The organism is Mesorhizobium sp. P2_H9 (assembly GCF_056403215.1).
Genome location: NZ_JBFUFX010000017.1, coordinates 55,803 through 109,738, shown reverse-complemented (window position 1 = coordinate 109,738; position 53,936 = coordinate 55,803). Strand labels below are relative to the sequence as shown.

60 protein-coding genes and 1 tRNA gene (2 of these 61 cut by a window edge) are annotated in these 53,936 nt (G+C 62.6%); 29 read left to right on the top strand and 32 right to left on the bottom strand.

From position 1 onward, the window contains the following. From mfd to AC1DXN_RS27235, 3 genes are all read left to right on the top strand, one after another. On the top strand, positions 1-771 hold the 3' portion of the coding sequence (gene mfd, locus AC1DXN_RS27245; protein WP_477277313.1) for a transcription-repair coupling factor. The gene continues 2,721 nt to the left of window position 1, outside the view; only the last 771 of its 3,492 coding nucleotides appear in the window; the start codon falls outside the window, past its left edge; the stop codon is at positions 769-771. Between the two features lie 130 nt (positions 772-901). Then, positions 902-2,275: a class II 3-deoxy-7-phosphoheptulonate synthase gene (locus AC1DXN_RS27240; protein ID WP_477247291.1), complete on the top strand. Its 1,374-nt coding sequence runs from the start codon at positions 902-904 to the stop codon at positions 2,273-2,275. Between the two features lie 189 nt (positions 2,276-2,464). Beyond that, a complete protein-coding gene (locus tag AC1DXN_RS27235; RefSeq protein WP_477277315.1) occupies positions 2,465-3,169 on the top strand; it encodes a hypothetical protein in 705 nt (234 codons plus the stop codon). A 157-nt stretch (positions 3,170-3,326) separates the two neighbouring features. Here AC1DXN_RS27235 and AC1DXN_RS27230 read toward each other — a convergent pair whose 3' ends face one another. From AC1DXN_RS27230 to AC1DXN_RS27220, 3 genes are all read right to left on the bottom strand, one after another. Then, a complete protein-coding gene (locus tag AC1DXN_RS27230) occupies positions 3,327-4,100 on the bottom strand; it encodes an RES family NAD+ phosphorylase (RefSeq protein WP_477247287.1) in 774 nt (257 codons plus the stop codon). Next, the gene (locus AC1DXN_RS27225) at positions 4,060-4,443 is read right to left on the bottom strand and encodes an antitoxin Xre/MbcA/ParS toxin-binding domain-containing protein (RefSeq protein ID WP_477247285.1); all 384 of its coding nucleotides are present in this window, start codon (positions 4,441-4,443) and stop codon (positions 4,060-4,062) included. Before AC1DXN_RS27225 ends, AC1DXN_RS27230 begins: the two co-directional genes overlap by 41 nt. A gap of 106 nt (positions 4,444-4,549) precedes the next feature. Continuing rightward, positions 4,550-5,620, bottom strand: a complete 1,071-nt coding sequence (locus tag AC1DXN_RS27220) for a GGDEF domain-containing protein (RefSeq protein WP_477247283.1) — start codon at positions 5,618-5,620, stop codon at positions 4,550-4,552. Positions 5,621-5,952: 332 nt separating this feature from the next. Between AC1DXN_RS27220 and AC1DXN_RS27215 the strand changes: the two genes are divergently transcribed. From AC1DXN_RS27215 to AC1DXN_RS27205, 3 genes are all read left to right on the top strand, one after another. Beyond that, entirely contained in the window at positions 5,953-6,372 is a 420-nt protein-coding gene (locus AC1DXN_RS27215) for a GFA family protein (protein ID WP_477277317.1), read from the top strand. A 94-nt stretch (positions 6,373-6,466) separates the two neighbouring features. Further along, entirely contained in the window at positions 6,467-6,826 is a 360-nt protein-coding gene (locus tag AC1DXN_RS27210) for a diacylglycerol kinase (protein WP_477247279.1), read from the top strand. A 40-nt stretch (positions 6,827-6,866) separates the two neighbouring features. Beyond that, positions 6,867-7,460 carry a hemerythrin domain-containing protein gene (locus AC1DXN_RS27205; protein WP_477277319.1) on the top strand — a complete coding sequence of 198 codons (594 nt, stop codon included), beginning with the start codon at positions 6,867-6,869 and terminating at the stop codon, positions 7,458-7,460. A 1-nt stretch (position 7,461) separates the two neighbouring features. On the opposite strand, the gene AC1DXN_RS27200 is transcribed toward AC1DXN_RS27205, so the two are convergent. Together AC1DXN_RS27200 and AC1DXN_RS27195 are read right to left on the bottom strand one after the other, a co-directional pair. Then, positions 7,462-8,067 (bottom strand): DedA family protein, encoded by a 606-nt coding sequence (locus tag AC1DXN_RS27200; protein WP_477277321.1) that lies wholly within the window; start codon positions 8,065-8,067, stop codon positions 7,462-7,464. Next, positions 8,064-8,621 (bottom strand): DUF1003 domain-containing protein, encoded by a 558-nt coding sequence (locus tag AC1DXN_RS27195; protein WP_477277323.1) that lies wholly within the window; start codon positions 8,619-8,621, stop codon positions 8,064-8,066. The genes AC1DXN_RS27200 and AC1DXN_RS27195 overlap by 4 nt, the downstream gene beginning before the upstream one ends. A 96-nt stretch (positions 8,622-8,717) precedes the next feature. Here AC1DXN_RS27195 and AC1DXN_RS27190 point away from each other — a divergent pair, with 96 nt between their 5' ends. The 3 genes from AC1DXN_RS27190 (at position 8,718) to AC1DXN_RS27180 (ending at position 13,405) form a co-directional block, all read left to right on the top strand. Beyond that, positions 8,718-9,431: a DNA-3-methyladenine glycosylase I gene (locus AC1DXN_RS27190; RefSeq protein WP_477277325.1), complete on the top strand. Its 714-nt coding sequence runs from the start codon at positions 8,718-8,720 to the stop codon at positions 9,429-9,431. Positions 9,432-9,508: 77 nt separating this feature from the next. Next, positions 9,509-11,191 carry an NAD+ synthase gene (locus AC1DXN_RS27185; protein ID WP_477277327.1) on the top strand — a complete coding sequence of 561 codons (1,683 nt, stop codon included), beginning with the start codon at positions 9,509-9,511 and terminating at the stop codon, positions 11,189-11,191. Between the two features lie 408 nt (positions 11,192-11,599). After that, on the top strand, positions 11,600-13,405 hold the full coding sequence (locus AC1DXN_RS27180; RefSeq protein WP_477247266.1) for an ABC transporter ATP-binding protein: 1,806 nt from the start codon (positions 11,600-11,602) through the stop codon (positions 13,403-13,405). A 65-nt stretch (positions 13,406-13,470) separates the two neighbouring features. On the opposite strand, the gene AC1DXN_RS27175 is transcribed toward AC1DXN_RS27180, so the two are convergent. From AC1DXN_RS27175 to AC1DXN_RS27155, 5 genes are all read right to left on the bottom strand, one after another. After that, the gene (locus AC1DXN_RS27175) at positions 13,471-13,782 is read right to left on the bottom strand and encodes a PilZ domain-containing protein (RefSeq protein ID WP_477277329.1); all 312 of its coding nucleotides are present in this window, start codon (positions 13,780-13,782) and stop codon (positions 13,471-13,473) included. A gap of 106 nt (positions 13,783-13,888) precedes the next feature. Beyond that, positions 13,889-14,377 (bottom strand): NUDIX hydrolase, encoded by a 489-nt coding sequence (locus AC1DXN_RS27170; RefSeq protein ID WP_477277331.1) that lies wholly within the window; start codon positions 14,375-14,377, stop codon positions 13,889-13,891. Between the two features lie 209 nt (positions 14,378-14,586). Further along, positions 14,587-15,087 carry a xanthine phosphoribosyltransferase gene (gene gpt / locus AC1DXN_RS27165; RefSeq protein WP_477247260.1) on the bottom strand — a complete coding sequence of 167 codons (501 nt, stop codon included), beginning with the start codon at positions 15,085-15,087 and terminating at the stop codon, positions 14,587-14,589. Positions 15,088-15,211: 124 nt separating this feature from the next. After that, complete coding sequence (locus AC1DXN_RS27160; protein ID WP_477277333.1) at positions 15,212-16,045, bottom strand: universal stress protein; 834 nt, start codon at positions 16,043-16,045, stop codon at positions 15,212-15,214. 82 nt (positions 16,046-16,127) lie between these two features. After that, on the bottom strand, positions 16,128-16,871 hold the full coding sequence (locus tag AC1DXN_RS27155; protein WP_477247252.1) for a competence/damage-inducible protein A: 744 nt from the start codon (positions 16,869-16,871) through the stop codon (positions 16,128-16,130). A 176-nt stretch (positions 16,872-17,047) separates the two neighbouring features. Between AC1DXN_RS27155 and AC1DXN_RS27150 the strand changes: the two genes are divergently transcribed. Both AC1DXN_RS27150 and AC1DXN_RS27145 read left to right on the top strand, forming a co-directional pair. Then, the gene (locus tag AC1DXN_RS27150; RefSeq protein WP_477277335.1) at positions 17,048-18,061 is read left to right on the top strand and encodes an alpha/beta fold hydrolase; all 1,014 of its coding nucleotides are present in this window, start codon (positions 17,048-17,050) and stop codon (positions 18,059-18,061) included. A gap of 53 nt (positions 18,062-18,114) precedes the next feature. Beyond that, positions 18,115-18,390 (top strand): hypothetical protein, encoded by a 276-nt coding sequence (locus AC1DXN_RS27145; protein ID WP_477277337.1) that lies wholly within the window; start codon positions 18,115-18,117, stop codon positions 18,388-18,390. A gap of 78 nt (positions 18,391-18,468) precedes the next feature. Here the strand turns inward: AC1DXN_RS27145 and AC1DXN_RS27140 are convergent, their stop codons facing one another. The 4 genes from AC1DXN_RS27140 to AC1DXN_RS27125 form a co-directional block, all read right to left on the bottom strand. After that, entirely contained in the window at positions 18,469-18,708 is a 240-nt protein-coding gene (locus AC1DXN_RS27140; RefSeq protein ID WP_477247246.1) for a DUF2188 domain-containing protein, read from the bottom strand. 29 nt (positions 18,709-18,737) lie between these two features. After that, positions 18,738-19,016, bottom strand: a complete 279-nt coding sequence (locus AC1DXN_RS27135; protein WP_477247244.1) for a DUF982 domain-containing protein — start codon at positions 19,014-19,016, stop codon at positions 18,738-18,740. Between the two features lie 131 nt (positions 19,017-19,147). After that, positions 19,148-19,465: an SH3 domain-containing protein gene (locus tag AC1DXN_RS27130; protein ID WP_477277339.1), complete on the bottom strand. Its 318-nt coding sequence runs from the start codon at positions 19,463-19,465 to the stop codon at positions 19,148-19,150. 132 nt (positions 19,466-19,597) lie between these two features. Continuing rightward, positions 19,598-20,701, bottom strand: a complete 1,104-nt coding sequence (locus AC1DXN_RS27125) for an NADH:flavin oxidoreductase/NADH oxidase (protein WP_477277341.1) — start codon at positions 20,699-20,701, stop codon at positions 19,598-19,600. 154 nt (positions 20,702-20,855) lie between these two features. Here AC1DXN_RS27125 and AC1DXN_RS27120 point away from each other — a divergent pair, with 154 nt between their 5' ends. Further along, entirely contained in the window at positions 20,856-21,443 is a 588-nt protein-coding gene (locus AC1DXN_RS27120) for an NUDIX domain-containing protein (protein ID WP_477277344.1), read from the top strand. Between the two features lie 726 nt (positions 21,444-22,169). On the opposite strand, the gene AC1DXN_RS27115 is transcribed toward AC1DXN_RS27120, so the two are convergent. Continuing rightward, positions 22,170-23,675, bottom strand: a complete 1,506-nt coding sequence (locus tag AC1DXN_RS27115; protein WP_477277346.1) for an HAL/PAL/TAL family ammonia-lyase — start codon at positions 23,673-23,675, stop codon at positions 22,170-22,172. A 254-nt stretch (positions 23,676-23,929) separates the two neighbouring features. Between AC1DXN_RS27115 and AC1DXN_RS27110 the strand changes: the two genes are divergently transcribed. Continuing rightward, positions 23,930-24,014: transfer RNA gene (locus AC1DXN_RS27110), tRNA-Leu, on the top strand. Positions 24,015-24,512: 498 nt separating this feature from the next. Here AC1DXN_RS27110 and AC1DXN_RS27105 read toward each other — a convergent pair. Both AC1DXN_RS27105 and AC1DXN_RS27100 read right to left on the bottom strand, forming a co-directional pair. Continuing rightward, entirely contained in the window at positions 24,513-24,791 is a 279-nt protein-coding gene (locus tag AC1DXN_RS27105; RefSeq protein WP_477277347.1) for a hypothetical protein, read from the bottom strand. A gap of 387 nt (positions 24,792-25,178) precedes the next feature. Further along, on the bottom strand, positions 25,179-25,844 hold the full coding sequence (locus tag AC1DXN_RS27100) for an outer membrane protein (RefSeq protein ID WP_477277349.1): 666 nt from the start codon (positions 25,842-25,844) through the stop codon (positions 25,179-25,181). 191 nt (positions 25,845-26,035) lie between these two features. On the opposite strand from AC1DXN_RS27100, the gene AC1DXN_RS27095 reads away from it, so the two are divergent. Continuing rightward, positions 26,036-26,413: a SecDF P1 head subdomain-containing protein gene (locus AC1DXN_RS27095; RefSeq protein ID WP_477277351.1), complete on the top strand. Its 378-nt coding sequence runs from the start codon at positions 26,036-26,038 to the stop codon at positions 26,411-26,413. Positions 26,414-26,495: 82 nt separating this feature from the next. Further along, a complete protein-coding gene (ade, locus tag AC1DXN_RS27090; RefSeq protein ID WP_477249066.1) occupies positions 26,496-28,307 on the top strand; it encodes an adenine deaminase in 1,812 nt (603 codons plus the stop codon). Positions 28,308-28,334: 27 nt separating this feature from the next. On the opposite strand, the gene AC1DXN_RS27085 is transcribed toward ade, so the two are convergent. The 3 genes from AC1DXN_RS27085 to AC1DXN_RS27075 all read right to left on the bottom strand — a co-directional run bounded on the left by AC1DXN_RS27085 (position 28,335) and on the right by AC1DXN_RS27075 (position 32,231). Further along, entirely contained in the window at positions 28,335-29,495 is a 1,161-nt protein-coding gene (locus AC1DXN_RS27085) for an alpha/beta hydrolase (protein WP_477277353.1), read from the bottom strand. 128 nt (positions 29,496-29,623) lie between these two features. Continuing rightward, entirely contained in the window at positions 29,624-30,691 is a 1,068-nt protein-coding gene (locus AC1DXN_RS27080) for an alpha/beta hydrolase (RefSeq protein ID WP_477249107.1), read from the bottom strand. Positions 30,692-30,827: 136 nt separating this feature from the next. Further along, positions 30,828-32,231: an aminopeptidase P family N-terminal domain-containing protein gene (locus AC1DXN_RS27075; protein ID WP_477277355.1), complete on the bottom strand. Its 1,404-nt coding sequence runs from the start codon at positions 32,229-32,231 to the stop codon at positions 30,828-30,830. 142 nt (positions 32,232-32,373) lie between these two features. Here AC1DXN_RS27075 and ilvA point away from each other — a divergent pair, with 142 nt between their 5' ends. Together ilvA and AC1DXN_RS27065 are read left to right on the top strand one after the other, a co-directional pair. After that, positions 32,374-33,630, top strand: coding sequence for a threonine ammonia-lyase IlvA (ilvA, locus tag AC1DXN_RS27070; RefSeq protein ID WP_477277357.1), 1,257 nt, complete (start codon positions 32,374-32,376; stop codon positions 33,628-33,630). After that, positions 33,627-34,184 (top strand): DUF1697 domain-containing protein, encoded by a 558-nt coding sequence (locus AC1DXN_RS27065; protein ID WP_477249052.1) that lies wholly within the window; start codon positions 33,627-33,629, stop codon positions 34,182-34,184. The genes ilvA and AC1DXN_RS27065 overlap by 4 nt, the downstream gene beginning before the upstream one ends. A 7-nt stretch (positions 34,185-34,191) precedes the next feature. Here the strand turns inward: AC1DXN_RS27065 and AC1DXN_RS27060 are convergent, their stop codons facing one another. Next, positions 34,192-34,488 (bottom strand): DUF2218 domain-containing protein, encoded by a 297-nt coding sequence (locus AC1DXN_RS27060; RefSeq protein WP_477277359.1) that lies wholly within the window; start codon positions 34,486-34,488, stop codon positions 34,192-34,194. A gap of 130 nt (positions 34,489-34,618) precedes the next feature. Then, complete coding sequence (locus AC1DXN_RS27055) at positions 34,619-35,059, bottom strand: VOC family protein (RefSeq protein ID WP_352439918.1); 441 nt, start codon at positions 35,057-35,059, stop codon at positions 34,619-34,621. Positions 35,060-35,367: 308 nt separating this feature from the next. On the opposite strand from AC1DXN_RS27055, the gene AC1DXN_RS27050 reads away from it, so the two are divergent. The 3 genes from AC1DXN_RS27050 to AC1DXN_RS27040 are packed head-to-tail and all read left to right on the top strand — an operon-like array spanning position 35,368 to position 37,333. Then, positions 35,368-35,964, top strand: a complete 597-nt coding sequence (locus AC1DXN_RS27050) for a cold-shock protein (protein WP_477249047.1) — start codon at positions 35,368-35,370, stop codon at positions 35,962-35,964. Between the two features lie 25 nt (positions 35,965-35,989). Next, entirely contained in the window at positions 35,990-36,550 is a 561-nt protein-coding gene (locus AC1DXN_RS27045) for a DUF192 domain-containing protein (RefSeq protein ID WP_477277361.1), read from the top strand. Between the two features lie 15 nt (positions 36,551-36,565). Beyond that, complete coding sequence (locus tag AC1DXN_RS27040; RefSeq protein ID WP_477277363.1) at positions 36,566-37,333, top strand: alpha/beta fold hydrolase; 768 nt, start codon at positions 36,566-36,568, stop codon at positions 37,331-37,333. Positions 37,334-37,573: 240 nt separating this feature from the next. Here AC1DXN_RS27040 and AC1DXN_RS27035 read toward each other — a convergent pair whose 3' ends face one another. Continuing rightward, positions 37,574-38,173, bottom strand: a complete 600-nt coding sequence (locus tag AC1DXN_RS27035; protein WP_477277365.1) for an HD domain-containing protein — start codon at positions 38,171-38,173, stop codon at positions 37,574-37,576. Between the two features lie 133 nt (positions 38,174-38,306). Here AC1DXN_RS27035 and cysE point away from each other — a divergent pair, with 133 nt between their 5' ends. Together cysE and AC1DXN_RS27025 are read left to right on the top strand one after the other, a co-directional pair. Next, on the top strand, positions 38,307-39,155 hold the full coding sequence (gene cysE, locus AC1DXN_RS27030) for a serine O-acetyltransferase (RefSeq protein ID WP_477249039.1): 849 nt from the start codon (positions 38,307-38,309) through the stop codon (positions 39,153-39,155). Between the two features lie 151 nt (positions 39,156-39,306). After that, positions 39,307-39,510: a DUF3126 family protein gene (locus AC1DXN_RS27025; RefSeq protein WP_013531334.1), complete on the top strand. Its 204-nt coding sequence runs from the start codon at positions 39,307-39,309 to the stop codon at positions 39,508-39,510. A 248-nt stretch (positions 39,511-39,758) separates the two neighbouring features. Here the strand turns inward: AC1DXN_RS27025 and AC1DXN_RS27020 are convergent, their stop codons facing one another. Further along, a complete protein-coding gene (locus AC1DXN_RS27020; RefSeq protein WP_477277367.1) occupies positions 39,759-40,490 on the bottom strand; it encodes a hypothetical protein in 732 nt (243 codons plus the stop codon). A 138-nt stretch (positions 40,491-40,628) separates the two neighbouring features. Between AC1DXN_RS27020 and AC1DXN_RS27015 the strand changes: the two genes are divergently transcribed. Together AC1DXN_RS27015 and AC1DXN_RS27010 are read left to right on the top strand one after the other, a co-directional pair. Continuing rightward, positions 40,629-40,973, top strand: coding sequence for a DUF6949 family protein (locus AC1DXN_RS27015; protein WP_477277369.1), 345 nt, complete (start codon positions 40,629-40,631; stop codon positions 40,971-40,973). Between the two features lie 19 nt (positions 40,974-40,992). Next, positions 40,993-41,520, top strand: a complete 528-nt coding sequence (locus tag AC1DXN_RS27010) for a gamma carbonic anhydrase family protein (RefSeq protein ID WP_477277371.1) — start codon at positions 40,993-40,995, stop codon at positions 41,518-41,520. A gap of 46 nt (positions 41,521-41,566) precedes the next feature. Here AC1DXN_RS27010 and AC1DXN_RS27005 read toward each other — a convergent pair whose 3' ends face one another. The 8 genes from AC1DXN_RS27005 to AC1DXN_RS26970 all read right to left on the bottom strand — a co-directional run bounded on the left by AC1DXN_RS27005 (position 41,567) and on the right by AC1DXN_RS26970 (position 49,305). Next, a complete protein-coding gene (locus AC1DXN_RS27005) occupies positions 41,567-42,127 on the bottom strand; it encodes an ankyrin repeat domain-containing protein (RefSeq protein ID WP_477277373.1) in 561 nt (186 codons plus the stop codon). 254 nt (positions 42,128-42,381) lie between these two features. After that, on the bottom strand, positions 42,382-42,990 hold the full coding sequence (locus tag AC1DXN_RS27000) for a transglutaminase-like cysteine peptidase (protein ID WP_477249026.1): 609 nt from the start codon (positions 42,988-42,990) through the stop codon (positions 42,382-42,384). Positions 42,991-43,273: 283 nt separating this feature from the next. Beyond that, complete coding sequence (locus AC1DXN_RS26995; protein WP_477249105.1) at positions 43,274-43,891, bottom strand: PilZ domain-containing protein; 618 nt, start codon at positions 43,889-43,891, stop codon at positions 43,274-43,276. Positions 43,892-44,008: 117 nt separating this feature from the next. Further along, on the bottom strand, positions 44,009-44,647 hold the full coding sequence (locus AC1DXN_RS26990; protein WP_477249024.1) for a PAS domain-containing protein: 639 nt from the start codon (positions 44,645-44,647) through the stop codon (positions 44,009-44,011). A 534-nt stretch (positions 44,648-45,181) separates the two neighbouring features. Next, positions 45,182-45,475 carry a MoaD/ThiS family protein gene (locus AC1DXN_RS26985; protein ID WP_477249022.1) on the bottom strand — a complete coding sequence of 98 codons (294 nt, stop codon included), beginning with the start codon at positions 45,473-45,475 and terminating at the stop codon, positions 45,182-45,184. A 5-nt stretch (positions 45,476-45,480) separates the two neighbouring features. Then, a complete protein-coding gene (locus tag AC1DXN_RS26980) occupies positions 45,481-46,563 on the bottom strand; it encodes a WD40/YVTN/BNR-like repeat-containing protein (RefSeq protein ID WP_477277375.1) in 1,083 nt (360 codons plus the stop codon). 203 nt (positions 46,564-46,766) lie between these two features. After that, the gene (locus tag AC1DXN_RS26975) at positions 46,767-47,783 is read right to left on the bottom strand and encodes an ABC transporter permease (protein WP_477277470.1); all 1,017 of its coding nucleotides are present in this window, start codon (positions 47,781-47,783) and stop codon (positions 46,767-46,769) included. After that, complete coding sequence (locus AC1DXN_RS26970) at positions 47,776-49,305, bottom strand: sugar ABC transporter ATP-binding protein (RefSeq protein WP_477277377.1); 1,530 nt, start codon at positions 49,303-49,305, stop codon at positions 47,776-47,778. Before AC1DXN_RS26970 ends, AC1DXN_RS26975 begins: the two co-directional genes overlap by 8 nt. 380 nt (positions 49,306-49,685) lie before the next feature. Here AC1DXN_RS26970 and AC1DXN_RS26965 point away from each other — a divergent pair, with 380 nt between their 5' ends. The 5 genes from AC1DXN_RS26965 to AC1DXN_RS26945 all read left to right on the top strand — a co-directional run. After that, positions 49,686-50,429, top strand: a complete 744-nt coding sequence (locus tag AC1DXN_RS26965) for a rhomboid family intramembrane serine protease (protein ID WP_477277379.1) — start codon at positions 49,686-49,688, stop codon at positions 50,427-50,429. Between the two features lie 102 nt (positions 50,430-50,531). Next, the gene (locus AC1DXN_RS26960) at positions 50,532-50,963 is read left to right on the top strand and encodes a CBS domain-containing protein (protein WP_477249016.1); all 432 of its coding nucleotides are present in this window, start codon (positions 50,532-50,534) and stop codon (positions 50,961-50,963) included. Between the two features lie 159 nt (positions 50,964-51,122). Next, complete coding sequence (gene gatB / locus AC1DXN_RS26955; protein WP_477277380.1) at positions 51,123-52,622, top strand: Asp-tRNA(Asn)/Glu-tRNA(Gln) amidotransferase subunit GatB; 1,500 nt, start codon at positions 51,123-51,125, stop codon at positions 52,620-52,622. A 4-nt stretch (positions 52,623-52,626) separates the two neighbouring features. After that, positions 52,627-53,115 carry an N-acetyltransferase family protein gene (locus AC1DXN_RS26950; RefSeq protein ID WP_477277382.1) on the top strand — a complete coding sequence of 163 codons (489 nt, stop codon included), beginning with the start codon at positions 52,627-52,629 and terminating at the stop codon, positions 53,113-53,115. A 124-nt stretch (positions 53,116-53,239) separates the two neighbouring features. Continuing rightward, on the top strand, positions 53,240-53,936 hold the 5' portion of the coding sequence (locus AC1DXN_RS26945; RefSeq protein WP_477277384.1) for an AIM24 family protein. It continues 2 nt past the right edge of the window; only the first 697 of its 699 coding nucleotides appear in the window; the start codon lies at positions 53,240-53,242; only part of the stop codon is in view: it crosses the right edge, with 1 base visible at position 53,936.

Below are 53,936 nucleotides of genomic sequence, written 5' to 3'. Positions count from 1 at the left end.
ATGTTCGGCCTGTCGCAGCTCTATCAGCTGCGCGGCCGTGTCGGCCGCTCGAAGGTGCGCGCCTATGCACTCTTCACGCTGCCGGCCAACCGCAAGCTGACCGACACCGCCGAGCGCCGGCTGAAAGTGCTGCAGTCACTCGACACGCTGGGCGCCGGCTTCCAGCTCGCCAGCCACGATCTCGATATCAGGGGCGCCGGCAATCTTCTCGGCGAAGAACAGTCCGGCCACATCAAGGAGGTCGGCTTCGAGCTCTACCAGCAGATGCTCGAAGAAGCGGTCGCCGAAGTGAAGGATTCCGGCGAAGTGCAGGATGGCGGCTGGTCGCCGCAGATCGCCGTCGGCACGGCGGTGATGATCCCGGAAAGCTATGTGCCGGACCTGCAGCTCAGGCTGGCGCTCTATCGCCGCCTGGGCGATCTCGAAAACACCGAGGAGATCGATGCCTTCGGTGCCGAGCTGATCGATCGCTTCGGACCGCTGCCGGAGGAGGTGAAGCATCTGCTCAAGATCGTCTTCATCAAGGCGCTCTGCCGCAAGGCCAATGTCGAAAAGCTCGATGCCGGGCCGAAAGGTGTCGTCATCCATTTCCGCAAACGCGAGTTTTCCAATCCCGTCGGACTGGTCAAGTTCATCGGCGAGCAGGGCTCGCTGGCCAAGATCCGGCCCGACCACAGCGTCGTGTTCAGCCGCGACTGGGCGACTGCCGAAAAGCGGCTGGCGGGTTCTGCTGTGGTGATGACGCAATTGGCGCGGCTGGCTGCGGCATAGCCGGCTCATTCGCCAGCGCTGAAATTCCGGTCTAGAATAGGAAATCGGCTTCGTGTATGGAGCCGCCACCCCATATAGGGGCTGAAATGGCGGACGCGGGTGTTCGCGGGAAAGAGCGTTGGGTGCAACGATGACGAAATGGTCGCCGAATTCCTGGAGATCGATGCCGATCAAGCAGGTTCCTGCTTATCCGGATCTCACCGCGCTCAAGAACACGGAAGCCCAGCTCGCCACCTTTCCGCCGCTGGTTTTTGCAGGTGAAGCGCGCAAGCTGAAGAAGCAGCTTGCTTCTGTCGCTGCCGGTGATGCGTTCCTTCTGCAGGGCGGCGATTGCGCCGAGAGCTTTGCCGAACATGGCGCGGACAACATCCGCGACTTCTTCCGCGTCTTCCTGCAGATGTCTGTGGTGCTGACCTTTGCCGGCGCGCAGCCGGTGGTCAAGGTCGGCCGTGTCGCTGGCCAGTTCGCCAAGCCGCGCTCGTCCGACAACGAGACCAAGGGCGATGTGACGCTGCCGAGCTATCGCGGCGACATCATTAACGGCATCGAGTTCGACGCCAAGTCGCGTATTCCGGATCCCGCACGGCAGGAGATGGCGTACCGCCAGTCGGCGGCGACGCTCAACCTGTTGCGCGCCTTCGCGCAGGGCGGCTATGCCAGCCTGGAGAACGTGCACAGCTGGATGCTCGGCTTCGTCTCCGACAGCCCGCAGGGCGAAAAATACGAGTCGCTGGCCAACCGCATCACCGAGACGATGGACTTCATGAAGGCCGTCGGCATCACCTCGGAGACCAACTACGCGTTGCGCGAGACCGATTTCTATACCAGCCACGAGGCGCTTCTGCTGGGCTACGAGGAAGCGCTGACCCGCGTCGATTCCACCTCCGGCGACTGGTACGCAACCTCCGGCCACATGATCTGGATCGGCGACCGCACGCGCCAGCCCGACCATGCGCATGTCGAGTATTGCCGCGGCATCAAGAACCCGCTGGGCCTGAAATGCGGGCCGTCGCTGACGCCGGACGGTTTGCTGCAGCTCATCGACCTGCTCAACCCGGAAAATGAGCCGGGACGGCTGACGCTGATCGCGCGCTTCGGCTCCGACAAGGTCGCCGACCATCTGCCGAAGCTGGTGCGCGCGGTGAAGAAGGAAGGCCGCAGCGTGGTGTGGTCGTCGGACCCGATGCATGGCAACACCATCGAGGCCGCCGGCTACAAGACGCGGCCGTTCGACCGCATTCTCAAGGAGGTGCAGACCTTCTTCGAGGTGCATCGCGCCGAAGGCACGCATCCGGGCGGCATCCATGTCGAGATGACCGGCAAGAACGTCACCGAATGCACTGGTGGCGCTCGCGCCATCACCGCCGAGGAATTGCAGGATCGCTACCACACCCATTGCGACCCGCGCCTCAACGCCGACCAGGCGATCGAACTGGCGTTCCTGGTCTCGGACCTGCTCAAGAAGAGCCATCCGGTGCAGCACAAGCAGGTTGCAAACGGCTAAGCCTGCCGGCTTGAGTTTGGTTGATCAAAAGCGCTGGAGAAATCCGGCGCTTTTTCGTTTCGCGGCGATGCATGGCGGGCCGTCATCACATCCGAGCATACGAAAATGTGTTCGCACGCGACCATTGCAAAACCAAGATTGGGGCGGAACGCGGAAGCTCCGAGCCCTCTCCATCCGGTCGCCAACACCATGCGCCACGAGCATGCCATCATCCACCACCGCGCGCTTGACTTCTGGTCGGCGCGCGCTGCGGTCCTCGTCATCATCTGCCTGCAGCTTCTCGTCATCAACGATTTGTCGTTCGGGCCGCGCTGGTTGGCGCCTGTGATCGAGGCGACCCTGCTTGTACCGCTGTCGATCGCGACCGCCTGGACACAAATGGCGACGCAGAAGGCCGTCGACCACGAGCATTGGTATGCGATCGGCCGGTTTCGCGTCTACATCCGCCGGACGGCACTGGTCACGACCGGCGTCATCAGCATCATGAACTGCGGGGCGCTGGTTCTGCTGGTCAAGGCGCTGCTCGAAGGCCACGCCGGCGCCGGAACGACGTTGCTGGTCGACGCGCTGAACATCTGGGTGACCAACGTCATCGTGTTTGCTCTATGGTTCTGGAGCACCGACCGGGGCGGGCCGCCGACCTGCGGTCTGGTCAAGCGCGCGCAGGCCGACTTCCTGTTCCCGCAAATGACGCTGCCCGACCGCGAAACCCATGACTGGCTGCCCGGCTTTGTCGACTACGTGTTCCTGGCCTTCACCAACGCGACGGCGTTCTCGCCCACCGACACCTTGCCGCTCAGCCAGCGCGCCAAGCTGCTGATGATGGCGGAGGCGATGATCTCGCTGCTGACGATCGCGCTGGTGGCGGCGCGTGCCGTCAACATCCTCGCGTAAGCTGTGTCGGTATTCAGGTGATGCCGGCCTGCAAATGGCGGCTTCCTGCGCTTCCGGTGCTCACGTACGAAAAGTACGCTCCGCTCCGGTTCTCGGAATCCGCCATTTTCGACTCGGCCTGACCTGAATCTCAACACACCTTGGAGCCGAGCTGGAGCTATTTGCGCCCGCGTTCCCAGCGCAGTCCATTCAGTCGGGGATCGGCGGCAAAGGCGGTCCTGGAAAACTCGATGCGCTTTTCCGGGAATTCGCAGATCGCCTGCACGCCGAAGGCGCCGAGGCGGATGCGCCAGGTCTGCGGCTCCAGCGGCTTTGCCTTGGCGAACCCCTTGCAGGTCAGCAGTGCGATGTTGGCGCCCTTGGGGTCACGCGCCGAGCGATAGCGGATTGCTTGCATCCCGTCCATGCGCGCGACATCGGCAATCGCCTGGCAAGCGGCATAGTCGGTTGGATGCGTCCACGCCGCGGCATCGCGATCAAGCGGCGGCCGTGTCAGGTCGATGGCGTTGGCACATTTGATGGCGGCGGCGAAGGCGGTGTAGTCGGCGGCGTCGCGTGGCCAGGGTGTGTCCGGCGATTCGGCAAAGAACAGCAGACGGTAGAAGGCCATTTCGGCAACCGCGGTCATCATGGTTTCGGCGGCATAGTAGACGCCCAAGGTCTTGCCGGCGCGGCGGAAGCGCGAGCCGTGCGGATAGACCGAGCCGTAGCGGAACGGCGTCGCCAGGAGATAATGGAGATGCCGGCATTCGAGCGGGATCTGCGGCTTGGTTTCCTCGATCAGGTCTTCCAGCAGCGCCTGTTCGTCCAGCGTGTCGACGACTTTCAATGTCGAGACACGGTGCTGCGCCTCGACCATGCGCCAGTATTTGCCGTCGAGGCGGACCGCTTCAGACGAGAGCGCGTCGGGAGTCCAGATAGGCAATGACATCGACAAGCCCTGATATGGTCAGGATTTTTTCCAGCGGGCTGCCGTCGAACGCCGTATTGGCGTTCTTCAGCCACGCGCGGGCAACGGTCTCGTCACCGCCGACAATGGCGTCGAGCGAGCGGAACAGCCGCACGAACAGCACCGCCAGCTCGAACGGTTTGGTGCCGCGCTCCAGCAGGAACTCCTGCCGGCGCATGCGTGAAACCGTGGCTTCCGAAACACCGATGACGGAAGCCAGCATCCTGGCGGTGATGTCCAGAAGGTCGGCGGCGCGCAGCGTGGCTTTGGTCAAAACCGCATTTTCGGCTGCGTTGGCAGCGATTTTGGGTTGTATCACAGACATGGTCTTTCCATTTCTATGGGAAATATAGGCCATAAAAATTCATATGGAAAGATGCTGGATCAAAACAATTGGAGGCGCGGCCGACAAACCCTTGCGGCGAAAGGGATCAGTCCTTCTTGTAGAGCAGCCAGCTTTTGCCGGCGCGGCCGGCCATCGCCGAATGCCTGGTCACGCGGTTACGCCCGCTGACCTTGGAGCGATAGAGCGCCCGGTCCGCCTTGGTGTACAGGTCCTCGGCACTTTCGGCCTCGGATGCCATGCAGATGCCCATGGATACGGTCACGGTGCCGTAGTTGGTGCCGGTCTGGCTGCTGGTGAACGGCGTCTGTTCAATCAGCGCGCGTATGCGCTCGGCGATCTCGTAGGTGGTGTCCTCGCTGACACCCTCGATGATCAACGCGAATTCCTCGCCGCCGGTTCGGGCCACGAACATGTCGGCGGCAATGCTGGTCTGGAAAATGTCGGCAACAATCTGGATGATCTTGTCGCCGACCGGGTGGCCGTAGCGATCGTTGATGTCCTTGAAGCGGTCGATGTCGGCAAGGATTAGTGCGTTGAACAGGATGCCCTTGTTGCTGGTGTAGATCCTGGTGATCTGCTTGTCGAAGGCGCGGCGGTTCCAGATGTGGGTCAACGGATCGGTGTCGGCGAGCCGCTTGTACTCCTCGAGCTTGGACTTGACGCTTTCGAGCTCGGCCGTCTTGTCGCTCAGCGTGCTGGCAACCTGCTTGCCGTGGTCGATCGTCGAATTGGTGGCGGCAGATATGGCGCTGACGACCTTTTGCAGCAGATCCTGCGAAAGCAGGCTGCGGTTGGAAAGTCCGCTCGACGTTTCGTCGAGGATCCTGCCGTATTTCTCGATATGGCTGCGTTCATTGCGCAGCAGCGAGGCGATGTCCTCGAGCTCGCTGGCAAGGACGTCGCGCGCCTGCTCGACAATGCCGGGACCATGATGCTGCGCAAAGAAGGTGCGGCCGATCTGGTCCAGTTCCTCTTGCGTCGGCCGGTTGCTCAACGAAACGACGGCAAGGCTGAGCTCGCGATTGGTGCCGTTCAGCGCCTCGTAGAAGATTTCATAGTTGCGCGGCAGACCGAGCACGCCGAGCTGGCGCATGGTCATCACAACATTGGTTGCGATGTCTGCATTTCGGTCGGTCTGGACGGCTACCGGCTGCATGTTCTGTTCACTCTACCCCTGGGAGCCTTCGCAGACCTGCGAGTGCATGATGTCGCCGACGGGGCGTGAGCCGAATTCCAGGTCAACCTTCGAAAAGCCGCGTCCCCAATCACGACTTTCGCTGCCAAGGACCATAGATGCGGGGGCGCTAAAGTTTCCTTAATGTCACGTGGTTCAGCACGTTTTCTCTACCTCAGGCTGTAAAAGCTTTGCAGCCGTGCAGCGGGAATTCAAAACGCGCCCGCGCTGTGTCGCATTTGCCTGTACGCAGCAGAACTGGAATCCTGCCAGTGTGGCGAAGCCATGAATGGCGCTATCGAACGGAGGCCGGGATGGATGACAATCACAGCGGATCGTGCCTGTGCGGGGCGGTGCGCTTCAACACGCGGGGAGCGTTGCGCGGGGTGGTCTATTGCCACTGCTCGCAATGCCGCAAGCAAAGCGGGCATTTCTACGCCGCAACCAATGTGCCCGATGAAAACATCACGATAGCGGGCGCCGAGAGCATCACCTGGTACGAGGCGTCTTCGTTTGCCAAACGCGGCTTCTGCAAGACATGCGGCTCGCTGCTGTTCTGGAAGCCGCGCGACGACGCCTATGTCTCGGTCATGGCCGGGCTGTTCGACAAGCCCACTGAGCTTGTGGGGCAGTGCCACATCTTCGTCGGCGACAAGGGCGACTATTATTCGATCGACGATGCGCTGCCGCAGTTCGAGAGGTCGACGCCGTCGGTCAAGGTTGCCGAGGAGTGACACGGTGCGGGCCAATGATTTTTGAAGCGCCTGCCTTATTCCCTTGATCCGGCCATTGCGTTATCCCCTGCCGGTGATTCCAGGGGATTTGAGCATGCAGCGGCTTATCGATGCTTTCTTCAATTCAGTGCGGGCGTTTCGCAAGCTGGCCGCCAGCGAAAAGGCTTTTCAGCAGGAGCTGATGCTGTTGGTGCTTGCCTTGCCGCTTGGCTGGTTTGTCTCGGTGTCATGGCGCGGCTACGCGCTGCTGGTCGGCGCGGTGCTGCTTTTGATCATGGTCGAGGTTCTGAATACCGGCATCGAGGCGGCATGCGATGCGTTCAGCCGGGAGTTCAACGTCGATATCCAGCTGGCCAAGGATTGCGGTTCGCTGGCGGTGCTGATTTCGGTGCTGATCGTGGCCGGCGTCTGGGGCATCGCCATCATCGAGCGCATCACGGGACTACCGATCTGACACTTCAGGTACTACATGACGGTATCCAAAGGAGACTGTCATGGCCAAGGCCGCCGATTTCTTGCTGTTTGAACGGGCGGGCCTGCCAGACGATTTGCGCTGGCTGGCGCAAAAATATCCACGCGAGAACTGGCAGGGCCATGCCAACATCCATGGCCTGGCCAATATGTGGCTTGGGCGGCATGACATGTTTCGCGAGCTCGGTGGCATGCTCAGCAACGGCATTGGCGACTATCGCGAGGGCAGGCAGACGGCGCCGGATTTCGCCCGCTGGTTCGCGCCGCGCCTCAACCATTTTCTTGGGCATCTCGACGGCCACCACAATGTCGAAGACTATCAATACTTCCCGGTCTTCGCCAAAGCCGAGCCGCGGCTGAAACGCGGCTTCGAAATCCTCGATGCCGATCACCAGACCATCCATGAGGGGCTGGAGCGCAACGCCGAGGCGGGGAATGCGTTCATCCGGACGTTGCAGGAGAGCGAGGACAAGCAGCGCTTCGCCGCCGACGCCTGTGCCGACGAGAACAGTCGGTTGATTGCCATGCTGAAGCGGCATTTGGCCGACGAGGAAGATTTGATCATTCCGCTGATCCTCGACCGCGGCGACCGCGCCTTGATCGAGGACGACGACTGAACTACGTGACTTCGCTATCGCGGGCGTCCTTGGCGCGCTCCTTCTTGGCGACCGAGCGGGCGAGGAGCCAGGCGAGGATGGCGACGATAAGCCCGATGGCGAGCGCTACCAACAGCCGTTCGTGACGATGCAGTGCCTGGCCGACGATACGCTCAGCACCCAGTCCGAAAACATAGCCGATGGTGCAGAACAATGCCGCCCAGACCAGCGACGACACGGCGTTGAGAATGACGAAGCGCGTCACCGTGATGCTGGCAAAGCCGGCGGCAATGCCGCCGACCAGGCGCAGGCCGTAGATGTAGCGGTTCGACAGCACGAAGATGTTGGGGTGCGAGGAGACGAGCCGAAAAGCATGGTTGAATCCCGGCCTGGCCTTCAGTCTGAGCACATAGGGATGATCGGCAAAGCTGCGGCCGAGAGTGAAGAAGAAGGTGTCGCCTGCGAAGGCGCCAACAGCCGCAGCGAGGAAGGCCTGCCACAGCACGAAGACGTGCTGGTGCGCGAAGAAGCCGCCGAGGATGGCGGCACTTTCACCCTCGGCGACGCAGCCGAGAAAGACAGCGATCAGCCCATACTGCTCGATGAGATGATGGATGGTCTCCGTCATGACGTCTGCGGCATCAGCCGTTCGTCGATCCGCTTCAGCTGTTCGGCGATCTGCGCGATCTCGTCGCGCATGCCGATGATCTGGCTGTGGCGCAACTCGTCCAGCTTTTCATGCAGCGCCATGATCTCGATCTCGGCCTTGAGATTGACCTCATAGTCGTGAGCGGCGTCGATGCGGTCGCGCGCGGCCTGGCGGTTCTGCGACATCATGATTACCGGCGCCTGCAGGGCAGCGATCATCGACAGGACGAGATTGAGAAAGATGAAGGGGTAGGGGTCGAACGAGCTTTGCCCCAGCAGCCACCAATTGCCTGCGATCCAGAGGACCAGGAAAGCGATGAAGGACAGGATGAACGACCATGAGCCGCCGATGCGGGCGATGGCATCGGCAATACGGTCGCCGGCGCCCTGAAGGCCGGCAACACTGTCATTGATGTCTTGCGAAATCGGCTTGCGGTCGACGGTGCTCTGCAGCACGCGTCGCTCGAGCTCGCTGAGAGCCTCCGGCGTTCGCTTCAGCCAGCGGTTGGCGAGTTCTGGCACGGTCTTGTTCATGGATGTCTCCATAGGAAAAGCATCGGCTTGGCAGCCATGTTTGCATATAGGAAGATGGCGCTCCGTCAAAAGCGTGGCGTGAGGATGGGAAGCAAAATGACCGATTTCGCGAAAATCCGCGCCCGTGCCGCCAAACGCAAGGGCGGTGAGGCCCAGCTGTCGTCGCTGCTGGGGCCCGTGCCCAACAATGCCGCGGTGGCGAAAATCACCGATGACCGCATCCTGTCGACGATGGCCGAGCGGGTCTTTGCCGCCGGCTTCGTGTGGCGGGTCATCGAGCAGAAATGGCCGGGCTTCGAGGAAGCGTTCCTCGGCTTCGAACCGAAGCGGCTGTTGTTCCAGCCTGACGATTTCTGGCACGATTTGACGGCCGACAAGCGCATCGTGCGCAACCCGCAGAAGATCAAATCCGTGCGCGACAACGCCGCCTTCGTCGAGCGCGTATCGAAGGAGCATGGTGGTTTCGGCAAATTTCTCGCCGATTGGCCTGCTGACGACCAGATCGGGCTGATGGCTTATCTCGGCAAGCATGGCAGCCGGCTCGGCGGCAACACCGGCCAGTATTTCCTGCGCTGGCTGGAATGGGATGCCTTCATCATCTCGGCCGACATGGGAGCGGCGCTGCGCGATGCCGGCCTCGACATCGCCGAAAGTCCGACCTCGAAAAAGGATCTCGGCAAGATCCAGGACCAGATCAACGTCTGGGCGGCGGAAACGGGCCTGCCGCGCCGCCACATTTCGCGCATCCTGGCGATGTCGATCGGCGAGAACCATTCACCTGATACACTGCGCGAATATATGGGCGAATAGGGACACCATCGATCGGTCCGGATTGGTCCAAACGAACGCCATTGCCCGGGCAAATTTGCCGCGCTAAGTCAGCAGGCATGACCAAGAAGACCGCCCCTGATATTCTGCGCATTGCTGTTGCCCAGCTCAACCCGACGGTCGGCGACGTCGCCGGCAATCTTGCCAAGGCGCGCGAGGCGAGGGCGGATGCCGCCCGCCAGGGCGCCGACCTCGTGCTGTTCACCGAGCTTTTCCTCGCCGGCTATCCGCCGGAGGATCTGGTGCTGAAGCCGGCCTTCCTGAAAGTCTGTGAAAAGGCAGCGCAGGACTTTGCCGCCGACACCGCCGATGGCGGCCCCGGCGTCATCATCGGCACGCCGCTGAAGCGCAAGAGCGGCACCCACAACTCGATCATCTTTGCCGATGGCGGCAAGATCCTTGCCGAGCGCTACAAGCTCGATTTGCCGAATTACGGGGAGTTCGACGAGAAGCGCGTCTTTCAGGCCGGCCCTGAAATGCAGGGGCCGGTCAACTTCCGCGGCATCCGCATCGGAATTCCAATCTGCGAGGACATCTGGGGCGATGTCGCCATTTGCGAGACGCTGGCCGAAAGCGGGGCGGAAATCCTGCTGGTGCCGAACGGCTCGCCCTACTATCGCGCCAAGATCGATGTCCGCCACCAGGTCGTCATCCGCCAGGTCATCGAATGCGGCCTGCCGATGATCTATGCCAACCAACTCGGCGGCCAGGACGAACTGATCTTTGACGGTGCATCGTTTGCCATAGGTTCTGACAAGACGCTTGCCTTCCAGATGAGCCAGTTCGAGGAGACGGTCGACGTCACCACCTGGAAGCGCACGGATGCGGGCTGGGTCTGCTCGGAAGGACCGATGTCGAAAATCCCCGAAAGGGAGGAGGCCGACTATCGCGCCTGCATGCTGGGCCTGCGCGACTACGTCAACAAGAACGGCTTCAAGAATGTCGTGCTCGGCCTTTCCGGTGGCATCGATTCGGCGATCTGCGCCGCCCTTGCCGTCGATGCGCTTGGCGAAGAACGGCTGCGCGCGGTGATGATGCCATATCGCTACACCTCGAAGGACTCGCTCAAGGACGCCGAGGACTGTGCCCGTGCGCTCGGCTGCCGCTATGACATCGTGCCGATCTTCGAGCCGGTGGAAGGCTTCCTGCACACACTGACACAGATGTTCGAGGGCACCAAGGAAGGCATCACCGAAGAAAACCTGCAGAGCCGCGCGCGCGGCACCATCCTGATGGCGATCTCCAACAAGTTTGGCTCGATGGTGGTCACAACCGGCAACAAGAGCGAAATGTCGGTCGGTTATGCCACGCTCTATGGCGACATGAATGGGGGCTTCAATCCGATCAAGGACCTCTACAAGATGCAGGTCTATGCGCTGTCGCGCTGGCGCAACGGCCACGTGCCGCCGGGTGCGCTCGGGCCGTCGGGCGAGGTGATCCCAAAAAACATCATCGACAAGGCGCCGTCGGCGGAACTGCGCGAGAACCAGACCGATCAGGATTCGCTGCCGCCCTATCCGGTGCTGGACGACATCCTCGAATGCCTGGTCGAGAACGAGATGGGCGTCGACGACATCGTCGCGCGCGGCCACGACCGGGCGACGGTGACGCGCATCGAGCACCTGCTCTACATCGCCGAATACAAGCGCCGTCAGGCGGCACCCGGTGTAAAGATCACCCGCAAGAACTTTGGCCGCGACCGCCGCTATCCGATCACCAATCGATTCAGGGATCGCGGGTAGACGTTGGGTTTGAATGTCCGACGGTGTCGGCACAACCCGCCGTTGTTGCAAAATCGTCTCACTGGGTGGACCAGATGCGCTTTCGGCAGTTCCCTGTCTTGGCGAGGCGTTGAGCCGTCCCTATAAGAACGTCTCCGCGATTCCCCTTTGGGAGGACCGAATGCCAGCATTTGATACCATCATGCGAGGCCGCGAAGCCTAGGTTCCAGACGGCGCGCTACGAGGTTTTTACCTCTGTGGCAAAGCCGGACTGAGAACAGGCGTTCGTCGATGCCGGTCGCGACCCGACAAATCGGGTGCGCCGCCAAATATGCCGAACCTCCGCATTCCCTGGGCCAGTTGCCCTAGCGCGGTTTCTTCAATTTTCGACCTTACCGGGATCGGGCTCGTTTGCGCCCGAATGACATCATGGCTCGTTTTCGAATCGATCTGCGCGCAGGCGCCTTTCGCAGCGTTCTTGGCTTCACGCTCGGCCATTGGCGGCGTCAACCGTGGCGGCTTTCCCTCATCATGGGCACCTTCCTGCTGTCGACCCTGGCCGACGTTTTGACGCCGCTCTATTCCGGCCGGCTGGTCGATGCCGTCGCCAGCAGCGCCGGCGCGGACGAGGTGGCGTGGAACGCGGCAATGGCGGCGTTTTCGATGCTGGTGGCGCTGGCGCTTGCCGGCGTCGTGCTGCGCAACCTGGCGTTCATGGCCATCGTCGAGCTGACGCTGAAGATGATGGCGGATATCGCCGCCGACGCCTTCCACCGCGTCCAGCGCTTTTCTACCGACTGGCACGCCAACAGCTTTGCTGGCTCGACCGTGCGCAAGGTGACGCGCGGCATGTGGGCGCTCGACCTGCTCAACGACACCATCCTGATCGCGCTGTTGCCGTCCGTCGTCATGCTGCTCGGCTCGACGCTGCTGCTCGGCTGGTTCTGGCCGATGATGGGTGCGGTCGTGGCGGCCGGCTCGGTGTTGTTCATCACGGTGACGGCGATGCTGTCGCTCGGCTATGTCGCGCCGGCGGCACGGCTCGCCAATAGCTGGGACACACGCCTCGGCGGCTCGCTCGCCGATGCGGTGAGCTGCAACGCCGTGGTCAAAGGGTTTGGCGCCGAAGTGCGCGAGGAAACGCGCCTTGCCAGGGTCGTCGCCAAATGGCGCGCGCGCACGCGCCGCACCTGGGTGCGCGGCACCGTCAACGGCACCACGCAAGGGGCGCTGCTGCTGGTGCTCAGGGCCGCCGTGATCGGCCTGGCGCTGATGCTGTGGTCGTGGGGGCAAGCGAGCGCCGGCGATGTCGCCTTCGTGCTGACTGCGTTCTTCGTGTTGCAGGGCTATCTCAGGGATATCGGCACGCATATCCGCAATCTGCAGCGCTCGATCAACGACATGGAGGAACTGGTCGACTTCCAGTCCGAGCCGCTCGGCATCGAGGATCGGCCTGGCGCCAGGCCGATCCGAATTGCCGATGGCCGCATCAGCTTCGACAATGTCACCTTCCACTATGGCAACCATCGACTGCCGCTTTACCGCGACTTTTCGGTGGACATTGCGCCGGGTGAACGTGTTGGCTTGGTCGGTCATTCAGGCTCGGGCAAGACGACCTTCGTCAAGCTGATCCAGCGCCTCTATGACGTCAACGCTGGCAAGATCCTGATCGACGGCCAGGATATTGCCACGGTGGCGCAAGCGTCGCTGCGCGGGCAGATCGCCATCGTCCAGCAGGAGCCGATCCTGTTCCACCGGTCATTGGCCGAAAACATCGCCTATGCCCGGCCGGGCGCCAGCCAGGCCGAGATCGAGCACGCGGCACGGCTGGCCAGCGCGCACGACTTCATCGTCGGCCTGCCGAAGGGCTATGGCACACTGGTCGGCGAGCGTGGCGTGAAACTATCGGGCGGTGAGCGTCAGCGCGTGGCGATCGCGCGCGCTTTCCTCGCCGATGCGCGCATCCTCATCCTGGACGAGGCGACATCGAGCCTCGATTCGGAATCGGAGGTGCTGATCCAGCAGGCGATGGAGCGGTTGATGGTCGGCCGCACGACGCTGGTCATCGCGCACAGGCTTTCGACGGTGCGGGCGCTCGACAGGCTTTTGGTGTTCGATCGCGGCCGCATCGTCGAAGAGGGCTCGCATGACGAGTTGATCCGGCTGCAAGGCGGCATCTACCGCCGCCTGTTCGAGCGTCAGGCGCTGGAACTGACCAAGGGGCTGGTGATCTGATCGAGAAGGCACCCGGATCGAAGTCCGGTCCGGGTGCCTTGGTCTGAGTGCCAAATGCGGAATGATCAGCCGTAATGCAGCTTCGGCTTGCCCTCGGTGCCGGTGAACTGAACGCCGATCCTGTCGTTGCGGCGCCAGCGAACCTCGGATCGATAGCCAATTCCATCGACGGGAATGTAGAGCAGGAAGCGATCGGGCACCCGGGCATCGGCCGCGACCTTCAACTCGGCGCCGCCCTCATGCTGGTTGCGCACGGTGCAGCTGATCTCGGAATTCTGAATCCCGGTGATGATCGTCCCGCCCTTGAGCACGCGCTGGCGGTGTTCGCGCCGGTGCTCGTCGGACTTCTCTTGGAGTGGGTTTGCGGGGTTTACCATTGATAAAATCGGCGTAGCCGATCGATTCCTCGACGCAACAGCACCCCCGTGCCGGCACGCAGTATGCCACAAATCAGTGGCCGTCGCAGGACATTTCAGTTTTGAATCAGTCGAACCTGTGCGGATCGGCGCAGAAATAGGCGATGATCTGGCAAAGATCCGGTTCGTTGACCATGCGCACCGCTTCGGTGGAATTCACCCATTTGCGGGTGCGCGCGCGCTTTTCCTTCCACCGGTCGGCGACCTTGTCGACCAGCAACGGAAACACCAGCACTTCGCAAGGTACTTCCTCGCCGGAGGCCAACATTTTGGCATAGAAGTAGCGGCCGGCTTCGAGATGGGAGACGGTGCCGCGCAATCCGGCTTCCTCGCCGGCTTCGCGCGCCGCAGCCTCGCAAAGTGGCTCCTTGGCCTCGGGCCAGCCCTTGGGGATCACCCAGCGGCCAGTGTCACGGCTGGTGATCAGCATGATCTCGACGCCGTTCCCGGTATCGCGCCAGGGCAAGGCGGCAACCTGCAGGCGGCACGGCGCTGAGCCGAAGAGTCGCCGGACCCTTTCGGCCAGATGGTTGTGCGTCGTTGGCCTCGTCAACATTGCAGAAGCTAGCCCCAGCCTCCAGAATCGTTTGCCGTCTCACGAATCTTACGGCTAATCATAAGCAATAAAAGTAAAAAACTTCACACCGATGCGCAAAACGTCACCGGAAACGGTCGACTTCACGAAATATGGTGCCCTGCGAGCCTCTTTCCAAAGCAAAGAGTGCTCGCCTGACCGTTTCGACTGGAAAGAAGAACCGACGCGAATCAACCAGCGTGGTCGTCGGCGATCGGCTTCTGGTAGGTAAAACCCATGTCCCAGGGAAAATAGATCCAGGTGTCCTGGCTGACTTCGGTGACGAACGTATCGACCAGTGGCCGGCCTTTCGGCTTGGCATAAACGGTGGCGAAATGCGCCTTGGGCATCATGGCGCGCACAATGCCTGCCGTCTTGCCGGTGTCGGTGAGGTCATCGATGATCAGCACGCCGACGCCGTCATCGACGAGCAGCGCGGGCGTGATCTCCTTCAGCACCTGCAACTGACCCTGGCTGGTGTAGTCGTGATAGGAGGCGACGCAGACCGTCTCGATGACGCGGATACCGAGCTCACGCGAGATGATGGCCGCCGGGACCAGACCGCCGCGGGTAATGCAGACGATCGCCTTCCACTGGCCCTTGTTGGCGCCGGCAAGCCGCCAGGCCAACGCGCGGGCATCGCGGTGGAACTGGTCCCAGGAGACCGGAAAAGCTTTTTCGGGAAGGGACATTCGTGCACTCCGCGCGCAACACTGTGGAMTGCGCGCGGAATTAACTGGAAAGTCAGGGCATTGGCAAGGGCAACGCAGCTCTAGGCTGTGGACTTGAAACACGTCGCGCCCACGCCCTGATGAATCAGCGCGACAGGAAGGCCGCGACCGGCACGGTGCGCAGCACCGTGCGCGTCACCCCGCCGAACAGCAGTTGGCGCAGCCAGGAGTGGCTGTAGGCGCCGAGCACGAGCAGATCGGCGCCGGTCTCCGTGATCCTGGTCTGGATGACGTCATCGACGGAGATACCGCCCGATTGCAGCACCGAGACGCTGACCGTGGCGCCATGCCGCGACAGAGCCGCAGCGATCTCGGCGCCGGCGGCCTCCGAATTCTCATCCAGCGTATCCGGCGGATCGATGACCAGTATGTCGGTCTTCTCGGCTTCGATGATGAAGGGCAGGGCGTCGAAGGCGGCCCGTGCGGCCTCCTTGCTGCCGTTCCAGGCCAGAAGCACGTGCTTGAAGCTGGTGGCGAGCGGACCTGCATGCGGCACCACCAGCACTGGTCGGCCGGCATCATAGACCAGCGTGTCGACGTCGGCGCTCGGGTCGCCGCCGGTATCGCGCTGCGCGGCGATGATCAGATCGGCGGCGCGGACGCTAGAGATGCCGGTCAGCGCGCTGTCGCCGGAAAAGCTCTCCAGGCTGCGCCATTCGAAGGACAGACCGGAATTCTCGATGTGCTTGAGGAAAACGGCCTGCAATTTGTCGGCGCGCTCCCGGCTCATGTCGGCGGAAACCTGTAGGAATTCGGTGTCGGGAAAGCCGGTGGCCGAGGTGTAGGGGACAGGAAGCGCTTCGGCATGGATGCCAATGAGGTGGCTCTGGAAGCGCTCCGCAAGCGGGATGGCGCAGTCGAGCACGCGCTCGGCATCCTGCTCATTCTGCAATATGGCAACGATGGTCTTGAAACGCATGGCAAATCCCTCATTTTGCGTACGATCGAAATCGTCTGTGGGAAACGCTACAGCGCCATGCTTGGTTCCGGTCTGATCCAGATCAACTTGCCGTGCTGGCGAGGCCCGCGACCAAGGCTTCGACATCGGCCCGCGCGGCGTCCAGCGCCTCCTGGCTGCGGGCACGGACGACCAGTTCCGTCCAGAATTTGCCGTCGCCATATTTCGGGTAGGAGCCAATGATGGTGTCCGGGTGGGCCTTCTGGATGTCGCCCAAGGGACCGCCGATCAGGCCTTCGCCGAACGGGCAATGCACCGTTGCCGACAGCATCTTTGTGCCCGCCTTCAGCGTCGGCACGACATTGTCGAGCATGGCCTGGAAGATCGACGGCACGCCGGCCATGACATGGACGTTGCCGACGCGGAAGCCGGGCGCGATGGACACCGGATTGTCGATATGGTCGGCGCCGCGCGGCATGCGCGCCATGCGCTTGCGCGCCTCGGTGTATTCGATGCCGCGCGCGGCGTAGCTTGCTTCCAGCATGGCATAGGCCTTGGCGTCGTATTCGCACGGCACGCCAAAGGCCTTGGAGATCGAATCCGCGGTGATGTCGTCATGGGTGGGGCCGATGCCGCCGGTGGTGAAGACATAGGTATAGCGGGCGCGCACGGCGTTGACCGCGGCGACGATCTCGTCTTCCTCATCGGGAACGATGCGCACTTCCTTCAAGTCGATGCCGATCGCCGTCATGATGTCGGCGAGGTGGCCGATGTTCTTGTCCTTGGTGCGGCCGGACAGAATCTCGTCGCCGATGACGAGCATGGCGGCGGTGACGATTTCAGGCATGGCAAGCTCCGGCAAACGGGTCGACTTGGGCAGACACGGTCGCCCGTGGCAGGCAAGGTCGCCTGAGATAGCGCGACATGGGACCGGCGGCAATGCAGCCTCTAACACGCTCGGCTCCCTTGCGGTCAAACCGGCCGTGGGTGATGGTGCGCGCCGGTCCAGATCCCGGGTGAAGAATGGATCTATCGATTCTGCTGTGGCTGCTCGGCGGCCTGCTGCTGCTGGCGGTCGCCGTGGGCGTCTTTCTGGTGCTGGCGACGTTGTGGATCGCCGCCAAGGCCGAAAGGCTGGTGCCGGCGCGCGGCAAATTCGTCGAGGTCGACGGCAACCGCATCCACTATGTCGAGGAAGGCGAGGGGCGGCCCATCGTCTTCCTGCACGGCATGGGCGCGCAGCTCCATCACTTCCGCCATACGCTGTTCGGCCGCTTTGGCCCGGGATACCGGCTGATCGCACTCGATCGGCCGGGCTCGGGCCATTCGGTGCGGGCCAGGGGCGCCAGCGGGCGCTTGCCCGAACAAGCCGAAATCGTGCGGCACTTCATTGAAGCGCTCGGATTGGAAAAGCCGCTCATCGTCGGCCATTCGCTGGGCGGCGCCATCGCGCTGACGCTGGCGGTGGAGGATCCGCAAGCGATTTCCGGCATCGCCTTGCTGGCGCCGTTGACGCATCTGGAACCGCGTGTGCGGGAAAAATTCGGCTCGCTCTACATCCAGTCGCCCTTGCTGCGCTGGATCATGGCCCACACCGTGGCGATGCCGGCGAGCCTGAGATACGCACGGCATACGCTGAAGTTCGTCTTTGCGCCGCAGATCACGCCGGCCGACTATATGGTGGATGGCGGCGGCTGGTGCGGATTGCGGCCGAGCCATTTCTACGCGACATCAACCGATGTCGTCGCGATCGAGCGCGACCTCGGCGGCCTCGAGCCGCGTTATGGCGAAATCGCCATGCCGGCCGGCATTCTGTTCGGCACGCGCGATCGTGTGCTGGGCATCCATGTCCATGGCGCGCCGATGACGGAGAAGATCAGGGGGCTCGATTTCGAGCCCGTCGAGGGGCTCGGGCACATGCCGCAATTCATCGAGCCGGAACGGGTCACCGCCTTCATCAGGCGCATCGCCGAGCGGGCGTTTGCCAGCCCGATATCACCGCGCGCTCACGGCAATTTCACTGAACCTTTGGGGTGATTGCCGGGTTGACCCGTGTCGCAGCATCGCGACGCAGACACGGAGTAACTTCAATGATCACCAGAATTCTTGCAGCATCGGTTTTGACGCTCGGCCTCGCCACTTCGGCGATGGCGCAATCGTCAGGCGTCTATACCTCGCATACCCGGCATCGCCCGGTTGAACAGACGACCGTCGATCCGAACACCACCGGCAGCATTACGACGAACCATGATGCGTCCGGTCTGAACACGATGGGCTCCGGGGCGATGGGACCTTGCGCTTCGAACACGCCAGGACCGGACGCCAACGCCGATTCCGGTGTAAACGATCACTATTGCGGCAAGTAATCGGCTGCAGACCTCGACTGACCGGCAGGATGCCTCCAACGGGCATCCACGGCCGGCAGAGACAAACAAAATCGAAAACTAGTCGGAAACTTCGGTCTGTGGCCGGTCGCGGCCGTCGGCCAGTTCATCATGCCATTTGCCATCGGCGTCCTCGTACTGGATGCCGTCGGTCGAGCCGGCAACCTGCTGCTCCGCCGAAGCGATCTCGGCGGCGCGCAGCGCGTCCTGATGATTGGGGAACGTCTCCGAGAATGTCGAGCCGACCTTGTAGGCCCAGCCCCCGTCGTGCTCGACGATCTTGTAAGTCAGCTTCGCCATGAAGTCCTCCTGATGAAAAGCCCGTTCGCTCAATGCAGCTTGCTGTCAAGCAGCCGGTCGTCGGGAACCAGCACTTCCGATTCCTTGGCCGCTTCGATCAAGGCGCGGCGTGCATCCGCCGTCGAACGATAACCTTCCAGCACTTTGAGGCAAGTGTCGAGGGCATCACGATGCCGAGGACCGCGATTGAGCGGCCAAACGGTCATCAGGCACTCCGCCGCCTCCTGGGTGCTGCGGATATGGCGATATTTGCCGACATGACCGAGTTCGACCACGACCGGCGTTTCAAAAGGTTTGTTGTCCATCATGGGCGCAACGCAAAACAGCCAATTTGGTTGCAAAAGTGGCCGTCAGCCTGCGCCCAAACGTCTCAGAGCCTGTTTGGAAACTCTGCTTCGGCGGCCATATGACTCGCCGGAGCGACTTTCGAAACAGCGTCTCAGTAGCCGCAATCGTTGCGCAGCCAGCGCGCGTTCGCCCAACCGGTGCCGCCACCGATTTCGACCTGGTACCAGTTTCCGCGGCGGTCGAAGATCTCGGTATGATCGCCGTTGAACAATTGCCCGATCATGCGCGACGACGAATTCGGCCGTGCCCGCACGGCAAGAAAACCGCTTCCCGTCGCCAGATTGTAGTGGCTGGAGAGGCCGTGCACGGTGCCTTCGCAGTACTGTGCGCCGGCCGGTGTTGATGCGCCAATCCAAAGTCCGGCCACGGCTGTCAGGGCTGCAACCGGCAAGAATGCCTTGAATGACATGATTTCCTCCCAAGCCTTGGCCGCGCCCGCCGCAGCCTCACCCAGCGTAACAGTTTGCGGACAAAATTGAAGCGAGCGCAAACCGTCCAGAACTATAAGCGGCGCCGCGCCGGCATCAGGAGAACGGGCCGGTCAGCCCGCCGCCTTCATCCAATGCTGCATTGTCGTCACCGAGCGGGCCAATTGCGGAGCCGGGTGAATTTTTTCGTCGAAAGTGGCGGCGGCGCGCCACCCCCAGCGCGGATCAGCGAGGAAGGCGCGGGCGAGCGCCACCATGTCGGCGCGGCCATCGGCGACGATCGCCTCGGCCTGCCTGGGATCGTCGATCAGTCCGACGGCGCGTGTCGGAATGCCGGCGCCCTTGCGCACCGCTTCCGCCAGATGCACCTGGTAGCCGGGGCCGGTCGGCAGCTTCTGCAAGGGCGAATTGCCGCCGCTCGAACAGCAGATATAGGCGATGCCAATTTCCTTCAGCGCCTTGGCCACTTCGATCGCGTCCTCGATATCAAAACCGCCATCGACCCAGTCCTTCACCGACAGGCGGGCGCCGAGCATCAGGTCGGGGACGGCCTTGCGCACCGCCTTGGCGATCTCGGTGACAAAGCGCATCCGGTTTTCCAGCGAGCCGCCCCAGCGGTCGGTGCGCTGGTTGGAGAGCGGCGACAGGAACTGGAAGACCAGATAGCCGTGGGCGGCGTGCAGCTCGAGGAAGTCGAATCCGGCTCGTTCAGCCCGCCTTGCGGCTTGAGCAAAGCGCTCGATGAGCTGCAGGATCTCTTCCTCCTCCAGCGCGTGCGGCACGTTCCAGCCGGTGTCGTAGGCAATGGCCGAGGCCGAGACGGTCTGCCAGGGGTCTTCGCTTGGTTGCAGCGGTCCGCCGCCTTCCCAGGGCTTTCGGTTGGAGGCTTTTCGGCCGGCATGGGCAAGCTGGATGCCGAATTTCGTGGCCGGAGCGGCGACCCGCCTGGCTGCATCCAGCGTGCGCCGGGCCGCCGCCTCGTTGTCGTCGGAATAAAGACCGAGGCAACCATGGGTGATGCGCCCGCGCCGTTCGACGTCGGTCATCTCGACGGTGACCATGCCGGCGCCTGACATTGCCAGGTTCATCCAGTGATAGAGGTGCCAGTCGCTGGCCGAGCCGTCGTCGGCGGAATACTGGCACATCGGCGCCACCGCGATGCGGTTTTGAAAGGTCAGGCCATCAAGCGTGATCGGCTGGAAAAGCGATGTGGTCATCAGAAAACTCCGGGAAGGATGTTGTTATCTAGGCAATGGCGGCTGCCGGCACCAGACACGAGGCGGTGAAACGCACTTCTGGACCAATCGCTGGCCGGATTGCGGAAACAGCGGTTCGCGGCTACGCCTTGCCGCCCATGCCGAGGAGTTCACCATGGAAGATCGCATTCGCATCCGTTCGGAGGAAGTCCTTTCCGATGACTGGGCGGTTCTGAAAAAGACCGTCCTCGACTATCGCCGGCGTGACGGGCAGTGGGAGACGCAAATCCGCCAGACATACGATCGCGGCGACGGCGCGGTGATCCTGCCTTACGATCCGGCGCGCTCGACGGTGCTTTTGGTGCGGCAGTTCCGCTACCCCGCTTACGTCACCGGCCATCGCGAACCGCTGATCGAGGCCTGCGCCGGCCTGCTCGACGAAAACGACCCGGAGACCGCCATCCGCAAGGAGGCGGAGGAAGAACTCGGCTACCGTCTGAAGAGCGTCGAACGGCTGTTTGCTCCCTATATGAGCCCAGGCAGCGTGACCGAGCGGCTTTGGTTCTTCATCGCCCGCTACACGCCTGCCGACCGCATTTCGGCCGGTGGCGGCGCGGCCGACGAGGGCGAGGACATCGAGGTTCTGGAAATGTCGCTCGACGACGCGCTGGCCGGCATCTCAGACGGCCGCATCATCGACGCCAAGACGATCATCTTGATCCAGCATTTGAAGCTGAACCCGATTCCTGCGCCGGAGGACTGATTGCTGCAAAGACTTGCGAGACAGGGCGCCAATGCACCTGCTCCCCGCTTGAGAGCATGCGGCGAGCCGCCGCAGCACCAACGTAAAAAGGGAACGAACCGCTCCGCCATGTGTTAGCAACCCATGATGAACAGATTGGACCCCCACGGTCGCGGGATGGCGGCCGATATTCTGGCGCTGGAACTCGCTAGAGCAAGACAGCGCATTAGCCGGGCCAAACTCGCCCTCGAAAGCGCGGAAGAAATGCTGGACGAGAATTGTGGTGTAGCCGTCAACCTCGCGCTCTGCAGCACGATAAGGTCCGCGCAACGGCGCGTCCTAGAGGCCAGAAAGCGCCTCACGAAGATTGATCCCGCCAGCATGAATTGACCCGGAGCCAGCGATGCTCCCGACGTTCAATCTTAAGATCCAGCGCAACGGCGACATGCATCGCGCTGCAAGGCTTGCGATGCTGAGGCACCAAGTGGTCCACCACATTGAGCGCACTGACGCCTCAGCGGAGAAGGTCGAACAAGCGCTGGCCAGGTTCGCTGAGGCAAACGCGCTCGGTGACCGTCTCGCGCCATGGCGTCGGCACTGACGAACTCGCCGGGGCCGGTTAGGTCGAAAACCTACGTCAAAGCTGAATGCGGCCGGTTCGTCGACGCCAAGACGATTATTCTGATCCAGCACTTGGAGCTATGCCCGATGAAGGCCGAACCGCTCGAAGCTCGGCGGGCAGGTGCCTCACTCGGTAGGCTGCGGACAGATTGGCACGTCCACTTCGCGGATGAAGTTGCGCAATTCTTCCATATCCCCCGACAAAGGCCGATCGTCGGAATAGTGAGCGATATTTTCCCGGACCAGTCGGTAGATGGCGTCGGTACCAGGTGCACGTGCACCGCGTTCAGCCAAAAAATCATGGGCCTGCGCGGCCGCCATGAGTTCGATTGCCAAAATGTATTCAGCGTTGTCGATAACCGCCAGCAGCTTGTTGGCCGCGACGGTTGGGTGGGCCAGAAAGTCCTCTTGCAGGCCGGATGTGACGCCCCCGTCGGTCGCCGCCGGGGCGGCCAGGCGCCGATTGACGTTGCTCAGCGACGTGGCGGTGTATTGGGCAATCATGAAGCCGGAATTGCTGCCGTCCTCATCGGCAAGGAAGGGCGGCAGATTGTTGACAAGTGGATTGACGAGACGGTCGATCCGCCGCTCGCTCATTCCAGCCACCTGCGCCAGGGCAATCGTCAAGCCGTCTGCGGCCTGCCCGAGCGCGGGCGCCACCGCATGCGCCTCCGAAACAACCTGGGGATCGTCCAACGATCCGAATACAGCGGGATTGTCGGTGACGGCAGCCAATTCACGGTCAACCAGCTCGGCGGATCGATCCAACACCTCCCGGGCGGCGCCATGAACATGCGGTACCGCTCGAAGGCTGAGGGCGTCCTGCGTGCGACTGCCGTGGGCAAGCGCGATAAGCTCGCTGCCGCGAAGCCAGGCACGCACCGATCTGCCCACGTCCTGGATGCCGGGTGAGGGCCTCATCGCCAGGATGGCTTCGCCAAAGGCCGGCATTTGTGCGCCGGCGGCTTCAAGCGTCAAAGCTGCCGCGGCGTCAGCCCAACCCAGCAAACGCTCCGCGCGTTGCACGGCGATGCTTGTCAGGCCGGTCGCGCATGCCGTGCCATTGACGAGACTGAGGCCCTCTTTCGCTCCAAGCTCCAAGGGCTCCAGTCCCATTTCAGCGAGGGCCTCGAGCCCGCTCATGGAGCGGCCCGCCACGGTTGCACTGCCTTCGCCGATCAACACCAGCGCTACATGCGCGTTGTGCGTCAGATAGCCGGCCGATCCCCTGGATGGCACGTCGGGAATGCAGTCGCGCTCGATAAAGGTGAGCAGATTGCGAACGATCTGAGGGCTTACGCCCGAATGGCCATGCGCGAAATTTGCCACTTGGGCGGCAATGATGGCGCGCACGCCGCGTCTTGGCACCAGGTCCCCGACGCCGCAAGCGTGACTGCGAATGATGTTGCGCGACAGTTTCTTTTGCAGGGCAGGCGCCACGACCTTGCTTGCCAACGCGCCGACCCCGGTATTGATGCCATAGGCGCGGATGCCTTTCTCGACGATGGAAGCAACGATCTGGTTTGCAAAAGCGATCCTCTCCCACGCTGCCGGACTGAGTGCCAGGGATTCGCCTTCGCTCACTTGCGCGATGTCGCGCCAGCTGGCGTTTTTGTCTATCGTTATTGTCATTGGTCGTTCCGAAATGGCGGACGCGCAAGCGCTGTTGGCTCGCGCGAAGGCGGGGTGAGAACCTTGCTTTTGGCTCCGCACCGTACAGCTTCGCCGCTATGCATAGTGGCGACGGAATTGCCGGCTGATGCGACTGGAGCGACCTCGCGGGGGATAAACCGGGTCAAGGACGGCAAAGTTGTCGAACGCCGGGAGGCCGCCGCCGCCAGAGCAGGCTTGCAATCCTGTCTGGCTCTATTACCAGTGGCGGCCACGCGGACGTGGCGGAATTGGTAGACGCAAGGGACTTAAAATCCCTCAGCTACGGCTATCCGGGTTCGATTCCCGGCGTCCGCACCATGCTGAATTTGAGAGATAACCGCCTGCCGCATCGCTCTTGTGGCTAGCCTCTCGCATCACGAGCATGAAAATGCTTGATGGCGCGTCAGGCTTGGCCGGCGCCTTTCCTCCGACAGTTACGCCAAGAGTTGTAAGGGCAATGGGCAGTTTATTGCTCTCCTAGGCCTATTGGAGATGCTGACTGGCCGTCAGTCCAGGCGCATGTAGGTTCAGCCGGTGTGCTAACCGCCGGTGAGGTCCGGCGGCCTGAGGCGGTCCCTCCCCAAAGGCTGCCGGACCCAACAGCTCATCGTTTAGGACCATCGGTCCGGCGCTGCCGCCGCCCCAGTCCCGTTGCTTCAGATGAACGACGCACACTTGCCGGGGATGTGCTTAACCGTCGAAGCAAGGCCTCGTGCGTCGTCCGGGGCGCAGGGAAGTGATCGCAGCCAGGCGATAAACAGCGGTTGGATTTAGCCTGCTGGCTATTGCCGGGTACTGGGGCAGGCTCGATTCGACTTAAGTCAGCCCTTTTTTGCGACCGTCTCTATGCAGCGGTCGATTCGGAACGACAGCTTGTTTGGTTGTGTCCGCAGTGGTCTCTTCCACCGCCTGCTTGGTGTCTCGCCGCCCATAGACAAGCCTGAACACGAGCAAGAAGTACCCGACCTGCAACAAAACCGCGGCGATGATGCCCCACGCGACAGCCTTCCAGATTGATCCTGTGGCCGCATAGGCCCAAGCTCCGACGACGCCCGTCGTCGTCAGCATTCCCACTAGAAACTGCGGAAAATACATTGCCCCAATCCGCTTCCCGTTCCCCAACGGGCCCCAAGCTAAAGCTTTCATTATTTTAGCGATTGCGCAAGTATCAAAGCTGCCCAGCCATTAGCGGGGGAAAACGTCCGAACAGGGTTTTGTTGCATGGTTGCTAATATTACGTTCGGTTTTAGCCGGCTTGCCCCCCAACGAGAGCCCCAAGCCGGTCAGGCCCGACGGTCAGTCGAACCCACCCCAACAGACTGTCGGGCCGCAGCCAGGGTTGTCCGATGCGTCCGCGTAAGATGTCGACGATGCTTTTCCCTGATCGTACGGGTTCGATTGCCGCCGACCGCACCAGTGATCGCACGGCCTTTTTCGCGTATTAGAACAAAAGCCTGTGGCGATGGCTGAACCCTGCGGCGCTCAGAACTTGTAGCTCAGGTTGATGCCGACCGTGTTCAGCTTCACGTTCTGATCGCGATCGTTGAAGGGGGCCGCAACGTCATAGTGCTCGGAGCCGAAATCGTAGTAGCGATATTGCGCGCCGACGATGAACTTGTCGGTCAGCGCGTAGTCGACGCCGGCACCCACGGTCCAGCCGAGATTCGTGCGTGTGCTGGCGAATGCCGCGCCCGCGACTTGCGACGTTTCGATGCCGGCGAAAGCGATGCCGCCAATGCCGTAGACCAGCAGGCGGTTCATGGCGAAGCCGGCCTTGGCGTTGACCGACCCGAACCACTTGATGTCGGTGCCAAAGGTGCTGCCCAGGCCCGATACCGCCGTGCCGTCGATCGTGGAATAGTTGAGGTCGGCCACGGCGCCGAGCACCGCCTGATCGAACTGCCAGAGGCCGGCGACATGGCCGCCGACGAAACCGCCGTCAATGCTGGGCGCGATGGAAAACGGCGCGCCTTCCGTCACCGATATGTCGGATTGGCCCCAGCCATAGCCGGCCTGCAGGCCGGCGTAGTAGCCGGTCCAGTCGAAGCCGGGTGCTGTCATCGGCAGGTCGGTCATTGGATCGGCGGCGAAAGCCGGCGCGGCCAAAGCGGTTAGAAAACCGGCACTTGCGAGCGTCAGGCGATGCATCGAGTTTCCCGAACGTCGGTTCCAGAATGACACTTCTGGTTGAAGGTAACCCGATTTGCCGCAAAACGGAATCCTATTTCGACCGGGGCCGATATCTTGGGTTGCCATGGTTTACGCCCTGCCGCGGCAATGGCGGCATTGTCGCGGGAGCGCCGCCGTGCAAGATCGGCGGCTTGCAAGGTAAAAACCGGATGCCCGCCCTGTTTCGCCTGATCGCCGGCCTCGCCATCGTGCTGCTTGCCTGCGGGCTGGCGATGGCCAAGCCGCTGACGCTTGCCATCGCCAAGGCGAATGTCGTGCGCGACCCGGCGCCGGGGCAGGTGGCGCTCAACCTCAAGCTGACGCCGGACAGCAAACGGGCATTTGCTGCCTTCACCAGGGCGAATGTCGGAAACATCATCGATCTCAGCATCGACGGCGCCGTGGTGATGTCGCCGCGGCTGGTCGAGCCGATCCTTGGCGGTGAGATCATGGTCAGCGGCACATTCGCCAAGGGTGAACTCAGGCGCCTGGCCGAACGGATCTCGTCCGGAGACGCAAAGGTCACGGTCGACGTGAAGGCGAAGTAGCCTTCGCAGGCGGATTGGCGTCACGCAATCGCTGGTCAAAACCGCGTCGGCTTGGCACAGTTGCGCAAACAGGAGTCTCTTCATGGCCAAGACCGCGCAGGTGACGAAACCCAAACCGTGGACCGAGATGGCGACGCATCTGGTCGATGTCGCGATGGGCCGCAAGCCTGCCGATCTGGTCATCCGCAACGGGCGCTGGGTCAACGTCCATTCGGGCGAGATCATCGCCGGCACCGACATTGCCATTGCCGGCGGCCGCTTTGCCTATTGCGGGCCGAATGCCGGTCACGCCATCGGCCAGGGCACCAAGGTGGTCGATGCCGGCGGCCGCTATCTGGTGCCGGGCCTGTGCGATGCGCACATGCATGTCGAGAGCGGCATGGTGACGGTGACCGAGTTCTGCCGCGCGGTGATCCCGCACGGCACCACCTCGATGTTCATCGACCCGCACGAGATCGCCAATGTGCTGGGACTGCCTGGCGTGCGGCTGATGCATGACGAAGCCGTCGCCATGCCGGTCAACGTGCATGTGCAGATGCCGTCCTGCGTGCCCTCGGCGCCGGGGCTGGAGCATGCCGGCGCCGAACTGACTGTTGCCGATGTCGCTGAAGCTATGACCTGGGAAAACATCATCGGCCTTGGCGAGGTGATGAATTTCCCCGGCGTCGTCGCCAACGATCCGGTCATGTCGGGCGAGATCGCCGCGACGGTGAGAGCCGGCAAGACGGTCGGCGGGCACTATGCCTCGCGCGATCTCGGCCTGCCGTTCCACGGCTATGTCGCCGGCGGGCCGGAAGACGACCATGAGGGCACACGAGCCGAAGACGCGATTGCCCGCGTGCGCCAGGGCATGAAGGCGATGCTGCGGCTGGGCTCGGCCTGGTACGATGTGGCCTCGCAGATCAAGGCGGTGACCGAGAGCGGGCTCGACCCGCGCAACTTCATCCTGTGCACCGACGACAGCCATTCCGGCACGCTGGTCCATGAAGGCCATATGGACCGGGTGGTGCGGCACGCCATTCAACAGGGGCTGAAACCGGTGACAGCGATCCAGATGGCGACGCTCAACACCGCCCAGCATTTCAAGCTGGAGCGCGAGATCGGTTCGATCGCGCCGGGCCGGCTCGCCGATCTGCTGATCGTTTCCGATCTGGCCGAGATGACCATCGACGAAGTCTATGCGCGCGGCGTCAGGCTGGCCAAGGGCGGCAAGCTCGACATCGACATTCCGGCTTACAACTATCCGAAGACAGCCAAGAACACCGTCAAGCTCGGCAAGAAGCTCAAGTCCGGCGATTTCGATATCGCGGCGCCCAAGGGCGCCAATGAGGTGCGGGTGCGGGTCATCGGCGTGATCGAGAACCAGGCGCCGACGCGCGCGCTGGAGGCCGATCTTGCGGTGGAAGACGGGCTGGTCGCCATGGATCGCCGCAACGACGTCTGCCAGATCGCGCTGGTCGAGCGCCACAAAGGCACGGGCGGCGTCACCAACGCCTTCGTTTCCGGCTTCGGCTATATGGGCGACTGCGCCATGGCGTCGAGTGTGGCGCATGACAGCCACCACATCATCGTCGTCGGCACCAACAAGCAGGACATGGCATTGGCCGTGAACCGGCTGGGCGAGGTCGGCGGCGGCGTGGTGCTGTTTTCCAAGGGCAAGGAACTGGCGCTGGTCGAAATGCCGATCGCCGGGCTGATGTCGGACGAGCGGGCGGAAATCGTCGCGGCCAAGGCGGAGAAACTCACCGAGGCGATGCGCAAGATGGGCTGTTCGCTCAACAACGCCTACATGCAGCACTCGCTGCTGGCGCTGGTCGTCATCCCGGAGCTGAGGATTTCCGATGTCGGCCTGATCGACGTGACGACTTTCCAGAAGGTCGACCTGTTCGTTTGACGTCCGGTTTGTCTGAGGTCTCTTTGGCTATCCGCCGGTGGCGATGGTCAGCACCTTGAACGGCGTGGTGATGACGATCTCGGCGACGGAGCCGACGGCCTTGCCGAGGCCCTGGCCTAGATTGTTGATCGGCTGCCCCGCATCGGCTTCGTCCGATGCCAGGCCAGCCGGCGTGCGCAGCCGGTCGCCGAGCAATTGCACGAGAATCGGGTTGTCGGCGAACTTGGCGTGGTTCAGCCGGTCGCCGCCCTTGGTCTGGCTGAGGTCGACCACCGATACACCGTAGCTGGCGAGGTCGGCCGCATTGCCGTAGTCGCCGACGCGCGGCTTGTCGCCTGAGATCAGGGAAGAGAGCTTGAGAGCCCGATCGTCGGCGGAAAGCAGGACAGCGAACGGCTTATTGGGCTTGCCGTAGCGGATCATCTGCTTCTTGAACACGTCGACGTCGATATCCGGCGACGCCAGGATGACATAGCCGAGCTTGCCGCCAAGATCGCGGTCGCCGGTGATGGCGAGCTGGCGCAGTGCTTCCATCGTCACCCAGGTTCCCATCGAATGGGCGATGATGTCGATGCTCTTGACCCGGGTCTTGGCGAGCATCCTGAGCGTCGCTTCGAGGTCGTCGCGCGCGGCGTTGGCGCTTTCCTTGTCGTAGATATAACCGCTGGCCTTGCCGCTTGACGCCCAGGAGAACAGCACCGGCGTACCGGGATATTTGGTGTCGTGCGCGATCTGCGTCAGCCGGTAGATGCCGTCGTCGAAACCGTTGTTGAAGCCATGCACGAAAACCAGCGCGCGGTCGCCACGCATGGCGATGTCGGCGCCGACCGCATTGGCGAATTGCGGGGCGTCTTCGTAGTGGGTGACGCCGGTCGCGGTGAAGTCCTTGGCCGGATTGCTGTTGGCGGACCCCTTGGCCCGCTCGATGGCGCCGACCTGATGGACCTTGGGGACGGTCACGTCGACGCGGGCGTAGCTGGTGGTCAGCGAGCGATCGCCGTCGAACACCTGGCGCGGGTCTTTGGTCGCCTGCTGGCGGGTGGTGGCGACGAAGATCTCATGCGTCGCCGCAATGTCCGAGGCGGGTGCGGTGATCGTCGTCTTGTTGAGAAGGTCGTGCGTGTTCTGGTTGGCGCAGCCGGTGACGGCGAGCGCGAAGGCAAGGACGAGGACAGTCTTCGAACGCACGGTTACGCGAGCTCCCGCTGGCGCATGACGCCTTTTCTATGTCGATAGAGCGAGAGGCCGGCCCGGTCCAGTTCAAACTGATCAGATGGCGCGGCAATCGTGAACAGGCGCGGCCGCTGCGGCCGCACCTATTGGCCGAGCTGGACGATACGCTCTGTCACCGTCTGGTCGCTGGCAAAACCGTCATCCTCGCGCAGCCGCTGGCCAATCATCTTCACCAGTTCGGGATTGTCGGCGAACTTGGTGTGATTGAAGCTGTCGGTTCCCTTGACCTTGGAGAGGTCGACGACCGTGACGCCATAGGCGGCGAGGTCGGCGGCGTCCTTGTAGTCGCCGACGCGCGGCCGCGAGCCGGCGATCAGGCCGGAGAGCCTGAGCGCCCGATCGTCGTCGGAGAGCAGCAGGATGAATGGTTTATCCGGCTTGCCGTAGCGCCGCATCTGGCTCTTGAACACGTCGACATCGATGTCGGGCGATGCCAGCACCACGTCACCGAGCTTGCCGCCGAGATCGCGGTCGCCCGTGATGGCGAGCTGGCGCAGCGTTTCCATGGTGACCCAGGTCCCAAGCGAATGGGCGACGATGTCGATGCGCCGCGCGCCCGACTGCTGCAGCATGCGCAGCGTCACTTCCAGCTGATCGCGGGCGACGCTGGCGCTTTCCTTGTCATAGACATAGTCGGTGGTCCGGGCGCCCGATGCCCAGGAAAACAGCACCGGCGTGCCGGGGTAGCCGGAATCGTGGACGATCTGGGTGACGCGATAGACGGCGTCATCGAAGCCGGTGTTGTAACCGTGGACAAAAACCATGACGCGGCCGCCGCGCGCCGCGATGTCGGCGCTGAGCGCGCTGGAGAATTTCGGCTGGGCGTCGTAGCCGACGACCTCGGAAGCCATGAAGTATTTCGCCGGGTCGTCCGACTTGCCGCGGGAACGCCGCTCGATCTGGCCGGTCTGGTGGATGCCCGGAACGGTGACGGTGACGCGAGCATAATTGAGCGTCGCCGAGCGCTCGCCGTCGAAAACCTTGTTGGGATCGTCGGAGTGCTTGCGCGTCGTGGCGATGAAGATCGAGTGATTGCCGGCGATTTCCGTCACCGGCGCGGACACCATGGTGCTGCCGAGGAGTTCCTGGGTCTGATTGCTGGCACAGCCGGCAACGAGCAAGGCAAGGACAACGGTAAGGATCTTCTTCATAGGCACTTAGACATTCCAATCGAAAGATGAATTCATTTAGAATTCACTTTGAGGCCAAAAGGCCCATCCACCCCCCGCGACACCTCCCGGACAGGTAGAGTGCGGCGGAAGTAAGTCGTGTCCACCCGAAATGGGGTCAGCGTCTGGCGACAGCCATCGCACTGTGGCGCGAAAGCCAAAATGGCGGCAGGAACGCCGGTATGTTCGAGAAGGGCAGCACCTCTGGCTTGAGCCGGATGCCGAGCACGTCGCTCATAAAGGCGCGACGCGCCTCGATGCGGCGCCAGGCCTCGGGATAGCGCGCGGCGATCTCTTCGCGCAACGCCTGGTCGGCGAGGGCGATGCCGTCTTCGATGTTGGTGGTGAAATAGTCCGTGCCGGTCGCCGGAATGATGTCGACCTGCAGCGCCATGCCCGATTTCAGGGGGATGTCGGAGCCAGCAAAAATCGGCGAATGCATCCATTCGTCGATATGGACGAGATGGCCGGGGTTGAGCGAAACGCCGAAGAACGGATCGCCGATGCGGTCGTGCACCGCTTGCCACAGCGCGCCGCCGGCAACGCCGATGCCGACAGTTTCATACCAGTCGACAACGGCACTGAAATACGGCGCGACCAGTTTTTCGACATAGTCACGTATGCCTTGCGGAAGGTCGGCAGCGCTCTCGGCCAGAAAACCGGCGCGGGCGTTGAGCGAGCCCTGGAGGCCATAGGCCATGGTGATCGGGTCGCCGCGCCTGATGATGTCGAGGCGAGGGCTGGGCAAGCCATAGGCGGCGCGCTCGCCTGCCGACAGCATCGGATGGCAGCATTGCGGCAGGCCGTTCATGCCCATCAGCTTCGCGGCCTGCAATTCGGTCATGCCGGGTTCGATGCCGCCAAGCACGTTGCGCAGGCCTTGCGAGGAAAAGGTCGCGGCGAATTCGAACGCAGCCAGTTGGTCGGCCTCGTTGATGGCGCGCAGGCCGTCGGCGGGGTTCATCAGCAGGTTGGCCGCGTTCAGGACCGCGCCCTTGTCGCCTGCTAGCGTGCGCAGCGTGTCGGCGATGAAGGAAGGCAGGTCGAGCGCCGTTTCGCCAAAGCCGGCATCGCCGGGGCCAAACGGCTTCCAGCCGATGGCGCCGATACGCTGGCCGGCTTTCAGACCGCAAGTGGCAAGGATGTCGGGGAGTGCCGCCGAGCGGTCGCGTGGCTGCGCCGGCAGCGAAAAAGTCTGGTAGAGGATGCGCTCGTAAGGGCCGTCGCAGATCTCGGCATAGCTCCAGCCCTCATTGCCGACCAGAAGTTTCGGCTGCTTGCCCGGAATGATGACCAGCAGCGTCTCCTCGAAACGGGGATCGTAGCCGCAGAGATAGGCGACATTGGCTGCGTGCTCGCGGTCGCCATAGATGGCGAAGGCCTCGAAACCCAAAGCGGTGCCGCGTGCTACCAGCGCGTCGATGCGCGCCTGGTAGGTGGTGCGCGCAACCAGAGGCATCAGCGTCGGCTCGCCAAATTCCGGCAACGACATGGTTTTCAGGGCAACCGATGCGACAGGCATGAACAAACGCCTTCAAGTGCTTGCAAGGTTTCTGGGAATGCCCCGCGGCAGGGGCGGGTAGTCCGCGGGACAATGGCTTTGCGGGGCCGGATATGCAATAGGCGGGGATCAAACTCGCGCACAGGCGATCCGGGATCTTGCCATGAACAGTTTCTCTTCTCGTGTCGCTGCCGCCACTGCTGCAATCCGGCAGATCTTTCCCGAAACACCGCTGCAGGAAAACGACTATCTGTCGAAGAAGACCGGCGCGCGGGTGCTGTTGAAGCGCGAGGACCTGACGCCGGTGCGCTCCTACAAGATCCGCGGCGCCTTCACCTTCTTTCGCAAGGCGCTTGCCGCCGGCAACGACGCCGAGCTGTTCGTCTGCGCCTCGGCCGGTAATCATGCCCAGGGTTTTGCCTTCGTTTGCCGGCATTTCGGCAAAAAGGGCGTGGTGTTCATGCCGGTGACGACGCCGCAGCAGAAGATCGACAAGACGCGGCTGTTCGGCGGTGAATTCATCGAGGTCAGGCTGGTCGGCGACTTTTTCGACGACTGCTACCGCGCCGCCTTCGAATTCACCGAAACGACGGGCGCGCATATGGTGCCGCCTTTCGATCACAAGGACATCATCGAGGGGCAGGCGACCGTCGCCTTTGAAATCGCCGACCAGATGCCGGGCGCGCGCATGCCAGACATCATCATGCTGCCGGTCGGCGGCGGCGGTCTGGCCGCCGGTGTGACCCATTATTTCGCCGACCAGGGCCGTGACGCGCGCTTCGTCTTCTGCGAACCGGCCGGCGCGCCGAGCCTGCGGGAGAGCCTGTCGGCGGGAAAGCGGATCAAGCTCGCCAAGGTCGACAATTTCGTCGATGGCGCGGCGGTGGCCGAGATCGGCCGCGAGCCGTTGCGGCACCTCAAGGAGTTTGCCGCGGACGCTGTGCGGCTGATCCCGGAAAACCGGCTCTGCGCGACGATGATCGAGATGTTGAATGTCGAAGGCGTGGTGCTCGAACCGGCCGGCGCGCTGACGATCGATGCGCTCAAGGATTTCTCGAAGAAGGAGATCAGGGGCAAGACCATCGTCGCCGTGGTTTCGGGCGGCAATTTCGATTTCGAGCGGCTGCCGGACGTCAAGGAAAGGGCGCTGCGCTTCGAGGGCTTGAAGAAGTACTTCATCATCCGCTTTCCGCAGCGGCCGGGCGCGCTGCGCGACTTCCTCGACATGCTGGGGCCTGACGACGACATTGCCCGCTTCGAATATCTGAAGAAATCGGCGCGCAATTTCGGTTCGGTGCTGATCGGCATCGAGACCAAGGACCGTCGCAATTTCGATCTGCTCAAGGCGAATTTCGAGGCCGAGGGCGTCCAGTATCAGGACATCACCGACAATGAGACCTTGGCCGGGTTCATCATATGAGCGGGAAGGGAAAAATCTTCGTCGCGCTGTTTTCCGGCATCAATGTCGGCGGCAACCGCATCGTCAAGATGGCGGAGCTGCGGGCGCTTTTCGAGAAACTCGGCTTTTCCGACGTCGCCACCTATGTGCAGAGCGGCAACGCCGTTTTCCGGTCATCGAAGGGCGATGCAGCCACTCTGACGAAGCAGATCGAAGCAGCCTTCGAGAAGCAATGGGGATTTCACTCGCGCATCATGGTGCGCGATCTCTCATGGTTCGAGCGGCTGGTGAGCGAAAACCCCTATCCCGAAGTGGCCGCGGAACACACCAAACTCCACGCCTACGTGCTGGAACGCGAGCCGACTGCCGACGAGATCGCACGGCTGGCGGAAAAGTGCATCGGTCCTGAACGCTTCGAGATCAAGGGCGATGTGCTGTACCTGCATGCACCGGACGGGCTCGGCAAATCCGTGTTCGCCGGGCTGATCCCGCGCACGCTGAAAGTGCCCGGCACCGCGCGCAACTGGCGTTCGGTGCTGGCGCTGCTGGGGCTGGCCGGCAAGGCCGGCGGCTGACCGCCGCTCAAGCCGCCTGGGTGCGTTTCCAGTCGAAGGTCAGTTCCTCGCGGAAGGCGAAGCGCTTGATGTGATCGGCAACGACACTTTCCAGGCGCTCCAGCGATCCGCCTTCATCCGTCGACACCGTGATGTGCAACGCACTTGCATCGGCATCCATGACGGTGCGTCCCAGCGACGTCAGGTCGATGGTGCCGTGGGTCGGGTTGAACTCGACGGGAAATTTGTGCGCCCAATGCTTGCACAACCGCTGCAGGTAGCGGCTGGCGTGCTCGGTGGCGACATCGACATGGCTGGACGGCATGGATGAACTCTCTCGTTCTGGGCGCTGGCTGTCGGCTTGGCGCGATGACCGCGTAGATAGGTGTCGTCACTCGAAACGCAAAGGCGGCCGGCTTGTCGCTCGGCCGCCTACGTTCAAAATGGCGTGATCGCTACCAGGTGCCGGTGTTGGGCATCGAGGCCCAGGGTTCGGCCTTGGGCTTGGCCGGTCCCTTCTGCAACAGCTCGAACGAGATGCCATCCGGCGACTTGACGAAGGCCATGTTGCCGTCGCGCGGCGGCCGGTTGATGACGACGCCATTGTCCATCAGGTGTTGGCAGGTAGCGTAGATGTCGTCGACCTCATAGGCGAGGTGGCCGAAATTGCGGCCGCCCTTGTAGTCCTCCGGATCCCAATTGTAGGTCAGTTCGATCAGCGGCGCCTTGTCGGCAATGCCGCTTTGCTCATCTTCGGAGGCGGCGAGGAAGATCAGCGTGAAGCGGCCCTGCTCGTTTTCGTAGCGGCGCACTTCCTTGAGACCAAGCTTGTTGCAGTAGAAATCGAGCGAAGCATCGACATCGGCGACACGGACCATGGTGTGGAGATAGCGCATGTGGTTTCCTCGGGATGTTGCGTCGCGGCGGAACATAGGGGCCACCCGGCCAAAGGGCAATCGCGGACCGAAAAGCGGCGGCCGGTTTCGGGAAAAATCCGGTGCTCAAGCAAAAGGCAGAACGCCAGCGTGGTCCGGTTTGGGAGGCCGCCGTTCTGGCCGCCAGTGGCGCCGGCAAACAACAAATCAGGTATTCCTGTATTGAACCGTGAAAAAAGGCACGGCAGGTCTTGCACAGACCGGAAGCCGCGGTGTTAATCTAATGTCAAGAATCAGTTGCGGTGTTCTTGAAAAAAGGGGGCATTCTTATGGGGGAAAAGGCCTCTTTCATGGGGCGGGACGAGAGCCTTGACGACGCCTTGAATCGAGACGCTAGCGGCGACGCTGCCGATCTCGTTGAAATCGCCGGCGCCATCAAATGGTTCGACGTGGCCAAGGGCTACGGTTTCATTCTTCCGGATGACGGCTCTTCGGGCGACATCCTCCTCCATGTGACATGTCTTCGAAAGGACGGCTTCCAGACTGCATTGGAAGGCGCGCGGGTCGTTTGTCTCGTCAAGCAGGGCGACCGCGGATTGCAGGCGTTCCGCGTGCTGTCGATGGATGTCACCACGGCGATTCATCCGGCCGAGATGCAGGAGCCGCGCACCCACATTTCGGTGACGCCGGAAAGCGGGCTCGAACGGGCGCTGGTCAAGTGGTTCAACCGCACCAAGGGGTTCGGCTTCCTGACCAGGGGCGAGGGCACCGAGGATATTTTCGTCCATATGGAGACGCTGCGCCGCTACGGCATCACCGAGCTCAGACCGGGTCAGGTCGTACTGGTTCGCTTCGGACGCGGCGACAAAGGCCTTATGGCTGCCGAAATTCACCCCGATATGGGAACCTTGCCGGTCTCGCATTAGGGCGATGCCCGGCAGAGGACTTTGAATGGCTAACAGGATCTGGCTGACTGCGGGTGCGATCTGCGCCGTGATTGCCGTTGCCGCCGCCACCGGCGCCTATTTCTATTCGCAGGAACCAAGTGCCGCCGACAGCCGGGCGATGATCCTGCCGGTCGATCCCAGCCCCTTGGTTGCGGTGACGAAAGGCGGCGAACGCTCCTTCTCCATCGAAGTCGCCGATACCGGCGCCGAGCGCGAGGCCGGTTTGATGTTCCGCGAGGACATGGCCGACGATCATGGCATGCTGTTCGTGTTCGAGACTGTCGGGCAAGTGAACTTCTGGATGAAGAACACGCCGATGCCGCTCGACCTGATCTTCGTCGGCCAGGACGGCAGGATCCGGGCGATCAAGAAAGGCGAACCGCAATCCGAGGCGATCGTCTCGTCCGGCCTGCCGGTACGCTTCGTGCTCGAACTCAAGGCGGGCACCGCCGCAAGGGACGGCATCGAGTACAACGACCTGCTGCGCCACCCGGCAATCGGCACTGCGTCCGGGCCTGGCAAGCCGCCGGCGGACAAGGGCGATGCGCCGAGCGTCGGCGGCTGAACGGGCTGGCCACTGATGCAGTTTTTCTCCCATGATGGTTTCGACCTTGCCTTCCTCGATCGTCAGCCGGCCTCGGGCCGGGGCGACCCGGTGCTGATGATCCACGGCTTTGCCTCGAGCCACTACGTCAACTGGGTGTCGCCCGGCTGGTTCAAGACGCTGAACGATGCCGGCTACCGCGCCATCGCCTTCGACAATCGCGGCCATGGCGCCTCGTCGAAAAGCTATGACGAGGCTGATTACACGCCGGCCAAAATGGCGTCGGACGGAGCGGCTCTGCTCAACCATCTCGGCATCGAGCGGGCTCATGTCATGGGCTATTCGATGGGCGCGCGCATTTCGGCGTTTCTGGCGCTGTCCGATCCGGACAAGGTGGCGACACTGGTCTTCGGTGGGCTCGGCATCGGCATGGTCGATGGCGTCGGCGACTGGGATCCGATTGCCGCAGCCCTTCTTGCCGACGATCCCGATGCCACCAGCCATCCGCGCGGCCGCTCGTTTCGCGCCTTCGCCGACCAGACACGCAGCGACCGCCTGGCGCTGGCCGCCTGTATCGCCAAGTCGCGGGAGTTGTTGAGCGAGGACGACATGGCGCGCATCGCCCAGCCGACGCTGATTGCTGTCGGCACCAGGGACGACATTGGCGGCTCGCCGGAAGAACTGGCGGCGCTGATGCCCAACGCCAGAGCCTTTCACATCGAGGGCCGCGACCACATGCTGGCTGTCGGGGACAAGGCCTTCAAGCAGCGGGTGCTTGAGTTTTATGCCGAAAATCCGCTCTGAACCGCTGCGCAGTTTTGGGTGACGGGGATTGGGCGACCGGCGAGGGGTGGGAAACAGTGGCACAATGGGGAAGACGTACGGAGGCTCTGCCGGGCGTCGTCGCGACAGGCAGGCTCGGCAAACGCTCCGTCATGCTGGCGCCTGCCTGTGGGCGAGTTCGAGCGCCTTCTCGCTAACCCGTCAACGCATACTGTTGCGCCGGGTTCAGGAAGTATGCCCAGCGCATGGAGACGTTTCGGATTAGGACTTGAGCGCTTCGAGCGACCGCGCCATGTTTTGCCTGGCCTGGGGCTCGAACCGCTGTTGGAACTCCTCGGTGTGGAAGATGCGCGGGCGAGCGAGGAAAGTCTTCAGAACCGCGCCACGGCCTGCGCGCCACATCGGCTCCTCCACCCAGCCATATTCGCGGCGGACCGCCTGTTCGTAGGCGTCGAAGGCTTCCGGTGAGGCTCCCAGGATCGACAGGTCCATATCGAGGAAGAGAGCAGCGTCGCGGTCGGCTTCCTTGTCGGCAAGGCCGGGCAATTCATGCGTTGCGGTGGCCACGATCATCGCCACGATCTGATCCAATCGCTCCGCATTGGTGCGACCGGCGAGTTTTTCCGCCGCCAGTGCGGCACTCCTGGCCTCGTTGTCCTTGGCCCGGCTGTCATAGATGGCGTCGTGGAACCAGATCGCCGCTTCGACCGCCTCGGGGTCGTGCAGCAATGCGCGATAGTCGGCGACCAGTGCCAGCATCGCCTCGATATGGGCGAGGTTGTGATAGTGGCGGCCCTCGGCCCGGTAGAGCGCGGAAAGCTCGTGCTTCAGTGGCGCGTCGATCAAGGGTTCGTTTTCCATGGCGGCTTGAATTTCCGTGAACCAAATCCATTTGACCAAGCACTAAGGAAAATTGAGTTCAATCATGCTATGATCTGGCTTATATGTGCGGCCGGACAATAGGCAAGCCGGCAGGACGCAGGACGAGACGTCGATGAACAGCATCAGCATTTCCCGACACAGCGCATTGCAGCCGGTCGATCCGATCTGGCGTTCGATCCGCGATGAAGCGATGGAAGCGGTCAACCGCGATCCGCTGCTGGCGGCGTTCCTCTATGCGACGATCCTGAACCAGGAGAGCCTCGAGGAAGCGGTCATCCACCGGCTGGCCGAGCGTCTCGACCATCAGGACATCGGTTCGGATCTCATCCGCCAGACCTTCAAGTCGATGCTGGCCGACGACAAGGAATGGTCGTCGACCGTGCGCGTCGACATCCAGGCCTATTACGACCGTGATCCGGCCTGCGACCGCTTCATCATGCCGGTGCTGTACTTCAAGGGGTTTCACGCCATCCAGACGCACCGGCTGGCGCATTGGCTGTGGAACCAGGGCCGCAAGGATTTCGCGCTCTATCTGCAGAGCCGCTCATCCTCGGTGTTCCAGACCGACATCAACCCGGCCGCCCGCATCGGCAAGGGTATCTTCATCGACCACGCCACCGGCCTTGTCGTCGGCGAGACCGCGGTGATCGAGGATGACGTGTCGATCCTGCATGGCGTGACGCTGGGCGGTACCGGCAAGGCCGGCGGCGACCGCCATCCCAAGATCCGTTACGGCGTGCTGATCGGCGCCGGCGCCAAGATCCTCGGCAACATCGAGATCGGCCATTGCTCGAAGATCGCGGCGGGGTCGGTGGTGCTGTCACCGGTGCCGCACAACAAGACGGTTGCCGGCGTGCCGGCCCGCGTCGTCGGCGAGACCGGCTGCGACCAGCCTTCGCGGCAGATGGACCAGCTTTTGCCGTCGCAGTCGATGGACCACGTCGTCAGCTTCGACATCTGATTTTCCGGCTCCCCGGGCGCGGGCGCCGAAATCCGGCTGCACGCGCCTGGGCCTGGTTCCCGTGCGATATGCCCGGCTTGCCTTTACATCGCCATTGTCGACGTGTCAGAAGCGCGTTCAAATCAGCAAGCCCGACGATCGGAGAAGACTGTTGAAGCCGGACGAAATCAGAAAGCTGGACGCCTATTTCAAGCGCGTCTTCCAGAATCCCAAACTCGAAGTGAAGGCGCGGCCGCGCAAGGACGATTCGGCCGAGGTCTATGTCGGCGACGAGTTCCTCGGCATCGTCTTCAAGGACGAGGATGACGGCGACTATAATTTCTCGATGGCGATCCTCGACATCGATCTGGCCTGAGCCAGGACGGCATTCCGGCGATTGGCGGCAGTCCGTCGCGCCTTCGTCATCCCAGGGCGAAGCAGCCGCGCAGCGGCGTCGCGAAGACCCTGGGATCCATGCCGCGACATCGGCGCAGGAGTACAGCGGCCCGAAACGACCTCTGCCGCTCTCCAACAACAAAATTCTGCATCGCTTCGCCGCCCGCACGGGATACTCGGGTCCGCGCGGCTTTGCGCCCGCTCCGTCCGTGGATGACGAAGGAGCCGCTAATGCGCGGTCTTCAGGACTTGCGCAGCCCTGGTGGCGATCGCCGCGTCGAGCGCCTGCCAGTTGTCCAGAAACTCCTTGGGGAAGCGGTAGGTGAGGGCGAGGCTGTCGCCCACCTGGATGTCGCGCTCGCATGGCGCCAACGATTCTTCCGCGCTTGGGCCGCTCAGGCAACGGGCCACGAAGGGAGTCTTGCCGGGCCGGCTGGCGACCGCGAGCACCTCGTTGAGATAGCCTGATTTTTCGGTGAAGGCGTAAATCGTCGTGCCGCCAGGACCGGGCGCGCCGGGCGGGACGATCATTGCACTGTAGATCGGCGCGAAGCGGCCGCTCATGTCGCGCGACATCATCTGCGGCTCCAAGGACAGGAAGATAATGTCCTTGCTCTGACCGGTGTGGTTGAAGTCGTCGCGGGCGGCTTCGCTGTAGCCGTCCATCTCGGGATAGCGCAGATAGAGATCGAGGCGCGAGGCGACGCCGTCGCGCCGCGCCTGGTCGAAGCGGATGACATTGGCCGGCACGGCGATGACGTTGTTGCCGATGACGATCCTGTGGATGGTCGCGTCGTCGGTATAGCCGGCCATGGCGATCGAACGGCCGAACCATTTGCCGCCCAGGCTGATCGCCACCGAAAGCATTGCCAGCGTCGCGAAGGCATAGAACACCCGCTTCATCAGCCTGGAATCGACGATGTCGAACTCCGGACTATCGGCGGTGGCTGCCTGCTTCATCGCAATCCCCAAGTTCGGCCGCCTGTCCCCCTGGATGTCCTTGGAGGTGTCCTCGGGCGGCACACATGGCGCGGCATGGCTCTTGCAGCGCGCGTATCGGATGCGACTGTGCGATTTCATGGTAAACGGAAGGTAAAGATGAGCCCGGTGGAACTCACTCTCTTCGCTTTTGCGGTCGGCGTGACCGCTTGCGGCCTGGTCGGATCGGCGATGGAGCTGATCTCGGGCCGCCGGCTTGCCTTTGTCGAGCCCTATGTGTCGCCGTCGCATATCGTGCGTTCGCTGGCCGCAACCGCATGCGCGGGGCCGTTCATGCTCGTCAACGATGCGCTTGACGCCCGCCGGCAGGGACGCATTTCGACGCTGGCGCTGATTTCTTGCGGTTGCACCGCTGTGGCCTGGGCGCTGGCGCTCGGCGTCGTGCTGATGGCCATTGCGTCTTGGGCGGGCACGCTCCTAGGCTCCATCGAGCTCCCGGTGTGAGACGATTCGGAGACAGACGATGCCGGCCTATGCGATCGACGGAAAGACGCCCAGCTTCGAGGACGCCGACAGCAACTGGATTGCGCCCGACGCGACGCTGATCGGCGATATCAGGGTCGGCCGCAACGCCGGCTTCTGGTTTGGCGCCGTCATCCGCGGCGACAACGAGCCGATCGTCATCGGCGCCGACAGCAATGTCCAGGAACACACGGTGATGCACACCGATCCCGGTTTCCCGCTGACCGTCGGGCAAGGCTGCACGATCGGCCACCGCGCCCTGCTGCATGGCTGCACGATCGGCGACAACAGCCTGATCGGCATGGGCGCCATCGTGCTGAACGGCGCCAGGATCGGCAAGAATTCGCTGGTCGGTGCCGGCGCGCTGGTCACCGAAGGCAAGGAATTCCCAGACAATTCGCTGATCGTCGGCTCGCCCGCGCGGGTGATCCGGACGCTGGACGATGCGGCGGTCGCGAGGCTGCGCGCCTCGGCGGCGCACTATGTCGCCAACGGCATGCGGTTCAAGGCCGGGTTGAAAGAGGTCTGAGGCCGGGCTGGCCAATCCTTGTCGCCGGCGGTTCATTGCTCCCGACTCACCTTCTGTTGGAGCCGCGCCCGGCCATCGCATTGCGTAGCAAGGACGCGCCGTCTTCAAAGCCGGCATTGTCGGCTTCCTCGAGGGCTGTCGTATAGTGATCGATGCGGGTTTCGAGCGCCGGGTCGGCGCCGGCCGCCAAAAGCAGGCGGATTGCATCGACACTGCGGATGGCCACCGCATAGTGCAGCGGCGTCCAGTCGTTCACGCCCCGCATGTTGGGGTCGGCGCCGCCATCGATCAACACCTTGACGATTTCCAGCCTGTCTGCCCGGTCGGTGGACAGCGCCGCAATGATTGCCGGAAACCCGCCGTGATCCTGATAATTCGGATCCGAGCCCGCACCCAGCAAGGTCGAAATGAAGCCGACGGGGCTCCAATAGATAGCATATTCCAGCGGATGGCCAAGGCCGAGTTCGAACGGCATGCGTTCGTCGAACCAGCGGGGCGAACCGCCCAAGGCCGCGCCGAGGCCCTCGAAATCGCCGGCCTTGAAGGCATCGTCGATCGCCTTGAACAGACGGTGGCGCTCGCAGCGATCTTCCGGGATTTCCAACATGGCGGTGATCCAGAAGGCGAAACCAGGCCTATAGTGCCTCGATCTCCCGCGCGTGGAAAGGCGTCTTCGGATACTCCTGGCAGTGCTCGTCTTAGATGCACCGCTGCCATCCGCCAGAAATGGTGGAGCCGGCCCGGGGACGGGGCCGGCTCCTTAAAACCCGGTCGTTGGGGACGGGGAGGGTGGGGACTCGACCGGGCTTCCTCGTTAGGCACGTCGCATTATGCGGCGTGCTTGACCTCTGCATTGGCGTGCTAGCGGACGCTGGCGACTGCGTCGGCGCGGCCGTCGTTGATCGTCACCCAAACGCCCGAATTCTGGTCCGATTGGCGCTTCAGGTAGGTGTAGTCGGTGTCGGTCCAGGACAGCACCCTGGGTTCCAGGTTGTCGAGAATGAACTCGCCGAGGCTGGTGCGAACGGTGAGCACCGCATGTCCGTCGCCATTCGGCTGGCGCGCCACCGTCATCAGCAGATTACCGGCGGGGACCCCGGCGCTCATCAACTCGCGGCGCTTCTCCAGCGCATAGTCCTCGCAATCGCCGAAGCCATTGTCGGGATAGGACCAGACCTCTTCCTTGCCCCACTGCTCCATGTCGGTGCGCGGGATGATCCGGGTGTTGACCGAATTGTTGATGTTGACGATCGTCGCCCACAGCTTGCGGGTCAGTTCGACCGGCGCCTGCTTCGGCGTCCGCTCGGTGCATTCCTGCGGAAGCTTCTGGCAGAACTCATAGTGGCCGACCGGCTGCGTGGTGCGGCCGCCAGTGTGCATGAAGGCTGGTTGCGCCGCTTCCGCTGTTCCCCAAGCGGAAAGCTGCATCGCTATTGCCATAAGCAACAGCTTGCCCCTCGTCTTGTTCATTGTTCAGTCTCCCCGTTTGAGAAGACCATGACAGGGGTGGATTTATTTGACGCAAAAACCCGAAGTAGATTTTGAGTAAAACCTCAGTAGAATAAACGTAAAATTTGAGCTATTTGAGTATAAAATTCTTCAGGTATTTCTAACCAAGCCGGGTGCCCGCGCCGCCGCCGATACGGCGCTGGTGAGTGTGGATTGCTGGAGCCGACGGCAGGCTTTGGCGGGATGTCCGGTCAACAAAAAACCGGCCGCAATGGCCGGTCCCCTGGATCGCTATGTCGCTGCCTCAGGAGCGCGGCGCGTTGAATTCGGAATCGAGTGTTTCGGGTCGCTGGATGACGGCGAATTCGATGGCGACGCCATCCTCGAAATGGCGCACCACCTGGCCGCGCATGGTTCCCAGCATGACCTGGATGCCGATCGCCGGCTTGACGTCGATCTCAATGGCAGCGCCCGACAGCGACAGGTCGATGATGCGGCACTGATACTGGCGCCCGTCGGTGAGCTGAAGCACGCTGGTCGGGTTGCGCGGCGCCACGCGTTCGTGACGGCGATCTTCCGGAAGATCGAGTTCATGCTTGTTGGCAAGCCAGGTCAGCTGCGCGGCAAGCTTGTCCTTCTTGCGATCCGAGGCGATGACGGTCATCGCAAAGCCGTCCTGCGAGGTGCGCGTCACCACGCCCTCGATGCGGCCGATATGATCGATATAGGCAATGACTTTTTCGCCCGGCATGCCGACGCGATCGGTGCGAAGCGCGACATTGCCCGGCGACATGTCAATCACCTGGCACGGATGCTCGGTGCGGTCCTCCAGCATGAAGCGCCCGTAGATCTTCACACGGACGCGCTGAAAGTTACGCCTTTCGGCTCGGGACGGCGCGGACTCGACCGCCGCTGACCTCATCATGCCTACACCCCGTTGGCATTCCTGCGCGCCGATGCGAGGAACTTCACCCGCAAAACTACAGGAAAGCAGGTTAACAAAGGGGAAAAGCCGGCCGCACTGCTTTAAGATTTGGGGTTATTCTTCGCGCCCGCCGTCGAACACGACCAGGTGGCGGATGCGGCGCGCCCGGCCAAGTGCCGAAATCGTTTCCGGCGGGTCGAATTCGGACGGCACAAGCGAGGGAACGGCGATCTCCGGCCGGTTTTTCAGGAACATCGGGTCCTTGTCCGGATCGATGACGCGGATCGCGTCGATCAATGCGTCGGTGATCGGGTCCGCCCCCAGCCAGAAGGGCTTTTCGACGGCGCTGATCACGCCCAGGCAGCGCGGATTTTCGATCCCGCCGTCGAGCGGCAAGGCAAGCAGTTCGAAGCGGTTGGAACGGCCGTTTTGGCTGAGACCCTCATAGGTGATGAGCACCACGGATTTCTGCTCGAGAACGCCATGGAACAACTTGGAGACAAGCCGCTGGTCCTTCTGGCGCCACAGCGAGGGAAAGGAAAAGCCCTTGAGTTCGCGTCCGTAGACGGCGCAAAGCCGGGTGCCGGCAAGCCGGAACACGGCTTCACCTCGGGTATCCCTTTCCAGGATGAAGGTGTCGGCCAGCAACGATTTGATATCAGCGGGCTCTACTTCCGAACGCTTCGGGGCAGAGCGCCCATCACGCAGCCTGTTCCAATATTGGAACAGTGTGATCGACCCGTTCTGTTTCATGCTAGCAGCTCCGCGCATTCTGTCTTCTGGTGTCCCATCGGGGAACAGAAAGGGCGCTCTCCGATGACCTACATGCGGTGCCTCGCAGGATGCGTGCCAGCAGCGTTAACACTTGTTCACGGGTCGGGGCCGTTAAGGTTAACAAGTGGTTTACGTTGCCCGCAGGCAGGGTGTGTGGCACATAAAAACCACTCCAGAAGCGGTCGTTTCGCGACGATCGGCAGCACTTCAGTTGAGAGTTTTAGGGGAGCAGGGGGCTCGACCAGCCGTTCAAGGGAAACCTTGGACGGCTTCTTTTTGATTCGCGCTCGATGATTCGCGATCGAGGCGCGCTGCGGCCAGCTAACAGCGACATTTGCCAATGGCGCGCTTCAAGACGATCGAGGATCTCGACGCCAAGTTGCCTGCTTTCGGCCAGAGTGACGCAGCGACGGCAAGCTGGATCCCGTCCAACTGATCTTTTTTTCTCCCCTCCCTCGCTTACGGCGGGGGGCGGGAGGCTCGGGCTACTTTTCTACCTGGAATTGCTCTGGCCTAACCGCCGCTGATCGCCGTCAGGATAAAAACCTCGGTGCCGGGCGCGAGCCTGGTTTCCAGGGTTGCCTTCTCGCCATCGACGAAGACGTTCATATGGCGGCGGATCGCCGGGCGGGAATCGCACATGCGGTCGCGCATGCCGGGCCAGAGAGCGTCCAGCCCGTCGATCATTTCCCTCACGGTCGAGGCCGGCAATTCGACCCGGCGCGGCGCGCCGGGAAACAGGTCCATGAGCACGCCCGGGAGCCGGGCGACGACGAGGGATACGCTGCTGGCGGTGTCGTTCGGCATTTGCCCTACCCGCTCACCACCATCGCCTCGACGGACAGGATCGTGGGCAGATGCTGGGCGATCTCCGACCAGTTTTCGCCTTCGTTGGCACTGGCGAAGAGCGAGCCGCCGCTGGTGCCGAAATAGACGCCGGCCGGCTCGAGGGTATCGGTCGCCATGGCCTGCCGCAGCACACCCGCGTAGCAGTTCTCCTGCGGCAGGCCCTTGCGCTCGTCCAACCATGTGGCGCCCGCATCCTCAGTCTTCCAGACAGCCGCCTTCGCGTTCGGTACGTAGCGGCCGGCACTGTCGCCGTTGAGCGGCAGAAGGAAGAGCGTGTCGGCGTCGCGCGGATGCGTGGCCGCAGGAAAGCCGAAGGTCGAGGGAAGGCCCTTCTCGATGCTCTGCCAGTTCTTGCCGCCGTCGTCGGAGCGGTACATGCCGCAATGGTTCTGTTGGTAGAGCCGATTGGGCTTGCCGGGCGCCATCACCAGGCAGTGCACGCACTGGCCGAACTCTGGATAGTTTTGTCCTTCAGGCAGGAAGTCTGCGCGGGTGCCACGGTTGCGCGGCTCCCACGTCTTGCCGCCGTCCCAAGTGTAGAACACGCCTGCGGACGAGATGCCCACCCAGATCTGCTCCTCATCTCTGGGGTGGGTGACGATGGAATGCAGGATGAGGCCGGCGCCACCCGGGTTCCAGTCCTTGCGGCTGGGGTGATGCTGCAGGCCCTCGATGTGGCTCCAGGTAGCGCCGTCGTCGTCGGAGCGAAACAGGCCGGCCGGCTGCACGCCGGCGTAGAGGCTGCCGTTGCGCCTAGCGAGGCTCCACACCGCCTTGATCGGTTCTTCGCCAGCCTCATAGGCCAGGCCCTCACTGGAATGCATCCAGGTTTCGCCAAAGTCGTTCGATTTCCAGACCGCGGGACCGAACCATTCGTTGCCGCCGGCGCCGTAGATCGCGCCGGTCGCGGGGTCGCCGACGACATGGTTCATAGGCCAGTGCTCGCAGAACGGACCGCGCAGCTTCCATGACCCGCGCTTGCCATCGCTCTCGGCGATGAAGGCGCCTTTTTTCGTGCCGACGAGGACCAGGACTTTTTCCGGCATTTTCTCCTCCCGATTGCATGCCTTTCATCAAGGACGGCGGAGCGTGGGCCTGGCCGACAAGGGTCAGGAATTTTTTTGCAGTCTAAACCCGTCGAGGCCAAGATGAGAAGATATGCCGCCGCCCTGTGCTGTCATCGCCTGACGCCGCGCTGGAGCGCGATCCGGGCGGAATACCGCTACGCACTTTTCCGGAATTGCTCGAGTTACCGCTTCTTGCCCAGGCCGAAGGTCAGCGCCAGCGCGCCGACCAGCACGACGCCTTTGACGAAGTCCTGCGTGTAATAGGGCGCGTTCAGCATGGTGAGGCCATTGAGGAGCACGCCGACGAAAATCGCGCCGACCACCGTGCCGATCACATGCGGGCGGCGCTTGTCGAGAACGGCAAAGCCGATCAGCGACGCGGCGACTGCGTCGAGCAGCAACGAATTGCCCGCCGACACGTCGCCGCGGCCGACACGCGAGGCGACAATCAGCCCTCCCAGTGAAGCCAGCGTGCCTGACAGGACATAGGCCCAGAGCCGGTATGCCTTGGTCGGTGCGCCGGAAAGATGCGCGGCCGTTTCATTGCCGCCGATGGCGTAGAAGACGCGCCCCCAGCGCGTGCGTTCCATCAGGAACCAGGCGAGAACGGCGACGACGGCCATGACCACGACAGACAGGGGGATCGTGTCGAAGAGCCTGGAGCGGCCGAGAACCAGGAAAGCCGGATCGTACGCACCAGGAGCCGATGAGCCGTCGGGAAGCACCATGCCGGCGGTGATCGAGCGGCCACCGGTCGGGATCAGTTGCACGCCGGCGAGCAGGAACATTGTCGCCAGCGTGGCGAGAAGATCGGGGACGCCGACGCGCACGATCAACAGCCCGTTGGCGAGGCCGATGAAGGCGCCCATCAACAAGACCAGCACCATGGTCTCGGTCGCGTTCAATTGCCAGACGACCATGGCATAGCTTGCCGCCATCACCGACGATGCGGCGATGCTGCCAACCGAAAGATCGAAGCCGTCTGCCGCCATGGTGATCGAAACCCCGACGCCGAGGATCGCCACCACAGAAACCGCCTGCAGGATCGAGAACAGATTGGCCGAGCGGATGAAGGCGGGCTGCACATGCCAGAAGCCGACGACCAGCAGGGCCAGCAGCACGAAGAGGGCATAGCGGCGTATCTCGCGGAAAGCGATGCGCGCGGCGCGGCCTGCGCTGTCGTCTGGTCGGTCATCGATGGTCTCCGGCTTCTTCGCTCTCGACCTTGCCGATCTGGTCGGTCAGCGAGCCATGGCCGTCTGCGGCCTCATGAAGTGAATGGTTGCGCATGACGAGGATGCGGTCCCCAACTTCCAGCGCCTCTTCGGTGTCGCTGGTGGCGATCAGCGTGGCCGAACCGCTCTGGCTGCTGCGTATCGCGGCGATCAGATCGGCGCGAGCGCCGACATCGACGCCCTGGAACGGCTCGTCGAGCAGCAGCAGCCGGCACGGTGCCGCCTGCCAGCGGGCGAGCACGACCTTCTGCTGGTTGCCGCCGGAAAGCTCGTCAATCGTGTCGTCGGGGCCGCGCGCCTTGATGCCGAGCCGGGCAATGGCCTCGGTCGCAACCTTGCGCTCCCGCTTCTCTCGCAGCAGCCCGCCTGGAAACCAGCGCTTCAGATGCGGCAGGGCGATGGTGCCGGCAATCGAGGCGCCGGGAATTTCGGGCGGCAGCAGCGACGATTGCCAGCGATCCTCGGCGACCATGAACACGCCGCTTTCGATCGATTGAGCCGGCCCGCTCGAAAGCCACGGCCTGCCGTCGAGCACGACGCTGCCTTGCGCCAATTTTTCGAGGCCGAACAGCGCCCGCAGCAGCCGGCTCTTGCCCGAACCGAGGGTGCCGGTGATGGCCACGACTTCGCCGGAGCGGAGCTCGAGGTAAAAGGGTCGCGCACCGGCAATCAGTTGTGCGCCCTTGATGGACGCGATGACCGGCGCGGTCGAGCTCTTCCCGTCGTGGACGACGGCTTCCGGTGTCCGGCCAATCATGGCGGCTACAGCCGCCGGGAAATCGATCGGCCTGGCAAAGGCACCGACGATGCGGCCGCCGCGCATGACGACGGCGCGGTCGGCGATCGCGGCAAGGTCGCCAAGCCGATGCGAGATGTAGAGGATTGCCATGCCGGTCGAGCGCAGCCGGCCGATGATGGCGAACAGCCGGTCAGCTTCCGTGGTCGACAGGCTCGATGTCGGCTCGTCGAGGACCAGGACGGAGGCCTTGGCCGCGACAGCGCGGGCGATGGCGATCAATTGGCGTTCCGCCGGGCGCAAATCGGCAAAGTCGCGGTCGAGCGGCAGGTCGAGGTCGATCAGCGCCGCGATCTCGTTGGCGCGCTTGCGGATCGACCTGTTTGAGACGAGGAAGCGCCCGCTACTGCCGCACAGTTCATCGAGCAAAAGGTTCTCGGCAACTGTCAGGCCGGCAGCACCCGCCTGGTCGGTCGCCTGGTGCACGGTGGCGATGCCGGCTGCCTTGGCGGCGCTCGGCGAGGCGAAGGTGGCGGCCCTGCCGTTCAGCGTGATCGTCCCGGCATCGGGCGCATGCGACCCCGAAAGGATTTTCACCAGTGTCGATTTGCCTGCGCCATTGGCGCCCATCAGCGCCACGACTTCGCCAGCCGCCACGGCAAGGTCGGCCCCGGCGAGCGCGCGCGTCGGCCCAAAGGATTTTTCGATCCCGGCAACCGAGATGGCGATGGAGGAGGTGGGGAGGGACAAGTGGCTTCAGCCGGTTACAGGTTGGGGAAGGGTTCGGCCAGGGTTTCTCTGGCCAAACGGCGTAAGGGAGTGGACGGGAATCGCTTCTCTCATACTCCATGATCGCCAGCCCGGCATCGTAATCCGGCGAGTAGACGATGCCATTGGCATCGACGACCATCGGTCGGCCGCATATTAGGGAGCGGCTCCATCGCTTCCGAGAACTCTGGTTGCGAGTTTTTCAACTCCGGGAGCATTTCCGCCTTGTTGCCTGCCTGGTTTTTAGCAAATGACCGGCGACCCCTGCCGGGCATTGGCTCCCGGGAAACTGAATTGTTCCAAGTTGAGCCTCCTTGCTCTAAAGCTCGCGACGTCCAATCCCCGAACTGAGTGCAAGGCGTATGAGCGAACCTGTAAGCCCATCGGAAATCGAGCTGGCGGAACCTGCTCCGGAGCCGCGCCGCGAGCCGGTGTTCAACCTGCCGCCCGTGGTGCTGGCCGTGATCGGCATCTGCGTCGTCGTCCACCTGATCCGCTACTATGGGCTCACCGACGAGCAGGACTATGCGCTGATTGTGCGGGCGGCCTTCATTCCGATCCGCTATTCCGGCCAGTTCGACCTTGATTTCTATGCGTTTTCGAGCCCATTCACCTATGCTTTCCTGCATGGCGGTTTTGCGCATCTGGGCATCAACATGGTGTGGCTGGCGGCTTTCGGCTCACCGCTGGCGAACCGTTTTGGCACGCTTTGGTTTTCGCTGTTCTTCGCCGCCACCGGATTGGCGGCGGTGCTGCTGTTCTGGGCTGTGCATCCGCTTGGCCAGGCGCCGCTGGTCGGCGCCTCGGGCGCGATTTCAGGCATGATGGGTGCTGCCGCGCGCTTTGGCTTCAGCATCGACCGTTCATCCGGCAAAGCCGCCTTTGCCGGCGCGCCGCTGTCGATATCAGCGGTGCTGCGCTCGCGCAGCGTCATGACCTTCCTCGCCATGTGGATGATCATCAATCTCGCCACCGGCCTGTTCGGCGCCCCCGGCGTCGACAGCCAGATCGCCTGGGAAGCGCATATTGGCGGCTTTGTCGCCGGCTTCTTCGGTCTACGTCTTTTCGATCGGCGACAGCAGGAGGTTCACGAGCACGAGCAGTGACCATCGCACTTGAAATGCGACCGATCACGGCGCACGATGTTCACCAGAACGTGAAAGCCGGTCAGGGCAGGAACCGGCGAGCAAAAAATTGAGGAGGACGCCATGACCGTTAAGGCAATTCTCGAGAAAAAAGGCCACGACGTGTTGACGCTCGGGCCAAACGAAAAGCTGAGCGAGGCCATTCGTATGCTCGCCGACCACAAGATCGGTGCGCTGGTCATCACCAATGGCGATCACAAGATCGTCGGCATTCTTTCCGAGCGCGACATCGTGCGGGTCGTCGCCAAGGAAGGTGCTGCCGCCCTCGATATCGCCGTGCGCTCGGCAATGACGCCGAAGGTGAAGATCTGCAACGAGAACCACACCGTCAATGAGGTCATGGAGATCATGACCAAGGGCCGTTTCCGCCATCTGCCGGTTGAAAAGAACGGGTTGCTCGACGGCATCATCTCCATCGGAGACGTGGTCAAGCGTCGCATCGAGGATGTCGAGCGCGAGGCCGACGAGATCCGGGCCTATATCGCCACGGCTTGAGCGAGAGAAACCAGAATTCGAGGCAAGCGGCTGAAAAGGCCGGCCTGCGGCCTTGCGTCTATGTTTTGGGCGCTTGTCTCTTTTGGCGGTTTGCACTAGCGAAGTTGCACACCAAATATGCGCTCGCGCATATGCCGTAGTTCCAATTCGCAGGCCGCCATGACCCTCATCGATACCCGCACGCCCGACGCCAAACGCCTGATCCCGGGCGCCACAGGCGACTGGGAGATCATCATCGGCCTCGAAGTGCACGCGCAGGTCACTTCCGAGGCTAAGCTGTTTTCGGGCGCCTCGACGGCCTTCGGTGCCGCGCCCAACGCCAATGTCAGCCTGGTCGACGCGGCAATGCCGGGCATGCTGCCCGTCATCAATGAGGAATGCGTCAAGCAGGCGATCCGCACCGGCCTTGGGCTGAAGGCGCAGATCAACCACAAGTCGGTGTTCGACCGGAAAAACTACTTCTATCCCGATCTGCCGCAGGGCTATCAGATCTCGCAGTTCAAGCAGCCGATCGTCGGCGAGGGCACGGTCATCGTCTCCGTCGGGCCGGACCGGCAGGGCGAGTTCGAGGACATCGAGGTCGGTATCGAGCGCCTGCATCTGGAGCAGGATGCCGGCAAGTCGATGCACGACCAGCATCCGACCATGTCCTATGTCGATCTCAACCGCTCCGGCGTGGCGCTGATGGAGATCGTGTCGAAGCCCGACATGCGCTCGGCCGATGAGGCCAAGGCCTATGTGACCAAGCTGCGCACCATCGTGCGCTATCTCGGCACCTGTGACGGCAATATGGACGAAGGCTCGATGCGCGCCGACGTCAATGTCTCGGTGCGCAAGCCCGGCGGTGAATTCGGCACGCGCTGCGAGATCAAGAACGTCAACTCGATCCGCTTCATCGGCCAGGCGATCGAATACGAGGCGCGCCGGCAGATCGCCATTCTCGAGGATGGCGGCAAGATCGACCAGGAAACGCGGCTGTTCGATGCCGTCAAGGGCGAGACGCGCTCCATGCGTTCCAAGGAAGAGGCGCATGACTACCGCTATTTCCCGGATCCCGACCTTTTGCCGCTGGAATTCGACCAGGCCTATGTCGATGCGCTGGCGAAAAACCTGCCCGAACTTCCCGACGACAAGAAGGCACGGCTGATCTCTTCGCTCGGCCTGTCGGTCTACGATGCCTCGATCCTGGTGTCGGAAAAGCCGATCGCTGATTATTTCGAGAAAGTCGCTGCAGGTCGCGACGGCAAGCTTGCCGCCAACTGGGTCATCAACGATCTGCTCGGCCAGCTGAACAAGGCCGGCAAGGACATTGAAAATGCTCCTGTCACACCCGATCAGCTCGGTGCCGTCATCGACCTGATCAAAGAAGGCACCATTTCCGGCAAGATCGCCAAGGACCTGTTCGAAATCGTCTGGAACGAGGGCGGCGACCCGCGCCAGCTGGTTGAAAGCCGGGGGATGAAGCAGGTCACCGATACCGGCGCCATCGAGAAGGCTGTCGACGAGGTTATCGCCGCCAATCCCGACAAGGTTGAGCAGGCGCGCGCCAAGCCGACCATGGCCGGCTGGTTCGTCGGCCAGGTGATGAAGGCGACCGGCGGCAAGGCCAACCCGCAGGCGGTCAACGATCTGGTCAAGGCCAAGCTCGGCATCGAGTAGGGTGATGTTCGTCCGCACCGCCGGGGAACGCGATCTTGCGGCCATCCGCACGCTGCTGGTCGAGACATGGCACGCCACTTACGATGTGATCTACGGTGCCGCCAGGGTCACCGAAATCACCGATGAATGGCATTCGATCGCCGCGCTCAAGGCGCGGCTGGTCCGGCCGAATTCCGAATTCCTGGTGGCTGACGACGGCAAGCGCGTTGGCGGAATGGCCTTTGCGGCTGCCACCACGGATACGAAGATCGTCCTGTTGAACCAGCTCTATGTCCGTCCCGACTGCCAGCGGCAAGGCATTGGCCAAGCATTGCTGGAAGAGGTCGAGGCCAGCTTTCCGGAGGCGCAAAAGCTGCGCCTTGAGGTGGAAGAAGCAAACGCAGCGGCCATCGCCTTCTATCGTTCGCAAGGATTTCTGCCCGCTGGCAAGACGGCCGATTGCGGCGGCAGTTCCGGGCTGCCGGCGCTGATCCTCGAGAAGGCCATCGGATAGGCTTCCGGATCGCTCGGGCCATCGCGTGTTTTTGATTTGATTGCGTCCCCTGGACGATGAAGGCTGCCTTCGCCGATCCGTACCCGCATGACGAGATGGGACGCGACGGCGCGAGGGGGATTTCATGCCAAGCTTGCCGGAACTGATGCCGACAGAAGTGTCGGACGAAACCTTTGGTGGCGTCACCTATCATATTGCGGGCGAACTGGTGCCGGTGCTTTCGGTCGATGTGACGCAAATGCCGGTCTATTTCGAGCATCACATTCTGCTGTGGAAGAACTCCACCATCACGATCGGTCTGAAGTCGCTCAAAGGCGCGCTGAAGCGGATGATGGCCGGCATGCAGATTTTTGTCACCGAAGCGTCGGGGGCGGGGATCATCGCCTTCAGCCGCGACGGGCCTGGCCATATAGTGCCGATTCATCTGCGGCACGGCGAGGAAATCCAGGTGCGCGAGCACCAGTTCCTCGCGGCGACCGGCAATGTCGACTACACGTTCGAACGCGTGCGCGGCCTGGCGACGATGCTGTTTGGCCAGAGCGGCTTCTTCATCGACCGGTTTCGTGGCGATTCCGGCGACGGCATCGTCTGGCTGCACGGCTATGGCAACGTCTTCGAGAAAACGCTCGGCGCCGGCGAAACCATCGACATCGAGCCCGGCGGCTGGCTGTTCAAGGACGTGTCGGTGAAGATGGAGACCAAGATCGACCGGCTTTCCAGTGGGTTTTTCGGCGCCAACATGAATTTCATCGTCAATCGCTTCACCGGACCGGGCCGGGTCGGCATTCAGTCGATGTATCTGCACATGCCAACCGAGGAAT

Bases quoted from the DNA above. Each gene is read 5' to 3' on its own strand.
- AC1DXN_RS27140 (WP_477247246.1), bottom strand. From the start codon at position 18,708: ATGGCGAAGCTGACTTACAAGATCGTCGAGCACGACGGGGGCTGGGCC.
- AC1DXN_RS27215 (WP_477277317.1), top strand. From the start codon at position 5,953: ATGGATGACAATCACAGCGGATCGTGCCTGTGCGGGGCGGTGCGCTTC.
- ade (WP_477249066.1), top strand. From the start codon at position 26,496: ATGGCCAAGACCGCGCAGGTGACGAAACCCAAACCGTGGACCGAGATG.
- AC1DXN_RS27145 (WP_477277337.1), top strand. From the start codon at position 18,115: ATGATCACCAGAATTCTTGCAGCATCGGTTTTGACGCTCGGCCTCGCC.
- AC1DXN_RS26995 (WP_477249105.1), bottom strand. From the start codon at position 43,891: ATGAGGTCAGCGGCGGTCGAGTCCGCGCCGTCCCGAGCCGAAAGGCGT.
- AC1DXN_RS27035 (WP_477277365.1), bottom strand. From the start codon at position 38,173: ATGGAAAACGAACCCTTGATCGACGCGCCACTGAAGCACGAGCTTTCC.
- AC1DXN_RS27160 (WP_477277333.1), bottom strand. From the start codon at position 16,045: ATGCGTTTCAAGACCATCGTTGCCATATTGCAGAATGAGCAGGATGCC.
- AC1DXN_RS27015 (WP_477277369.1), top strand. From the start codon at position 40,629: ATGAGCCCGGTGGAACTCACTCTCTTCGCTTTTGCGGTCGGCGTGACC.
- AC1DXN_RS26965 (WP_477277379.1), top strand. From the start codon at position 49,686: ATGAGCGAACCTGTAAGCCCATCGGAAATCGAGCTGGCGGAACCTGCT.
- AC1DXN_RS27055 (WP_352439918.1), bottom strand. From the start codon at position 35,059: ATGCGCTATCTCCACACCATGGTCCGTGTCGCCGATGTCGATGCTTCG.
- AC1DXN_RS27175 (WP_477277329.1), bottom strand. From the start codon at position 13,782: ATGGTAAACCCCGCAAACCCACTCCAAGAGAAGTCCGACGAGCACCGG.
- AC1DXN_RS27095 (WP_477277351.1), top strand. From the start codon at position 26,036: ATGCCCGCCCTGTTTCGCCTGATCGCCGGCCTCGCCATCGTGCTGCTT.
- AC1DXN_RS27150 (WP_477277335.1), top strand. From the start codon at position 17,048: ATGGATCTATCGATTCTGCTGTGGCTGCTCGGCGGCCTGCTGCTGCTG.
- cysE (WP_477249039.1), top strand. From the start codon at position 38,307: ATGAACAGCATCAGCATTTCCCGACACAGCGCATTGCAGCCGGTCGAT.
- AC1DXN_RS27130 (WP_477277339.1), bottom strand. From the start codon at position 19,465: ATGTCATTCAAGGCATTCTTGCCGGTTGCAGCCCTGACAGCCGTGGCC.
- AC1DXN_RS27120 (WP_477277344.1), top strand. From the start codon at position 20,856: ATGGAAGATCGCATTCGCATCCGTTCGGAGGAAGTCCTTTCCGATGAC.
- gpt (WP_477247260.1), bottom strand. From the start codon at position 15,087: ATGTCCCTTCCCGAAAAAGCTTTTCCGGTCTCCTGGGACCAGTTCCAC.
- AC1DXN_RS27180 (WP_477247266.1), top strand. From the start codon at position 11,600: ATGGCTCGTTTTCGAATCGATCTGCGCGCAGGCGCCTTTCGCAGCGTT.
- AC1DXN_RS27220 (WP_477247283.1), bottom strand. From the start codon at position 5,620: ATGCAGCCGGTAGCCGTCCAGACCGACCGAAATGCAGACATCGCAACC.
- AC1DXN_RS27240 (WP_477247291.1), top strand. From the start codon at position 902: ATGACGAAATGGTCGCCGAATTCCTGGAGATCGATGCCGATCAAGCAG.
- AC1DXN_RS27075 (WP_477277355.1), bottom strand. From the start codon at position 32,231: ATGCCTGTCGCATCGGTTGCCCTGAAAACCATGTCGTTGCCGGAATTT.
- AC1DXN_RS27115 (WP_477277346.1), bottom strand. From the start codon at position 23,675: ATGACAATAACGATAGACAAAAACGCCAGCTGGCGCGACATCGCGCAA.
- AC1DXN_RS26960 (WP_477249016.1), top strand. From the start codon at position 50,532: ATGACCGTTAAGGCAATTCTCGAGAAAAAAGGCCACGACGTGTTGACG.
- AC1DXN_RS26980 (WP_477277375.1), bottom strand. From the start codon at position 46,563: ATGCCGGAAAAAGTCCTGGTCCTCGTCGGCACGAAAAAAGGCGCCTTC.
- AC1DXN_RS27005 (WP_477277373.1), bottom strand. From the start codon at position 42,127: ATGTTGGAAATCCCGGAAGATCGCTGCGAGCGCCACCGTCTGTTCAAG.
- AC1DXN_RS26985 (WP_477249022.1), bottom strand. From the start codon at position 45,475: ATGCCGAACGACACCGCCAGCAGCGTATCCCTCGTCGTCGCCCGGCTC.
- AC1DXN_RS27010 (WP_477277371.1), top strand. From the start codon at position 40,993: ATGCCGGCCTATGCGATCGACGGAAAGACGCCCAGCTTCGAGGACGCC.
- AC1DXN_RS27210 (WP_477247279.1), top strand. From the start codon at position 6,467: ATGCAGCGGCTTATCGATGCTTTCTTCAATTCAGTGCGGGCGTTTCGC.
- AC1DXN_RS27065 (WP_477249052.1), top strand. From the start codon at position 33,627: ATGAGCGGGAAGGGAAAAATCTTCGTCGCGCTGTTTTCCGGCATCAAT.
- gatB (WP_477277380.1), top strand. From the start codon at position 51,123: ATGACCCTCATCGATACCCGCACGCCCGACGCCAAACGCCTGATCCCG.
- AC1DXN_RS27200 (WP_477277321.1), bottom strand. From the start codon at position 8,067: ATGACGGAGACCATCCATCATCTCATCGAGCAGTATGGGCTGATCGCT.
- AC1DXN_RS27045 (WP_477277361.1), top strand. From the start codon at position 35,990: ATGGCTAACAGGATCTGGCTGACTGCGGGTGCGATCTGCGCCGTGATT.
- AC1DXN_RS27050 (WP_477249047.1), top strand. From the start codon at position 35,368: ATGGGGGAAAAGGCCTCTTTCATGGGGCGGGACGAGAGCCTTGACGAC.
- AC1DXN_RS27105 (WP_477277347.1), bottom strand. From the start codon at position 24,791: ATGTATTTTCCGCAGTTTCTAGTGGGAATGCTGACGACGACGGGCGTC.
- AC1DXN_RS26950 (WP_477277382.1), top strand. From the start codon at position 52,627: ATGTTCGTCCGCACCGCCGGGGAACGCGATCTTGCGGCCATCCGCACG.
- AC1DXN_RS27125 (WP_477277341.1), bottom strand. From the start codon at position 20,701: ATGACCACATCGCTTTTCCAGCCGATCACGCTTGATGGCCTGACCTTT.
- AC1DXN_RS27195 (WP_477277323.1), bottom strand. From the start codon at position 8,621: ATGAACAAGACCGTGCCAGAACTCGCCAACCGCTGGCTGAAGCGAACG.
- AC1DXN_RS27000 (WP_477249026.1), bottom strand. From the start codon at position 42,990: ATGAACAAGACGAGGGGCAAGCTGTTGCTTATGGCAATAGCGATGCAG.
- AC1DXN_RS26990 (WP_477249024.1), bottom strand. From the start codon at position 44,647: ATGAAACAGAACGGGTCGATCACACTGTTCCAATATTGGAACAGGCTG.
- AC1DXN_RS27185 (WP_477277327.1), top strand. From the start codon at position 9,509: ATGACCAAGAAGACCGCCCCTGATATTCTGCGCATTGCTGTTGCCCAG.
- AC1DXN_RS27205 (WP_477277319.1), top strand. From the start codon at position 6,867: ATGGCCAAGGCCGCCGATTTCTTGCTGTTTGAACGGGCGGGCCTGCCA.
- AC1DXN_RS27135 (WP_477247244.1), bottom strand. From the start codon at position 19,016: ATGATGGACAACAAACCTTTTGAAACGCCGGTCGTGGTCGAACTCGGT.
- AC1DXN_RS27060 (WP_477277359.1), bottom strand. From the start codon at position 34,488: ATGCCGTCCAGCCATGTCGATGTCGCCACCGAGCACGCCAGCCGCTAC.
- AC1DXN_RS27170 (WP_477277331.1), bottom strand. From the start codon at position 14,377: ATGTTGACGAGGCCAACGACGCACAACCATCTGGCCGAAAGGGTCCGG.
- ilvA (WP_477277357.1), top strand. From the start codon at position 32,374: ATGAACAGTTTCTCTTCTCGTGTCGCTGCCGCCACTGCTGCAATCCGG.
- AC1DXN_RS27230 (WP_477247287.1), bottom strand. From the start codon at position 4,100: ATGTCATTGCCTATCTGGACTCCCGACGCGCTCTCGTCTGAAGCGGTC.
- AC1DXN_RS27190 (WP_477277325.1), top strand. From the start codon at position 8,718: ATGACCGATTTCGCGAAAATCCGCGCCCGTGCCGCCAAACGCAAGGGC.
- AC1DXN_RS27080 (WP_477249107.1), bottom strand. From the start codon at position 30,691: ATGAAGAAGATCCTTACCGTTGTCCTTGCCTTGCTCGTTGCCGGCTGT.
- AC1DXN_RS27235 (WP_477277315.1), top strand. From the start codon at position 2,465: ATGCGCCACGAGCATGCCATCATCCACCACCGCGCGCTTGACTTCTGG.
- AC1DXN_RS27155 (WP_477247252.1), bottom strand. From the start codon at position 16,871: ATGCCTGAAATCGTCACCGCCGCCATGCTCGTCATCGGCGACGAGATT.
- AC1DXN_RS27225 (WP_477247285.1), bottom strand. From the start codon at position 4,443: ATGTCTGTGATACAACCCAAAATCGCTGCCAACGCAGCCGAAAATGCG.
- AC1DXN_RS27040 (WP_477277363.1), top strand. From the start codon at position 36,566: ATGCAGTTTTTCTCCCATGATGGTTTCGACCTTGCCTTCCTCGATCGT.
- AC1DXN_RS27020 (WP_477277367.1), bottom strand. From the start codon at position 40,490: ATGAAGCAGGCAGCCACCGCCGATAGTCCGGAGTTCGACATCGTCGAT.
- AC1DXN_RS27100 (WP_477277349.1), bottom strand. From the start codon at position 25,844: ATGCATCGCCTGACGCTCGCAAGTGCCGGTTTTCTAACCGCTTTGGCC.